Below are 56,862 nucleotides of genomic sequence, written 5' to 3'. Positions count from 1 at the left end.
TGTAGAAGCCCAGCTGGGTGTTCGATCCGCGAACCGTTCCGTTGCCCAGCCCGAGACGCGCCTCGGCGGGGAAGGTGAAGTTGGTGTCGTTCGCGAGATTCGTGTTCGGATTCTCGACCGTATCGATCCGGAAGGTGTAGCCCGGCTGCAGGAAGGCGAGGTTCGAGAATTCGATGTCGGTTACCTCGACCCGCGCGCCGACCTTGATCGCATGATTGTCGAAACCGGTATAGGTGAAGTCGTCGCGCAGCGTGTAGCCCTGCTGGATTTCCCGACGCGATGCCTCGCGGCCACCGAATTGAATGACGGTATCGTAGTTGAAGCTGGACTGTCCGGGGTTGAGCGACGTCGGGCTGAAATTATAGTTGAGATAGTTCAGGTTGACTTCGTTGATGAAGTTGTCGCCTCGATATGTCCATTTCAGGAGGTACGTCTCGACGGTGTTCCGCTTGTTCTCGGCGAACTCATACGCGACGTTGCCGCCAAACCCCTGGATGTCGGTTTCTTCCCGGCGGCTGTACGACAGGTCGAACGTCTGGGCATCGTCGGGGGTGAAGGTCAGCTTGCCGAAATAGAAATCGGCCCGGAACGGGCTGACGAAGTTGCCTTCGAACTCGCTGATCCGGCGACCCGACGCCGCCTCGAACGCCCGGACGTTTTCGGCGGTACCGGTCGAATCGACGATGAACGCACGATCCTGATCGTTGCCTTCATAGGTGCCGAAGAAGAACAGCTTGTCCTTGATGATCGGACCACCCAGCGAAACGCCGTACTGCTTGCGTTCGAACGCAGGCTTGTCGCGACCGTTGCGGCGGTCGAGGAAGCTGCGTTCGGTCAGGCCACGGTCCGTGTACTGGCCAAAGGCTTCGCCATGGAATTCGTTGGTACCCGACTTGGTAACGGCGGTGATGATCGCCGAACCGGCCTGTTCGTATTCGGCCTTGTAGTTCTGGGTCAGGACGCGGAATTCCTGCACCGCCAACTGGCCGAACGGGTTGCCGCGGCTGTTCTGTTGGCCGGCGACGCCGCCCTCGCGCAGCTTGTTCTTCAGCGAAACGCCATCGATGAACACATTGACCTGCGCCGCGGTCGACGCACCGGCCTGGAACCCCTTGTCGGTTTCGCTGTCGTTGTAGCGGACGCCGGGGGCGAGGGCGGCGAACGACAGGAAGTTCCGGTCGGTCTGCGGCAACGTGCGAAGCTGCTCCTGCGACACGTTGGTCGCGATTTCGCTGGTGCGGCTTTCGATCAGCCGGCGGCCGGTGACGACGATGGTTTGTTCGTCACCCGTTGCAGGCGCTTCGGCGGTAGCCGTCGCATCCGGTGCAGCGGCAGCGCCCAGCGTCACATCGAGGCTCGCCGACTGCGCGATGCCGACCGTTACCGTGCTGGTCGAGGTTTCGCCGTTCGGACCGGTGACCGTGATCGAATAACCGCCCGCACGGATACCGTTCAGCGTGTAGCGGCCGGCGGTGTCGGTCGTCGCGCGATAGGACTGGTTGGTGCCGGTCGACGTTGCGACGACGGTCGCGCCGGCGACGGCGGTACCCGCCGCGTCGCGCACCGTGCCCCGCACCGAGGCGGTGGTGGTCTGCGCCGATACCGGAGCGATGGCGATCGCGCCCGTCGCCAGCGTCGTCGCGGCGGCGAACGCCGCGCGGATCATGCTATTCCTCATGCGTTGTTTCCCCTTATGCCCCGGTTTTCCGGGTCTTCCCGTGGTGAAGTGGTGTCGCGCACGACCAGGGTCGGTGCGCGCAGTTCGATGCCGTGGTCGTCGGCGCCGTCGATCTGGTCGATCAGGCGGGCGACCGCGCGTTCGCCCAGCTGCGCGATGTTGATGCGCAGCGTGGTGAGGGCAGGCGAGATGAGGCGGGCGAGCGGGATGTCGTCGAACCCGGCGACGGCGATCCGGTCGGGCACGGCGATGCCGGCACGACGCAGCGCCGTCAGGACGCCGATCGCCATCATGTCGTTGGCGGCGAACACCGCGTCGACGTCGACGCCGCGCCCGATCAGCCGTTGGGCGATGGCCACGCCCGAATCCTCGAGGAAAGTGCCGCGTTCGACCATCGCGTCCAGCCGGGCATCGGCCATCGCCGCGCGGTATCCGGCGATGCGTTCCTCGGCATCGACATTGCCCTCAGGCCCGGCGACGTGGACGATCCGGCGGCGTCCGGTGGCGACCAGATGGTCGACCATCATCCGCGCCCCGGTGGCGTTGTCGATGCGCAGTTCGGGCCGGGGCTGATGATGCGGCGCGCAGTTGACCATGACCGCGGGCACCCCGACCGGCAGATGGCCGAGCAGCTGGTCCGGATCGATATGCGGCGCCATCACCACCAGCCCGTCGACCCGGCCGCGCATGGTGTGCAGCGCCTCCACGGCGCGCGCCGGATCGGCGTGCATGTTCGACAGCAGCAGTTGCAGCCCGCGCTCCGACGCCTCGCGGTCCATACCGCGCAGCAGCTCCGAAAAGAACTCGCCATGCAGTTCGGGCAGGACGACGCCGATCGCGTTCGACCGCGCGAGGCTGAGCGAGCGCGCACCGGCATGGGGGACGTAGCCGAGGCTGGCGGCGGCGGCCTGCACCTTCTCGCGGAGCGCCGGGCGGACGTTTTCGTGGCGATTGAGCACGCGCGAGACCGAGGCGACCGATACGTCGGCCGCGCGAGCCACGTCGCGGATGGTGGCGTTCGCCATGCTCTCGTCATCCACTCCCTGTTTCGTCCGCGCCCATCGCGGCGAATCCGCCGGCTGCCATGCCGATCGCTCTTGATGTAACCGGTTACAAGAATCTACAACGCGCTTCAACCAAAGATTCGAAACACATGTGCAGCTCGATCGTTGCGCAACCGACACAGAGGGGATCGCATGGAAGACAGTCGCATTTCGCGCCGGGCGCTGATGATGGGCGCCGGGGCCATCGTCGCATGGAACGCGTCGCCGGCGCGCGCGCTGCTGGCGCAGGCGGGCACGGCGCTGCCCGCGGCGGCAGAGGCGCTGCTGGCGCAGATGACGGTCGAGGAAAAGGCGGGGCAGCTGACGCTGATGGCCGCGGCGTGGGCGGGGGGTGCCGCCAACGCGCTCAATCCGATCGGCGCGACCGCGACCTTCGACGAACAGCTGGCGCAGGTGCGTGCCGGCCAGCTGACCGGCGTGTTCAACGGCAATGGCGCCGAAATGGCGCGGCGGATGCAGCTGGTCGCGATGCGCGAGCAGCGGTTGAAGATCCCCCTCCTGTTCGCCGCCGACATCATCCACGGCTTCCGTACCGTGTTCCCGATGCCGCTGGCGGAGGCGGGCAGCTTCGACGCCGACCTTGCCGAGCGCACTGCGCGGGCGGCCGCGGTCGAGGCATCGGCAGCCGGGATCGACTGGACCTTCGCGCCGATGGTCGACATCGCCCGCGACCAGCGCTGGGGCCGCGGGATCGAGGGGGCGGGCGAGGACCTGCTGCTCGGCAAGGTCATGGCCGATGCCCGCGTCCGCGGGTTCCAGGGACGTCGCGGCCTGACCGCCGACGATGCCGTCGCCGCCTGTGCCAAGCATTTCGCGGCGTACGGCGCGGCCGAGGCCGGGCTCGACTACAATACGGTCGACATTTCCGAACGCACCTTGCGCGAAACCTATTTCCCGCCGTTCCAGACCGCGTTCGCCGCCGGTGCGCCGACGACGATGGCGTCGTTCAACGAACTGTCGGGCGTGCCGGCCACCGCCAATCCGTGGTTGCTGGACACCATCCTGCGCAAGGAATGGGGCTTCGGCGGGCTGGTGGTGTCCGACTATACCGGCGACGAGGAACTGATCGCGCACGGCTTTGCCATGGACGCGCGCGAAGCGACGAAGCTCGCCTTCCTCGCCGGGGTCGACATGTCGATGCAGTCGGGCTTCTACCTGAAGCACCTGCCCGATCTGGTCGCGAAAGGCGAGGTGCCGATGGCGCGGCTCGACCAGGCGGTGCGCCGCGTGCTGGCGCTCAAGGCGCAGCTAGGCCTGTTCGACGATCCGTTCCGCCGCATCGATCCGCGCCGCGAAAAGGCGCGGGTGCGCACCGCCGCCCATCTGAAGCTGTCGCGCGAGGCGGGCGCACGCTCGATTGTGATGCTCAAGAACGATGGCGACCTGCTGCCGCTGCCCAAATCGGGCAAGAAGATCGCGCTGATCGGTCCTTTCGTGCAGGGGCAGCGCGAACTGATCGGCACATGGAACGTCTATGGTTCGGATGCCGAAGCGGTCGACCTGCTGACTGGCGTCCGCGCCGCGGTCACCGATCCCGCGCTGGTCACCGCGGTCGACGGATCGGGCATCACCGACGCGATTCCCGGTGGGATCGAGGCGGCGGTGATTGCCGCGTCGCAGGCCGACATCGTGCTGCTGGCGATCGGGGAGTCGCAGAAGATGTCGGGCGAGGCGCAGTCGCGCGTCGATATCGGCATTCCGCAGGCGCAGCTCGATCTGGCGCAGGCGGTCCTCGCCACCGGCAAGCCGACGGTCATCCTGCTGCGCAACGGCCGGGCGATGGTGCTCGACAAGCCGGTGCTCGACGCGCGCGCGATCCTCGTCACCTGGTTCCTCGGATCGCAGAGCGGACCGGCGACCGCCGACATCCTGTTCGGCAACGTGTCGCCCTCGGCGCGTCTCCCGGTCAGCTTTCCCTACGCGACCGGGCAGCAGCCCTATTATTATGCGCACAAGACCACCGGTCGCCCCAATCCGCCGGGGCCGCCGATCGACTACAAGGCGCGCTATCGCGAGGGGCCGAACGCGGCGCGCTTCGCGTTCGGGCACGGGCTGACCTATGGTCGCATCGCCTATAGCGATCTAGATCTCGGCGGCGGGCGGCTGAACAGCGACGGCGCGCTGAAGGTCCGCGCGCGCATCACCAACAGCGGCACGCGCGCCGCGACCGAGGTGGTGCAGCTCTACACCCACGACGTCACCGCCAGCATCACCCGCCCGGTACGCGAGATGAAGGCGTTCCAGCGCGTGACGCTGGCGCCCGGCGAATCGAAGACGGTCGAATTCACGCTGCGCGCCGACGACCTGCGCTTCATCGGCATTCAGAACCGCCCGGTGGTGGAGCCCGGCAGCTTCCGCATCTGGGTGGCACCGTCGGCCGAGGCGGAAGGGGTGAACGGCAGCTTCGTGCTGGCGTAATGATGACGAACTCCCTCTCCCTCCCCGGGGAGAGGGTCAGCGCCTGACGCACCCGGCACCGGTCGTCGCGCGTTAACTCCTTTACGACGAAGGAGAAGATGCGATGACTGATGACGGAAAGCAGCCGAACCAGGCGATGGGCGGCACATCCGACGCCGCCAGGCCCGATGGCGTCAGCAATGTCGACGGCGGCGGGGAATCAGGCGGCGGGGCCTACCCCAATCCGCACGACGACAGCCATGCCGGTCGTTTTCAGGGCGGGCAGAGCGAACGGGACTATCATGGCGGCCCCGGCGGCCCGGACAGTCAGGCGGCCGGTACGGACGGGTCCGACTCCGAATAACCAAGGTCGCGGCTGATCGCCTGCGCGGTCGCCGCGACCCGCGGGCCGATCGCGTCGACGGTGTCGTCGGTCAGATATTGCGCGGCGGTGGCGATGCCGACCGCCGCGACGATCCCGCGCGACACGTCGCGAATCGGTGCCGCGATCGATCGGATGCCGTCATGGCCGACACTGTCGTGGATGACATGCCCGCGCGCGATATTGACGCGCATCGCCGCAACCCATGGCGCCGGATCGCTGCCGCCGGTCGCGCGGTGCAGGCGGGCCAGCCCGCTATCGTCCTCGTCGAACAGCAATGCCTTGCCAAGGCCGGTCTGCGCCACCGGACGCCGGTCGCCGGGGCGGGTCGACACCTCCAGCCGCCGCCGCCCCGCCGCGCGGTCGAGGTGCAGCGAATGGTCGCCGTCGCGCCGGCCGAGGAACACGCACAGTCCGGTGTCGGCGGACAGCGCCTCCATCCGCGCCCGGGCGGTGCGGACCAGATCGATCCGGCGATGCGCGGTGAACCCCAGCTGCAACAACATCGGGCCCAGCGTCAGCAGCCCGCGCTCCGCCGGTGCCACATAGCCGCGTTCGACCAGCGCCGCCGCCAGCCGGTGCGTGGTGGTGCGTGCCAGCCCCAGCCGCCGCGCCAGCTCGGCGACGCGCAGCGGCTCGTCGCGCAGCGCCTCGACCAGGTCGAGCCCGCGCATCAGGGTCTGTGTGCCGCGGGCGGCGCCGCCTGCGTCTGCGATCGGTTCGGTCATCGCGACATAGTATCAGCGGCGTGCCTCCGCGCTAGCCCGCGTCACGCGGCGTCCAGCAACGCCTGCGCCATCACCATCGTGCCGAGCGGCCCCGCTTCGTCGCCCAGCCCGGCCGGCACGATCCGCTCGTCGATCGACTGCGCATCGACGAACCCCAGATAGCCGCCGAGCGCCGCGACCACCCGTTCGCGCACCATCGGCAACAGCTGCGGCTGGCCCAACCCGACTCCGCCGCCGACGATGATCCGGGCGGGCGAGAGGGTGAGGAACAGCGTCGCGAACGCCTCGCCCAGCGCATCGGCGACATCGCGCCATGCCGGATCGTCGGCGGTGAGCAGGTGCGCCGGCTTGCCCGTCCGCGCGGCGATCGCCGGCCCGCTGACCAGCCCTTCGAGGCAATCGCCATGGAACGGACAGGCGCCGGCGAAATCGTCTCCCGTGCGGCGGCGAACGCGGATATGCCCCGCCTCCGGATGCATCATGCCCGTCACCGGCTGCCCGCCGACGATGATTCCCATGCCGACGCCGGTCCCGACCGTGACGTAGAGATAATCGGACAGCCCTGCCGCCGCCCCGTAGCGACCTTCGCCCAGCGCCGCGCCGGTCACGTCGGTATGGAACGCCACCCGGTCGAACCCGTCGCCCAGCGGGCCGACGATATCCGCGCCTGCCCAGTGCGGCTTCGGCGTCGGCAGCATGCGGCCTTCCGAGACCGAAATCGGCCCGAAGCTGGCGATCCCGATCGCTTCCGGACGATAGGCGTCGCGCCATGCGGCGAGCTTCGCCGACAGCGCGCCCAGCGTCTCCTCCGGGGTCGTGGTCGGCACCCGGAACCGGTCGATGATCTCGTGCCCGCGCCCGACGACCGCGATCGACTTGGTTCCGCCCAGCTCGACGCCGGCCACCATCGCTTCCGAACCCATCGCCCATCCTCTCGCCATTACCGGCCTGCTCATGGCGCAGCGTACCGCCGCACGGCAAGGCCGGCCTTTGCGCGGCAGAGGTACTTGCATCGGCAATCGATTGCAACGAATCGTTACGGCGGTATCTTTCCGCTGGCAGAACGAAGGAATATGTTCGTACAAGCAACGGCATGGAAGAACCGGCCAATTCATCGCCGCGGGTGCGGACGATAGCAGATCTCGCGCGGTTGGCGGGCGTGTCGCCGGGGACGGTGTCGCGGGCACTGGCGGGCAAGTCGCTGGTCAATGCCGAAACCCGCGACCGGATCCAGGCGCTGGCCAGCGAACACAGCTTTCGCCCCAATCAGATGGCCAGCCGGCTGCGGACCCAGCGCACCGGAGTGATCGGGGTCGTCGTGCCGCTGGGTCACGAACGGCGCCAGCATCTGTCCGATCCGTTCTTCATGACCATGCTCGGCTTCCTCGCCGATCGCCTGACCGAGGACGGCTACGACCTGATGTTGTCGCGCGTCATTCCCGACGCGACCGACTGGCTGGAGCGGATCGTCGATTCGGGGATGATGGACGGCGTGCTGCTGATCGGTCAGTCCGACCAGTTTCATACCATCGAACGCGTCGCGCGGCGCTATCGGCCGCTGGTGGCATGGGGCAGCAGCAACCTGCCGGGGCAGGTACATTGCGCGATCGGCACCGACAACATCGCCGGCGGGCGGCTGGCGGGCGAACGGCTGGTCGCCCGCGGTGCGCGGCGCATCGCGTTCCTCGGCGAACTGCGCGCCCCCGAGATCCGCCAGCGCTGCGAAGGCGTGGCGCAGGCGCTGGCGACCGCCAGCATCGCCCGGCCGCCGCTCCAGCTCGACACGCACCTTGCGTCGGACGTGATGGAGCAGGAGATCGCGGCGCATCTGGCGCGCGTCGGTCACGAGATCGATGGCATCGCCGCCGCATCCGACGTGATCGCGGTGACCACGCTGCGCGTCCTTGCCGACCGTGGCATCCGTGTGCCGCACGATATGCCGGTCGTCGGCTATGACGACCTGCCGCTCGCGGTCAGCGCGGTGCCGCGCATCACCACCGTGCGCCAGGATATCGCGCGCGGCGCCAACGAGATGGTCTCCGCGCTGTTCCGTCGCATCGCCGGCGAGGACGCGCCATCGGTGGTGATGCCGCCGGTGCTGATCGAACGCGATTCCGCCTGACGGACGGGGCAGGGGAGCGATCAACCCACTTGCGTCCCGGTGGCGCCCGACGCTATCGCTCGGCCACGGCGCGTGGGGCCTGTAGCTCAATGGTTAGAGCTGGCCGCTCATAACGGCTAGGTTGCGGGTTCGAGTCCTGCCGGGCCCACGCGCGCTGCATCCGTGGCGACGACCCGAAAGGCTGATGGACGCGATGTCCGCCCGACGGCCGGTCACGCAGCAGCGGGATCAACAGGGCGGCAACTGCCCGTCCCCGCACATCGCGATCGGACTGGAGTAGGACATAGGGGCCATGGCGCGCTCCGGCCCGGCCGCCGCCGACACCGTAGCGTGTGCGGGCGTCGCGTTCGTAGCCGACCTGCACCGATATTCCGGGATCATCATGGTAATAGCGTTCGTACAGGATGTCGCCGCCTTCCTGCGCCACGACCGGTACGGCGGGCGCGACCGCGGAGGCCAATACGAGGGTAAGGCATCTGCCAACCGTCGTCCGTTTCCTCGTGGTTCCTCGCCGGAAAAGGTTGCGGGACCGGTGACTCGCCCGTTGGCGATCGACAGCGCGCGCGCGACCGGCGTGGCAGCGGGAGGAAAAGTCTGTGCCAGAACGACGTTGCATCCATGGGTTTGCCTGGGCGCGCCGACGCGCCGTGCAGCATGACGGGTGAAGCGCGGCATTGCCGCCGACGCACGATCGCGTCCGTCCTGCGGGGGGCGCTTGTGCCGTGCCACGAATGCGACTAGGGCCGCTGCTCGCGTCGGGGAGTGGCGCAGTCTGGTAGCGCGCCTGCTTTGGGAGCAGGATGTCGCAGGTTCGAATCCTGTCTCCCCGACCACAAGATTAATCACTTGGCGGACGCCCGGTAGAGCCAGTTTACAGGTGGTTTACACCGCGGCCGGTTTAAGAGCGTCGTGACGCCCCTTACGCCACCCCGATGGCCATGCTCGCCGCAGCGGCTATTGCTGCGCGCGTTCCAGAAATGTCGACAGGCGATCGTCGTCGCTCATCGCGACGTTGAACCGCATATGGTCGCGCCACCCGCCGCTGGTGCTGAACACCGGGCCGGGCGCCAGCACGATGCCGTCGGCGATGGCGCGGCGGGCGAGGTCGACGGCATCGAGGCCGTCCGGCAGCCGTGCCCAGAGGAATATCCCCGCCGCCGGCTCGTTCCACGACTCGATGCCGACCGCGCGCAGCCGCTTGCTCACCCGCGCCGTGGCACGCGCGAGCCGGGTGCGGACGCCCTCGACATGGCGGCGATAGCTGCCGTCGGTCAGCACCGCGTGAAGCAGGTTGGCCGCCAGCGGGCTGCCCGCCATCGAGGTGGCGATGCGCAGATCGGCGAGCGCCTCGATCCAGTCGGGTCGGGCGGCGATGTGCCCGCATCGCACCGCCGCCGACAGCGATTTCGAGAAGCTGCCGATCCGGATCGTCCGGTCGAGGCCGTCGAACGCCGCCAGACGTGGCGACGCCGCATGCTCGAAATCCGCGAAGATGTCGTCCTCGACGACGGCCATGTCGTGCGCCTCGGCGATCTTGAGCAGGCGGTGCGCGGTCGGTGCGCCGAGCGAGGTGCCGGTCGGGTTGTGGATGCCGGAGTTGGTCAGATAGAAACGCGGGCGATGCACCGCGGCTGCTTTGGCGAAGGCGGCGACATCGGGCCCCGTCGGCGTCATCGCCACGCCGATAACCTTGGCCCGGTGAGCCCGCAGCAGCGCCAGAAAGTTGAAGTAGCAGGGATCGTCGACCAGCACGGCGTCGCCCGGCTGCAGCAGGAACCGGCAGACCAGGTCGAGCGCATGGGTGCCGCTGTCGGTCAGCAGGATCTGGTCGGGACCGGCATCGATCCCCTGATCCGCCATCCGCCGCGCCAGCAGCACGCGGAGCGGCAGCGAGCCGCGTGGCGAGGCATAGCCCGCCAGCGCACCGTCACCGCTCGCACGTGCGGCGGCGCGCAGCGCCTTGCGGAGCGCGTCCCCCGCCAGCCACTCGTCGGGCAACCAGCCGCATCCCGGCATCAGGTCATGGCGTTGCTCGCCCAGCGACTGTCGCAGCATCCACAACGGATCGACCTCGCGCTCCTCAGTGGTGCCGAGCCGGTCCAGCGCCAGCGGCGCGAGCGGCGCGGCGACATAGAAGCCCGACCCGGGGCGTGACCGGATCACCCCTTCGGCGGCGAGCCGGTCATAAGCGTCGACCACCGTCGAGCGCGCGACATTGCTCGTTTCCGCCATCGCGCGGATCGACGGCAGCCGCGCGCCCGGCGTCAACGCGCGCGCATCGATGCGGTCGCGGATCGCGCGCGCGACCATGGCGGTGCGGGTCTCGTCGGATCGGATGCGCATCGTGCTGCTGCTTTCACCAATACAGTTCGACAGGATTGTATCGGTCCGTGCCTGTTCGCACCAGCCGCCGCGGGGTAGCACGCGTCACCACCCGCAGGAGAATCGAGACCGTGACCCGTCCCTTCCGCCTCGTCGACGTGTTCGGCACCGATCCGCTGACCGGCAATCCGCTCGCGGTCATCGCCGACGCCGGGGGCCTGTCGGCGCAGGAGATGCAGGCGATCGCCGGCTGGCTGAACTTTTCGGAGACGACGTTCCTGTTGCCGCCGACCGACCCGGCGGCGGACTATCGGGTCCGGATCTTCGCCATGGCCCATGAACTGCCCTTCGCAGGCCACCCGACGCTGGGCAGCGCACATGCGTGGCTGGAAGCGGGCGGGCAGCCGAAGCAGGATGGCGTAATCGTGCAGGAATGCGGCGTCGGGCTGGTGGATATCCGGCGCGACGACGATCGGCTCGCCTTCGCCGCGCCGCCGTTGCTCCGCGGCGGTGCGCCGACCGAGGCGGAAATCGCGCAGGTCGCGACGTTGCTGCGCATCGACCGGACGGCGATCGTCGACGCAGCCTGGGCCGACAACGGTCCGGGCTGGATCGCGGTCCTGCTGGAGTCGGCAGAGGCGGTGCTGGCGGTCGATCCGGCGCGGCATCATCACGAACACATCGACATCGGCATCGTCGGCCCGCACGCTCCCGGCGGCGCGGTCGCATTCGAGCTGCGCGCGATCTTCAGCGACGCGCATGGCGGACTGATCGAGGATCCGGTCACCGGCAGCCTCAACGCCTCGGTCGGGCAGTGGCTGTTCGCCAGCGGCCGGGCGAGGGGCAGCTACGTCGCCGCGCAAGGCACCCGGCTGGGCCGCACCGGGCGCATCCACGTCTCGCAGGACGACACCGGACAGGTCTGGATCGCCGGCGCGACGCGGACCTTGTTCAGTGGTTCGGTGCACGGCTGATGCAGGTCGCGATCCTCACCTTCGACGGCTTCAACGAACTCGATTCGTTCGTCGCCGGCGCGATCCTCAACCGGCTGCGCCCGCACGGCTGGGCTGCGCATATCACCGCGCCGACCGGGACGGTGACGTCGATGAACGGCGTCGTCGTCCAGCGTCAGCGGCCGCTGGCGTTCGTCGAGGAGGCGGACGCGGTCCTGATCGGCAGCGGCCTCCGTACGCGCGAGATCGCTGCGGATTCCACGATGCTCGGGCAATTGCGCCTCGACCCGGTGCGACAGCTGATCGCGGCGCAATGTTCGGGGACGCTGCTGCTGGCGAAGCTCGGGCTGATCGGCGACCTGCCGGCCTGCACCGACCTCACGACCAAGCCATGGGTCGTGGAAGCAGGTGTCGATGTCATCGACGCACCATTCGCCGCGCACGGCAACGTCGCCACCGCCGGCGGCTGCCTCGCGGCCCCATATCTCGCCGCGTGGATGATCGCGCGCGGCGGCTCGATCGCCCTGGCCCGGGAGGCGCTGCACTATGTCGCGCCGGTCGGCGAGAAGGAGCGGTTCGTCGACCATGCCCTTTCGATCGTCGCAGGCGAGATGGTCGATGCCTGACGCGCGGATCAAGCGGACCCGACGACCTCGCCGACACGGACGTCCGACAGGTCCAGCCATGCCGCCATCCGCGCCAGCTCGGCGTGCAGGCGAGCAAGCGTGTCGTCGGGCGCACCCGGTTCGAGCGTGATGCGATGCGCCAGCAGCACGCCTGCTTGCCGATCGGCCTTGAGGTCGACCCGCGCGACCAGCGCCTCGTCCATCAGGAAGGGCAACACGTAATAGCCGTGGGTGCGCCGGTCCTGCGGCACGTAGATCTCGATCCGGTAGCGGAAACCGAACAGCCGTTCGGTGCGGCCGCGTTCCCAGATCAGCGGATCGAACGGCGCCAGCAAGGCCGCCGCGCGCACCCGCCGCGGCGGCGAGGCATCGCGATGCCGCCACGCCTTCTGGCTCCAGCCCTCGACACGGACGGGGACCAGCACACCGTCCTCCGCCAGATCGGCGATGGCGTGATCCGCCTCGTCGGGCTTCAGCCGATAGTAATCGCGCAGGTCGGCTGCGGTCCCGATACCCAGCGCCCGCGCGCTGCGCTCGACCAGCGCGCGCTGCGCCTTGGCGGCGGAGGGCGTCGGCATGGCGAGAACCGCGGGCGGCAGGACGCGCTCGGGCAGGTCGTACACCCGCGCGAAGCTGCCCCGCCGTGTCGCCGTCGTGATCCTGCCCGACCAGAACAGCCATTCCAGCGCGTGCTTGACGTCGCTCCATTCCCACCAGCCGCTGCGGCTGACGCCGTTCTCGAAATCGGCGGCGGTCAGCGGTCCCTCGGCGGCGATGCGGGCCAGCACGGTGCCGGCCTCGTCGCGGCGCTCGGTCGCGAAGCGGCGGAGGGCGCGATAGCCGATCTCGCCCCGCTCGGCGCGCGCCATCCGCCACCGCAGCAGCGGATGAAGGTCGAGCGGCAACAACGACGCCTCGTGGCCCAATATTCGAAGAATCGGCGCTGCCGCTTCGAACCCCAGGCGGCCCGTTCGAGCAGCGAGCGATCATAGCCGCCCAGCCGGGAGAACACCGGTAAGTAGTGGGCGCGGGCGAGGACGTTGACGCTGTCGATCTGGAGCAAGCCGGTGCGATCGACAGCCTTGCGGAGATGCGCCGCCATGGGCCGCACAGGCGGCGACTGTCCGAAGCCCTGGGCCTTGAGGGCGATGCGTCGCGCATCGGCCAGCGAAATGGTCATGCCGTGATGATGGTGGTGGTCGGGCGTCACCGTCAATCCCGGTGGCAGCGTCAACCCGTCACGTCTTCGCCCGCAAGGTGAAGCGGGTCATCTCCGACGGCACGCCGAGGCGAAGTGCGAAGCCCGGCCACAGCCCCGTGCCGTTGCTGACGTACAGGGTCATGTCGCCGACCCGATAGCGGCCCGCGACGAAACCGGCGTTCGCGCGGGCGACGATCCGATCCAGGCCCCGGATCATACCGCCATGGGTATGGCCGGACAGTTGCAGCGCCACGCCCCGCGCGGCGGCGTCCCGCGCCCGCTGCGGCTGATGATCGAGAAGAACGATCGGTGCATCGCCCGGCGCGCCGCGCAGCGCCAGTCCTACGTCCGGCCCTGCCTCGCCGACGCTCGGGGCGGAGAGATCGGTCACGCCGGCGACGACAATTTCCGCGCCGCCGCGCCGGATGACGGTATGGGCATTCGGCAGCATCCGGAAACCAAGCGCGGTCAGGTGCCGCATCCATGCGCGATAGTCGAAGAAATACTCGTGGTTGCCCGGGATCGCCCAGACGCCATCAGGAGCCTTGAGCGCGCGAAGCGGCTCTACATCCTTGCGCCGCATGTCGACCGAGCCATCGATGAAATCGCCCGTCACGACGATCACGTCGCTGCCCGCGGCGTTGGCGCGTGCCACGACGGCTTTTGCCCAAGCGGCGGGGAACAGTTTGCTGATGTGAAGATCGGTCAGTTGAAGGATGCGATACCCGTCGAACTGCGGCGGCAGACCTGCGATCTCGACCTCGACATCCTTGACCGGCGGGACCCGCACGGCGTTGGCGACCCCGATCACGCTGGCGATCATCGCCACGCCGATCGCGCCATATCGCACTGCATCCGGCAGCCCCGTGCGCTGCCACCGAAGGACTGCCGTCGTCAGCAGGCCGAGATCGAGCACGATCTGAACGAGCATGAGCAGCACCAGCGCCCCGAATGACCAGTTGAAGAGGATCACGACCAGGCGCGGAAATTCGGGTGCGAAGACCGAACCCGAGGATAGTCTGCTCCAGAGGTGATATTGCGAGACGATCAGCAGGAGTACGGCGATGACGACCTTGCTCCAGAGCGGCAGCGCCAGCGGCCAGAGGGTGCGGGACGCGACATAGATCGCGGGGATCAGGAATATGAGGAAGATGATCGGCATCCTTCAGGGAGCATCGGCGAGCAGGCGACGAGGGGTTGTCCCGCTTTAGCGCCGCCTGTCGCTCCACGCGACCGGCGATCGCGAACGCCGGCATCGGCGCATTCCTGTTCGCCGGTTCGCGGGCGGAAATGGCGTGTCCCCGGAACTTTCGTCGTGCACATGCGCGACGATGTGCCAGCAATGCGCGACAGGCACGGCGACGGGCGCGAGGGAGCGTCGGCTCAGTCGTCGCTTGGCCGGCCGATCCTGTATAGTCCCGATCGCGCCGGCAACGGTTTCCCCTTTCAGCTCAGCCGCACCGATCCGTCGCGGACTAGCCCGTCGATCGCAATGTGGACGGCGGGCATCGCACTGCGCCAGCCCGCCGGTGACAGCGCGCGCGCCACCTCGCTCGGGCAGATCGTCGCGCCCGCCGCGCGGCGCCCCAGAAGGTCCAGTGTCGCGGTGCGTGGATCGATCATCCGGTTCACTCCGGTCCCGCGCCCCCTCCGGTCGAACCGACGGGGGCCGTCTGCGTCAGGCGAACGCCCGTAAGCGCCGCCAGCCGCGCCAGCAGCGCATCCTGGAACCGGACGTCGGTCGCCTCTGCCGCCGGCTCCTGACGCCGCTGGTGATGCCAGTAACCGCCGCTGGTCAACGCGGCCGGATCGTCGCTGCCCGCCAGCCAGCTCTGCGTCCGCGCGCCCGTGTCGAGGTCGACCGGCGCGCTCGCGCCACCCATACGTGTCTGCACCCACCCCGGATCGACGGCGTTGCTCCGCACGTCGGGCCAGTCCTGGGCGATCGCGAGCGCCAGCGCGAGCAGATGCAGCTTGCTCTCGGCATAGGCGCGGGCCGTATCCCATGGCCGCGTCGTCCAGTCGAGGTCGTCGAGCGATCCCTCGCCGCCACGGTGCAGCCCGCTGCTAAGATAGACTAACCGATCGGGTCGCTCGATCAGCGCGGTCAGTATATAGGGCGCGAGCGTATTGACCGCGAGCAGCGTTGCGTGCCCCTCCGGTGTCGAGCCGCGCTCGGGCACCGAATAGAGACCGGCGTTGTGGATCACCGCGTCCATGCGACCGATCGCGTTCACCTGATCCGCGATCCGGCGGACGTCGTGTGCGCTGGCAAGGTCGCCGATCACGACGCCGCTCGCCCGCTCGCGGATCGCGCCCAGTTCGCCAGCGCGCTGTCCGGATCGAGCGTGCAGGACGACATCGTGCCCGTCGGCCAGCAACGATCGCGCCGCCGCTAGGCTGAGGCCATCGGTGCTGCCGGTAATGAAGACCCGTGCCATGTCCGTTCTTCCGCTACAGCGACCAGCCGCCGGTGTCGACGATCACCCCGCCATCCTGCCGGGCCGTGCCTTCGCCGCTCCGGTCAACAACGCGCCGGTCAGGAAGCCGTTGCCGTGCGGGCTGTAGGCTACCCGGATCACCTCGAAGGCGGGCGGCTGGTCCGCGTGCTGGCGAATCGGTGTCCGCCTCTTACGGGCTATCACCTCGATTATCCCGGTCCGGGCCAGCTCTCGCCCGCGATGCGGCGGCTGGTCGACGCGTTGCGGTTCCATGCGTGCGGCGCGACCGGTTCTGGCGTTCATTCCGGCTCCCGCTCAGTACGGATCGCATTCGGGGCCGAGGGACAGGCCGGCGGCGATGCCGATCGCAGGCGGGCCTCTTCCTTCTGCCGCTTCCACTCCGCCGTCCGCAGCAAGACATACTCCCGAAGGAGTTGCACCCGGCGGGGACGGAAACTGCGTCCGCCGCGTTCCAGCGCTTCGATCCGGGGCACTTCGAACGTCCGATGGGCCTCGCGCAGCAGGCACCAGCCGACCAGCATCAAGGTCCGTGGGCTATAGGACATGCCGAGCGGCAGGATCTCGCGCTCGGTCCGCCGCCCGCTGGCATCCCGATAGGCGATGCGGACGCTGCACTCGTCCCAACAGGCTTCGCGCAGGAGGTCGAGGTCGACCGCGATGGCGGCGCGCGGCTCGGGCGGGCGCCACGATCGCATGGTGGCATGCGCCGCCTGGCGTGCCTGCCGGTCGGGCAGGGTAGCGACGATCCGCGCGAGCGCGGTGCGCCCCGCCGTCGCCAGCGCGTCGTCGCCGAAGTCGCCGAGGCTCGCGACCCCGAGCATCAGCGCCTCGATCTCGAGGCGCGAGAAGCTCTGCGGCGGCAGCGTCGGATCTTCGGTCAACGTGTAGCCATAGCCCGCCGCCCCGTCGATCAGCACGCCGCCCGCGCGCAGCGTCGCGATGTCGCGATAGAGCTGCCGCGTCGAGACCTCCGTCTCCGTGGCGAGGCGGGTCGCGGTGACGGGTTTGGGAAGCCGCCGCAATGCGTCGAGCAACCGCATCAGGCGATCCGATCGTGCCATCCCTGCTGCCCGAAATTGTCAGGAGCCTGCTGGTAGACGGACAAGGTCATCCAACGCAAGGAGCAACCCGATGCGCACCCTCTATTACTCGCCCAACTCCCGGTCCGACACGGTCGTCGCGCTCGTTCGCATGCTGTCCGCCGACATCGCGATGCGCGAGGTGACCATCGCGCGACAGGACGGATCGGGCAGCCGCGATCCGGCCAACCCGCATCTGGAAGGCAAGGTGCCCTATCTGACCGACGGCGCGGACGCGGTGCGCGAGCGCGGCGCGATCATGCTCTATCTTACCGATGCCTATCCCGACGCCGGTCTGGGGCCGCTGCCGGGCGAGGCGGATCGCGGTGCCTATCTGTCATGGCTGTTCTACTATCAGGGCGTCATCGAACCGCTGCTGATCCTGAAGTGGGCGGACGTGGGCCATCCCGCGATCACCGCAGGCCTGCGCGACTTTGATACGATGATCGAGCGGCTGGCCGAGCCGCTGCGTCGCGGGCCGTGGCTGCTCGGCCAGCGCTTTTCCGCCGCCGACATGCTGTGCAGTTCGCCGTTCTTCTGGTTCGCCGACATGATGCCCGCGGACCCGGCGATCCGCGACTGGGTGGCGCGGTGCAGCGAACGGATGGGTGGCGACGGGAAGTAGCGGCCCTGCGGCGCCGACGCGCGATACCGGTATCCGCGTCGGGGCTTCGGTAGGGCGGCCACCGAAGGTCGGCGAATCGCCCTCAATCCTTCGGGACAGGCCCATGCTGTCCGTGACCGATCCGCCAGGGTCGCACCGCCCGCACGGGAGGCGGTGAAAGATACTGCACCGCAACAGGCAACCCCGGCTTACCGGCTTGTCCCAATCATGCCCCAATCGCGCCATCGTGGCGTCGGCCGCGTAACGATCGGAGCAGGGGGAGGATCGACGCGAAAAAGGGCGCCACCGTTGCCGGGGCGCCCTTTCCTGTATTCCATGGCTCCATGCTGCCGTGGCAGCACGGATAAGGAATTACATGCCGTTCAGTTCGCCGGCGTTCTCGATCGCGTCCGACGCGTCTTCGGCGTTCTCCGAAGCGTTCATCAGGTCGGCGGCAACTGCCTCGTTCGAGGTGTTCTCAGCCTGCGCTTCGAGATTGTCGGCGATCATTTCCAGGTTGTCCGACGCGGCATCGGCAGCGTTGTCGGCCGGGGTGTTCTTGCAGGCGGCGACCGAGAGGAGGCCGGCAGCGGCGGCGACGAGCATGATCTTCTTCATTCGGGTTACTCCCAGAAAATTCCATTTCGCGAATATCCCGGCGTCACCGCCGTCGCGAGATAGCCGCAATAACGCCTTGCGCAGCGCCGTCAATCGCGAATTGTGGCAGGAATGCGGCTTTGCGACCAATGGTGGACCGTGGCAGGGCCGCGATGAAGCGTTCGAATGCCCCGTTTCATGACCGAAATCCCACCGTAACGCTACGTTTTGTTGCATATGCGAAGCGGCGTTCGGTGATCGTGAGGATTTGCGCGGTCGCTGTCGATTTCCGTCGGGGATCGCTCCCGACGATGTCGATCGACCCCGCGAATCGCATGTCGCAGCGCCGGCCCGGTCACGGACGGACCGCGCGTTGCCAATCCGCCGGCCCATCGCTACATCGCGGCAGAACCATTTCACCCCCGATATTCGAACGGAGCCTTCGGCAATGGCCGTGCAGTACAGCTATGTGATGAAGGGTCTGACCAAGACCTTCCCCGGCGCGAACAAGCCGGTGCTCAACAACATCCACCTCCAGTTCCTGCCCGACGCCAAGATCGCGATCATCGGTCCGAACGGCGCGGGCAAGTCCACGCTGATGAAGGTCATGGCGGGGATGGACACCGAATTCAGCGGCGAGGCGTGGGCCGCGGACGGGGTGAAGGTCGGCTATCTGGCGCAGGAGCCGAAGCTCGACAACAGCAAGACGGTGATGGAAAACGTCAAGGACGGCGTCCGTCCGGTCGCCGACCTCGTCGATCGCTTCAACGCCATCTCGGCCGAAATGGGCGATCCGCAGGACGATACCGACTTCGACAAGCTGCTGGAGGAAATGGGCGAGCTGCAGGCGAAGATCGATGCGGTCGACGGCTGGAGCCTCGACAACCAGCTCGAAATCGCGATGGAGGCGCTGCGCTGCCCGCCGGGCGACGCCTCCGTCGAAAATCTTTCGGGCGGGGAGAAGCGCCGTGTCGCGCTGTGCAAGCTGCTGCTCGAAAAGCCGCAGATCCTGCTGCTCGACGAACCGACCAACCACCTCGACGCCGAAAGCGTCGGCTGGCTGGAAAACTACCTCAAGGAATATACCGGGAACGTCATCCTCGTGACCCACGACCGGTACTTCCTCGATAACGTCGTCAACTGGGTGCTCGAGCTCGATCGCGGGCGCTACTACACCTACGAAGCCAATTATTCGGGCTATCTCGAAAAGAAGGCCAAGCGCCTCGAACAGGAAGAGCGCGAGGAAGCCGGCAAGGCCAAGGCGATCCAGGACGAGCTGGCATGGATGCGCCAGACGCCCAAGGCGCGCCAGACCAAGTCCAAGGCCCGCATCCGCGCGTTCGACGAACTGGTCAAGAACCAGGAGAATCGCGCCGTCGGCAAGGCGCAGATCCTGATCCAGATCCCCGAACGCCTCGGCGGCAAGGTGATCGAGGCGCAGGGCCTGACGAAAGCGTATGGCGACAAGCTGCTGTTCGAGAATCTCGACTTCAACCTGCCGCCCGGCGGCATCGTCGGCGTGATCGGTCCCAACGGTGCGGGCAAGTCGACGCTGTTCAAGCTCATCACCGGACAGGAACAGCCCGATGGCGGCTCGATCGAGGTCGGGCAGACGGTGAAGCTCGGCTATGTCGACCAGTCGCGCGACGACCTCGACCCCAACAAGAACGTCTGGGAAGAGGTGTCGGACGGCCTCGACATCTTCCGCTTCGGCAAGCAGGAACTGGGCACGCGCGCCTATGTCGGCGCGTTCAACTTCAAGGGGCAGGACCAGCAGAAGAAGGTCGGCCAGCTGTCGGGCGGTGAGCGCAACCGCGTCCACATCGCCAAGATGCTGAAGGAGGGCGGCAACGTCCTGCTGCTCGACGAACCGACCAACGACCTCGACGTCGAAACGCTGCGTGCGCTGGAAGAAGCGCTGGAGTCGTTCGCGGGCTGCGCGGTGGTCATCAGCCACGACCGCTTCTTCCTCGATCGGCTGTGCACCCATATCCTCGCGTTCGAGGGCGACAGCCACGTCGAATGGTTCGAGGGCAATTTCGAAGCCTATGAAGAGGACAAGCGCCGCCGCATGGGCGACGCCGCCGATCGTCCGACGCGGCTGGCGTACAAGAAGCTGACGCGCTGATCCCGTGGCGGTGGTCGAGGACAATGGCGCGGGGTCGGACGATCCCGCCGATGCGATCCGCTATCGCCTCGACCAGCAGCGCATCTTGGCCGAGTTCGGCGGGATTGCGCTGCGCAGCCGCGACATCGACGAGATCGTCCGGGCCGCGGTCGAACTGGCGGCGCGCGGGATGCGCACCCGGCTGGCCAAGTTCCTGCACCGCGACGATCAGGGCGGGGCGCTGATCGTCCGCGCCGGCGTCGGCTGGGACGACGGCGTCGTCGGACAGGCGGAGATGGACAACGACCTGGCATCGCCGGCCGGTTTCGCGTTCAAGACCGGCGAAGCGGTGATCTCTAATCATCTGCGCGACGAAAAACGCTTCACCACGCCTGATTTCATGGCCGACCACGGCGTGAAGCGCGCGATCAACGTGCTGGTAGAGGCGAATGGCAAGCGGTTCGGCGTGCTGGAGGTCGACAGTCGTCAGGACGGGCGGTTCGAGGAAGACGACCTCGCCTTCATGCAGGGGTTCGCCAACCTGATCGGCGTCGCGATCGAGCGGCTGGATGCGGAGGCGGGGCTGCGTGCCGCGATCGAACATCAGGAACTGCTGACGCGCGAGGCGTCGCACCGGGTGAAGAACAGCCTCGCCATGGTGTCGGCGATGTTGAACCTGCAGATGCGCGAGGACGACGACCCGCGCGTGCAGCGGATGCTGGGCGATGCGCAGGCGCGGATCGTGGCGATCGGGCAGGCACACGACCAGCTGTGGCAGGGGGATCAGGTCGGCGTCGTCGCGCTCGACCGGCTGCTGTGCGGCATCGTCGACGGCTTACGCGAGCAGGCGCCCGACCACGCCATCGACTGCGACATCGCGCCGCTGGTGGTGAGCGGCGACACCGCCATACCGCTGGGGCTGTTGCTGACCGAACTGGTCACCAACGCGATCAAATATGCCTATGGCGACGGCGGCGGCCCGGTGTGGATCGAAACGCGCTGCGACGACGGCGCGCTGTCGCTGGTGGTAGCCGATCGGGGCGTCGGCCTGCCGGCGGGGCTCGATCCGAATGTGGTGCGGCCGAGCAGTCTTGGGATGCGGATGGTCAACAGCCTGACGCGGCAGCTGGGGGGTACGCTGGCGTTCGAGAACACGGCGCCGGGGACGCGGGTGGCGTTCGCGATGCCGTTGCCGGCGGCGGTGTAGATCGTTTCCGGCAGGGCCCTCACACCAGCTTCACGAACACCCCGGTATCGCGGCGTTCGACCTCGAACGCCTTCACCTTCTCGATCAGGTCCGACAGCCGCTTGAACCCGTAGTTGCGGGTGTCGAAGCTCGACCGGTTGGCCGCGCGCTGGCCGACTTCGGACAGGCTGGCGAAGCCGCGCTTGTCGACCTTCGACGCGTCATAGGCATCGGACAGCAGCTTCACCAGCGCGGCATCGACCTTCTGGCTCTTGCGCGGCGGGGTGGGATCGGGCCTCGCGGCAGCGGTCGCCGGGGCGGGGACGCCGCCGATAGCGGGGGGCAGCGGCATGTTCGCCACATCCTCGACATCCAGCGACCCGACGTCGATGAAGCGGGTGCAGCTCTCGCGGAACCCCTCGGGCGTGCGGTCGGTGCCGAAGCCGTAGACCGGCACCCCTTCCTGCCGGATGCGCTGCGCCAGCGGCATGAAGTCGCTGTCCGACGACATGATGCCGAAACCCGTGATGCGACCGCGCAGCAGCAGGTCCATCGCGTCGATGGTCATGCGCATGTCGGTCGCGTTCTTGCCCTTGGTGATGTCGAACTGCTGGAACGGTTCGATGCCGTGGCGCATCAACAGCGCCTTCCAGCTCTTCAGGCCCGGCTTCTCCCAGTTGCCATAGGCGCGGCGGACGTTGACCGTGCCGAATTCGGCCAGCACCGTCAGCACGGAATCGAGATAGGCGGCGCCGGCATTGTCGGCATCGATGAGCAACGCGACGTTGCCGGTGGGGGCGGAGTGGGTGACCATGCCCCCGTCTATCGCACTCGCCGCACGGGCGCGACCGAAACCGTCAGCCGCGCTGTCGAACCGCGTCGATGCTCCACGCCCCGCCGCCGGCCGCCGCCATATAGAGGAAAGCGAAGCAGTAGAGCACCGCCGCCTCGCCGCCATTGGCGATCGGGAACGGTCCCTGCGGCGCATGGGCCATGAAATAGGCGACCGCCATCATCCCCGACAGCACGAAGGCCACCGGCCGCACGAACAGCCCGACGATCAGCAACCCGCCGCCGACCAGCTCCAGTATCGCCGCGCCGTAGAGCAGTCCGTTCAGCGGCATCGGAAACGGCGGCAGGCCGAACAGCTTCGATACGCCGTGGCTGAGGAATACGAGGCCGAAGACGATCCGCATCGCGGCGAGCAGGCGGGGGGCGAGGGCGGCGGGCAGGGGCATGGCGGACGTCTCCGGACTGGACTGCACCCGGTGTCGCAGCGATGCGGCCATACCCCAAGCGCAATGATCGAAACGATCCGTTGCCTCATCCGGCGCGGTCGCGTTCCACCTCCGCGCGGCGCAGCATGGCGCGCGCCAGTTCCTGTTCGCCGAGCACCACCTGATCGACGCCGTGCCGTTCCAGATAGCTGACCTCCTCCGCCGAATGGGCACGCGACAGGATGTAGAGGCCGGCGTTCATGCCGCGGGCATGCTGGACGATCGCCCCGGCCTCGAACCCGCCGGGGATGGCGATCAGCAGCTTGGTCGCCTCCGCCACCCCGGCATCGCGCAGGACATTGGGGTCGAGCGCATTGCCCAGCACCACGCTCCAGCCATGCGCCTGCGCCGCGCGCGCGGTATCGGCCTGGTCCTCGATCACGACGAAGGCGCGGCCGGCATCGCGCAGGCCCTCGGCGATCAGTCGCCCGACGCGACCAGCGCCGATCAGCACGACATGGTCCTCGCGGGCTTCCTCGCGCGCAGCCTCGCGCGCCTGTGCCGGGCCGGGATCGTCGCCGCGACCGGCGACCGCCCCGAACAGGAACGGATTGACCATGATCGACAGGATCGCGCCGGCGAGGATCAGGTCGCGCCCCGCATCGGGCAGGACGCCCAGACTGGTGCCCAGCCCGGCGAGGATGAACGAGAATTCGCCGATCTGCGCGAGGCTGGCCGCGATGGTCGCCGCCGTCCGGTTGGGATGGCCGAACAGGCGGACGATGGCGAAGGCGGCGGCCGACTTGCCGATCACGATGATCGCGATCGTCGCCAGCAGCGGGCCGGGCTGCTGCGTCAGCACTTTCGGATCGAACAACATGCCGACCGACACGAAGAACAGGACGGCGAACGCATCGCGAAGCGGCAGCGTCTCCTGCGCCGCGCGCCGGCTGAGCGGCGTTTCGCCCAGGATCATGCCCGCGAAGAACGCACCCAGCGCGAACGACACGTCGAACGCCAGCGCCGCGAAAAACGCGACTCCCAGCGCGATCGCCAGCACGGCGAGGCGGAACAGCTCGCGCGATCCGGTATGCACCACCCAGTGCAGCGCCCACGGGATCACGCGCCGCCCGACGACCAGCATCAGCGTGACGAAGCCGGTGACCTTCAGCAGCGTCATGAGAATCGCGGTCAGGATCGCACCGGGCGCGGCGGCCTTCGCCGGATCGACCGCCGCGGCGATCACCGGCAGCAGGACCAGCGCCAGCACCATCGCCAGATCCTCGACGATCAGCCAGCCGACCGCGATCCGCCCGCGTTCGGTCTGGACCAGCGCGCGTGCCTCCAGCGCGCGCAGCAGCACGACGGTACTGGCGACCGACAGCGCAAGGCCCAGGACGATGCCGGCCATCAGCGACCAGCCGAGGAACTGCGCCAGTCCCCAGCCCATCAGCGTCGCCACCGCGATCTGCACGATCGCGCCGGGCACGGCGATGCGCCACACCGACAACAGGTCTTTAAGCGAAAAATGCAGGCCGACGCCGAACATCAGCAGGATGACGCCGATCTCCGCCAGTTCGGTGGCGATTCCCGAATGGGCGACGAACCCCGGCGTGAACGGTCCGATCAGCACGCCGGCGAGCAGATAGCCCGCGATCGGCGACATGCGCAGCCGGTGCGCCGCCGCGCCGAGCACGAACGCCGCGACCAGCGCGGTGACGATGGTTCCGACCAAAGGGGTGTAATGCGGCATCGGCGCTCCTGTAAGGGGGAAGTTCTCCTGCGCCAACGACCGGACCGGCGCCGAGGTTCGCTTAGAGCGGTTTCCGACCAGGTTGAACCGCCGTCATCGCCCTTCGGGCGCCTGCTGCGCAGCGGGGCGCTTTCCATCCGGGGCGGCGTTGCTCGTCGGTCACGATGCTGCAGCATCGCTCCCTCCTCGCGCCTTGCCCCGAACCGAAATCACCGCCGTGCCGGTGATCCAACCTGATCGGAAACCGCTCTAACCGCCTGAATTGCCAGAAAGCCTTGCCGTACCCTACCGGCCGTTCGCCGACCAGTGCGGTGGATCGGACGCCAGTTTCAGGACACCGAAACTGGCGCCGACCTGGTTCAGCACCGCTGCCGACCTGGGACCGATCGACATTCAGCGAATTGGAGCGCCATCCAGCAGGATCAGGAGCCTTTCTGGTTCACGTACCCCCGCGCAGGCGGGGGTCCAGAGCCACGAATGTCGTCCTGCCGTTACTCTGGACCCCCGCCTGCGCGGGGGTACGGCCTGAAGGTCGATCGGTCCTAGCCGCCGCATCCGTCGCGCGGCTCGCCGCAACGCTTCACGGATAGGTGATCGCCATCACCTCATATTCCTTTGCGCCCGCCGGCAGCGTCACCGTCCGCACGTCGCCCACCGCGCTGCCCCGCAAGGCCCGCGCCATCGGCGAGTTCCAGCCGATCCGCCCCTTGCCCGCATCCGCCTCGTCATCGCCGACCAGTTCGAGCACGCGGTGGTTGTCGTCCTCGTCGGCGATGGTGACGGTCGCGCCGAACCACGCGCGGCCGCGCTCGGTCTGGGTCGCCGGATCAACGACGCGCGCCGCCTTCATCCGTTTGGCGAGGAAGCCCAGCCGCCGGTCGATCTCGCGCAGCCGCTTGCGGCCATAGATATAGTCGCCATTCTCCGACCGGTCGCCATTGCCCGCCGCCCATGCGATGACGTCGAGCAGCTTGGGCCGCTCGTCGCCCAGCAACTGGTCATATTCGGCCTTGAGCACGCCATAGCCCGCCGGCGTGATATAGTTCGGACGCGGCTCGCTCATCCGGGCTGGTTCTTGCGCAGATACCAGCTGAGGTTGTTCGGCCCGCGCGACCGGGCCTTGTCGGCATGGATCAGGTCGTAGACGACCGCGTTCTCCAGCACGCGCTGCACATAGCCGCGCGTCTCGGTGTACGGAATCTTCTCGATCCAGTCGATCACGTCGACGCCGGGCGTGCGCGGATCGCCGTTGGCGCGCAGCCACTTGTTCACGTTGCCGGGGCCGGCATTGTACGCGGCCACCGCCAGCGGATAGCTGCCGCCATAATAGTCGAGCATCCGCTGGATGAAGCTGGACCCCAGCGCCATGTTGTACGCCGGATCGTTCAGCGACGCCGGATTGTACGACAGGCCGAGCTTGCCCGCGGTCTCGCGCGCGGTGCCGGGCATCAGCTGCATCAGCCCGCGCGCGCCGGTACGGCTGACGGCGGTCCGGTCGAACTGGCTTTCCTGCCGCGCGATCGCGTGGATCAGCGTGAACTGGTCGCGCTGCGCCCCGCTGACCGGCACGGACGGGTAACCCGCCAGCGTATAGTCGCTATGCCCGTTCACCAGCGCGCTGCGCCCGACCATCACGCTCAGGTCGGGGCGGTCGATCGCCCGCGCCAGCTCGACCGCCAGCGCATGGTCGGTATCGCTGCGCGCATCCTCGGCGATCTTGCGGATGAAGAGGCCCTGATCGCCATATTGGCCGGTGCGACCCAGGTAGCGCGTCGCCTTGACCACGTCGCTGTTCATGTATGCGGCGCGGACGGCGGCCGGCACCGCCGCCGGATCGGCGGTGTTGCCCGGCGCGCGCAGCGGGCGTCCGATGCGCTCGCTCGCCAGTTGGCCATAGAACAGGTCGCCGAGATCGGCCGCCTGCGCATACCAGCGATCGGCGGTGGCGCGGTCGCCCGCCGCCTCGGCGGCGCGGCCCGCCCAGTAATAGCCCTTGGTCCGCACGGTCGGCGTGCGCGACCCGCTGGCATAGCGCGCGAACATGCCAGCGGCGTCGGCAGGGCGGTTCAGCCGTTGCAGCGCGACCGTGCCTGCCAGCCACGCGAGGCTGGTATAGTCGTCGCGCTCGCCATAGGCGGCATCGGCGATGACCGTGCCGGCGGGAAAGGCGTCGTCGATCTGCGATGCGATGCGATAGGCCAGATCATACTGGCTGTCGGCCTGTGCCGCCTTGGCATTGGTCAGCAGGACCTCCAGCCATTCCTCGACATCGCCCGGCGTCCGCGACAGCCGGCGCGGCTGCGCCAGGAACGATCGCGCCGTCCCCGACTGTCCGGTCGCGCGCAGCCATGTCGCGCGATCGGCGACATAGCCCGGATCGTTGCGGTCGACGCCCGGCTGCTCGCCCCGCACGCTGGCATCCGCCGCGCTGGTACGGAACGCGATCCGCGCGTCATAGGTGGGGCGCATCGCTGCCGACGCATAGCCGATCTGCCGCCCGGCGGCGCTGGTCGCGCCCTGCCACAGCAACCGGTCCATCCGCGCGTCGTGATCCTCGGGGCGCAGCGCCGATGCGAACTGCCCCAGCAGCTTCGTCTCGTCGGCGGTGCGCAGCGCGCCGCGCCGCCATGCCGCGCGGGCCGCTTCCTGCGCCTCCGCCGTGCGCCCGCTCGCCGCCAGCGCCTCGGCATGGCGCAGACGCCCGGCGGCGGTCATCGGCGGGAAGCGGGCAAAGAAGCGCAGCACCGTCGCCGCATCCTGCCCGCCATCGGCCAGCACGGTTTCGGCGGCGGCGCGGCGGCTGGTCTCACCCGGAAAGCCCGGATGCGCCAGCAGGAAGCGGGCATAGTCGCCGAAGGGATAATTGTCCGACTGCTGCAGCCGTTTCCAGTCGGCCAGCACCGGCTGGATCGGGTCATAGGCCGGGGCCGGCGCGACCTGCTGCACCATCGGGCGGGCAGGGGCGGGCACCGGCTGCACCATCGGCGCTGCGGGCGCCTGGACGGGCATCGGGGCGGTCGGGGTGAACATCCCGGCGGCCATGGCGGCGCTCGCGACGCCGGTGAGCAGGAACGCGCTCTTGAACACGGTGGTCAGCATACTGGACATGATATGGAAGCGCGCCCTATCTGTCGCCACCTTTTCGGCTCGAATCCCTGTCCACGGAGCGCGTTTCCCATGTTTTCCGGATCGATCCCGGCCCTCGTCACGCCCTTTGCCGACGGCTCGTTCGACGAGGCGTCGTTCCGCGCGCTCATCGACTGGCAGATCGAAAGCGGGTCGAGCGCGCTGGTCCCCTGCGGCACGACCGGCGAAGCGGCGACGATGACGATCGAGGAACACGACCATGTCGTGCGCGTCTGCGTGCAGCAGGCGCAGGGCCGGGTGCCGGTGATCGCGGGCTGCGGATCGAACGACACCGCCGTCGCGCTGCACCACATCCACGCCGCAAAGGCCGCGGGCGCCACCGCCGCGCTGCTGGTCCCCCCCTATTACAACCGCCCGAACCAGGAGGGGGTGTTCCGCCATTTCGAAGTGCTGGCGGCGCAGGGCGGCCTGCCGATCGTCCTCTACAACGTGCCGGCGCGCACCGTCACCGACATCGCAGTCGAAACGGTCGAACGCATCGTGAAGGTGTTTCCCGAGGTGGTCGTCGGCATCAAGGACGCGACCGGCCAGATGGCGCGCGTGTCCGAACACCGGCAGCGCTGCGGCGCCGCCTTCGCCCAGTTGTCGGGCAATGACGACATGTCGCTCGCCTTCATGGCGATGGGCGGCATGGGCGCGATCTCGGTCACCGCGAACGTCGCGCCCGCGATGTGCGCCGAGTTCCAGGACGCGTGCGCCGCGGGCGATTACGGCCGCGCGCTGACGCTGCAGGACCGGCTGTATCCGCTCCACGCCGCGCTGTTCACCGACGCATCGCCCGCGCCGGTCAAATATGCGCTGGGTCGCGTCCGCCCGGGCTTCCCGACCGACCTGCGCCTGCCGATGACTCCCGCATCGCCCGCGTCGCGCGCCGCGGTGGACGCCGCGCTGGCCCATGCCGGCCTGGTGGGATGAACCGTTCGGGATGCGGCGCGCGCGGCATTGCCGCGGCGGTGGCATCGCCGTAACACGCTGCCCCTATGCCTAACGGACCCCTTTCGGTGCAGACGCTTACCGGCGCGGAGATCGCCGCGCACGACTGGGCGGCCACGCCGCTCGGCCCGGTCGATCGCTGGCCGGTCGCGCTGCGCTCGCTGCTGGCGATGATGCTGTCGTGCCCGACGCCGATGTTCCTGGCATGGGGGCCGGAGCTGCGCTGCTTCTACAACGACGCCTATCGCCCGCTGCTGGGCGTGCGGCTGGCCGGCTCGCTGGGCGAGCGGTTCGACGTCGTCTGGGCGCATATCTGGGACGAACTGGTGCCGCTGGTCGACAAGACCCTCGCCGGCGGCAACGTCGTCGCGACCGACATGCAGCTCGACCTCGCCCGCACCGGCGAGCCGGAGGAAAGCTGGTGGAGCTTCACCTATTCCCCCGCCTTCGACGATCGCGGGCAGATCGCCGGGCTGCTGTGCGTGACCGGGGAGACGACGGCGCGGGTGCTGGCCGAGCGGGAGCGTGCCGCCGCCGACGAACGTCTGCAACTGGCGCTGTCGGCCGGGCGCAACATCGGCGCGTGGGACTGGGACGTGCCGACCGACATCGTCCGCGCCGATTCGCGCTTCGCGCTGCTCTATGGCGTCGACCCGGCGGTCGCGGAGGCCGGCGCGCCGATCGCGACCTTCTTCGCCCACATCCATCCCGACGACCTGCCCGCGTTGCAGGTCGCGATCGAACGCGCGATGGACCCGGCGGGCAACGGCACGCTGGTCGCCGAATACCGGCTGGTGTCGGACGACGGCAGCAGCCGCTGGGTTTCGGCGCAGGGACGCTGCGCGTTCGACGAGGCAGGCCGCGCGGTGCGCTTTCCCGGCGTCAGCTTCGACATCGACGACCGCAAGCAGGCCGAACTCGCCGCGCTGGCCGCCAAGGCCGAGCGCGAGTTCGTCCTGCAACTGAGCGCGCGGCAGCGTGCGGCGACCGATCCGGAAGCGATCATGCGCTTCACCGCGCGGGCGCTGGGCGACTGGCTGCACGTCCACCGCGTCGGCTTCGCCCGCATCGCCGCCAATCGCGTGCGCTACATGGGCGGATGGAACGACGGCATCCTGCCGCCGCTGATCGGCGACCACAGCCTCGACCGGTTCGGGCAGGACAACAACGCGCTGCTGCGCGCCGGGCGGACGATCGTGTCCGACCGGTTCGACGTCGATGCGACCTTCGAACCCGAACTGGTCGCGACCTATTCGGCGCGGTCGGGCATCTGCGTGCCGCTGCGCCGCGACGGGCGGCTGGAAGGGCTGCTGATCGTCGGCCATGGCGAACCGCGCCGGTGGATGCCGGGCGAGATCGCGCTGGTGCAGGAAGTGGCGGAGATCAGCTGGGTCACCGTCCAGCGCGCCGACGCACTGCTGCGGCTGGAGGCGAAGGTCGGGCGGCAGGACGCGCAGCTCGAACGCGTCGCCACCGAACTGCACAACACCGCCAGCGCCCGCGCCGCCGCCGAGACGCAGGTGCGCCAGTTGCAGAAGATGGAGGCGGTCGGCCAGCTCACCGGCGGCATCGCGCACGATTTCAACAATATGCTGGCGGTGGTGATCGGCGGGCTCGACATGATCGACCGTCGCCTCGCCGCCGGGCGGCACGATGTCGACCGGTATGTCGAGGCCGCGCGCGAGGGCGCCACGCGTGCCGCCGCGCTCACCCAGCGGCTGCTCGCCTTTTCGCGCCAGTCGCCGCTGTCGCCCGAACCGGTCGAGGGCAACCGGCTGGTCACCGACCTGACCGACCTGCTCACCCGCACGCTGGGCGAGCGCATCGCGGTGGAAACGGTGCTGAGCGCCGGGCTGTGGCGCGCGGAGGCGGATCGCGGGCAGCTGGAGAACGCCATCGTCAACCTCGCGGTCAATGCCCGCGACGCGATGGACGGCGGCGGCAAGCTGACGATCGAGACCGCCAACGCCCATGTCGGCGACGATTATGCACGCGAGGCGGACATGGCGGCGGGCCAATATGTCCTGATCGCCGTCACCGACACCGGCACCGGCATGGAGAGCGAGGTGCTGGCCAAGGCGTTCGACCCGTTCTTCACCACCAAGCCGGTCGGGCGCGGCACCGGTTTGGGTCTCAGCCAGGTGTTCGGTTTCGTCCGCCAGTCGCGCGGCCATGTCCGCATCTATTCCGAAGTGGGGGTCGGCACGACCGTCCGTCTCTATCTGCCGCGATTCTATGGCGAGGAGCCGACGCCCACGCCGCGCGCCACGTTGCAGCCGATCCGTCGCGGATCGAGCGACGAAATGGTGCTGGTGGTCGAGGACGAACCGCGCGTCCGCAGCTTCTCGGTCGAGGTGCTGCGCGATCTGGGCTACGGCGTGCTGCACGCGTCGAACGGGCCGGAGGCGCTGGAGCTGCTCGAACAGGGGGTGCGCGTCACGCTGCTGTTCACCGATGTCGTCATGCCCGGCATGACCGGCCGCGAACTGGCCGACCGCGCGCTGCTGCTGCGCCCCGACCTGCGCGTGCTCTATACGACCGGCTATACCCGCAATGCCGTGGTGCATAACGGCGTCCTCGATCCGGGGACGCGGCTGCTGCCCAAGCCGTTCGGGGTCGACGAACTGGCAAGGAAGGTCCGGGAAGCACTAGACGCCTGACTTCCTCCCCGTGCCGGGGAGGATTTGCGCCACCCGCTTCCCTCCACGCCCCCGACACCCTATGTCGCTGCCCATGAGCCGTCCGCGTCCCCAGCTGTTCGACAAGAAGAAGACCGTCGCCGAAAACCGTCGCGCGCGGTTCGATTACGAGATCGACACGGTCTACGAGGCCGGCATCGCGCTGACCGGGACCGAGGTGAAGTCGCTGCGCTTCGGCGAGGGGACGATCGCGGAGAGCTATGCCGATGTCCGCGACGGGCAGGTGTGGCTCATCAATTCGAACATCCCCGAATTCAGCCACGGCAACCGCTTCAATCACGAACCGCGCCGCCCGCGTAAACTGCTGCTTCACGAACGCGAGATAAACAAGATGCACGGCGCGGTGGCGCGCGATGGCATGACGCTGGTCGCGCTGTCGGTCTATTTCAACGGCAAGGGCCGGGCGAAGGTCGAACTGGCGCTGGCCCGCGGTCGCAAGACCCACGACAAGCGCGAGCACATCAAGGAGCGGGACTGGAAGCGTGAACAGGGAAGGTTGCTCCGCGACCGTGGCTGACCGCGACGGCGACGACCGGCAGCTGGGCGCGCGTGCGCTGCGCTGGGTCCGTGCGAACCTGCCGACCCGCGAATCGATGGAGGCCAACCGCTTCCTGCGCCCGGTGGCGCACCGCGTGCTGGCGCCCGAATTGTGGCGTTTCACCCGCCGTTCGGTGCCGCGCGGCGTCGCGCTGGGCATGTTCACCGGCATCCTGATCCCGCTGGGGCAGATTCCGGCGTCCGCCGTCCTTGCGCTCCCCTTGCGCGCCAACGTGCCGGCGGCGGCGCTGACGACGTTCTTCACCAACCCGATCACCACGCCGCTGCTGTTCATCCTGTACTACAAGGTCGGGGCATGGCTGCTCCACCTCGACCGGGTCGTGCCCGGCGACCCGATCGGCAACGCCGTGGCGGCACCGCCCGGCTGGCTCGAATGGCTGGTGGCGGAGGTCGGCCCGGCCACGGCGCTCGGCATGGTGGTGTGCGCGGTGATCGGCGCGGTGCTGGGCTATGCCGTCGCGGCGCTCGGGTGGCGGGCGTGGATCGGCGCGAAGTGGAAACGGCGCGGGCATGGGGCGCGGTCCTGAATCACCCCAACCGTTTGTGCTGAGTAGGGGCTGAGCTTGTCGAAGACCCGTATCGAAGCACTGGTGGCAACGGTCCTTCGATACGCCATTTCGACAAGCTCAATGGCTACTCAGGACGAACGGCTAAAGTTTGATCCACTCATATTGAACCGGGCGTCATCGCGGCGAAGGCTGGGATCTCCCGGTGGTAGCGCGCAGCAGGAGCCGATGGAGACCCCAGCCTTCGCTGTGGTGACGTTTCCATACCGATGGATCAAACTCTAGATATTGACGATCGATAAGCCGGGGTGCAGCATTGCCGTATCACCCGATACGAAGAGGCTTATTCGATGCGGCGTAGTTTCGTCCTCACCACCCTGCTCGCGGCGTCCGCGCTGTCGGCCTGCACGACTACGCCGTCCGGCCCGGTCGAAACCGCCGCCACGACGCCGGCGTCCGCCGCCGAAACGCCGCCCGCCCCGGCAAGGCCCGAGATCGGCAGCTTCGGCTTCGACGCCGCCGGCATGGACCGCGGCGTCAAGCCGGGCGACAATTTCTACAAATACGCCAACGGCAACTGGGAACGCATCACGCCGATCCCCGCCGACAAGTCGAGCTACGGCATGTTCACCGCGCTGGACGACCTGTCGAAGACGCGCACCCGCGAACTGCTGGATGCGGCGAAGGAGGATCCCGATTCGAAGATCGGCGTCGCCTATGCGACCTTCCTCGACCAGGCGGCGATCGAGGGCAAGGGGCTGGCGCCGATCCAGCCCTGGCTGACCGAGATCAAGGGCCTGTCGTCGAAGGCCGGCTATGCCGCGCTGGCGGCGAAGGCCGCGCAGTCGGGCGTGGGCGGGCCGTTCGGCGCCTATGTCAGCCCCGACGACAAGGCACCGACCGTCTATGTGTTGCAGACGTCGCAGGCCGGGCTCGGCATGCCCGACCGCGACTATTATCTGTCGACCGACGCCAAGCTGGTCGAACAGCGCAAGGCCTATCAGGCGCACCTCGCCAAGATGCTGACGCTGGCCGGCGAGCCGAACGCGGCGGCGCGTGCCGCGGCGATCGTCGCGTTCGAGACGCAGATCGCCAGGGCGCACTGGACGCGGATCGAGAGCCGCGACGCGAACAAGACCTATAACAAGATGACCATCGCCGACCTGCGACGGCGCGCGCCCGGTTTCGACTTCGCGACCTATTTCCGCACGCTGGGCGCCAACACCCCCGACGTGATCGTCGCGCAGCCGACCGCGTTCACCGCCATGGCGAAGGTCATCGGCGCGACGCCGATCGGCGTGCTGAAGGACCAGATGCTGGTCCGCTCGCTCGACGGATTCTCCAGCGTGCTGCCGCAGGCGTTCGACCAGGAGAACTTCGCCTTCTACGGCACGATCCTGTCGGGCACCCCGCAGCAGGAGGAACGCTGGAAGCGCGCGGTCGACTTCACGTCGGACGCGGTCGCCGACGATGTCAGCAAGGCCTATGTCGCGAAATACTTCCCGCCCGCGACCAAGGCCGCGGCCGACACGCTGGTCCGCAACGTGACCGAGGCGATGGGCCGCCGGCTCGACGCGCTCGACTGGATGGCGCCCGAGACGAAGGTGAAGGCGCGTGCCAAGCTCGCCGCGTTCACGCCCAAGATCGGCTATCCCGACCAGTGGCGCGACATGAGCGACCTGACGATCACGCCGGGCGACGCGTTCGGCAACATGCTGCGCGCGAACCAGTGGCAGCAGCGCTACAACGTGCAGCATCTGGGCAAGCCGATCCAGAAATGGGAATGGTTCATGACCCCCATGACCGTGAACGCCTATGCGAACCCGGTGATGAACGAGATCGTGTTCCCCGCCGCGATCCTCCAGCCGCCGTTCTTCGACCCCAACGCCGACCCGGCGGTCAATTACGGCGCGATCGGCGCGGTGATCGGGCACGAGATCAGCCACCATTTCGACGATCAGGGCCGCAAGTACGACGTCAACGGCAGCCTGACCGACTGGTGGACGCCCCAGGACGTGAAGCGGTTCGACGAACGCACCGCCGCGCTGGTCAAGCAGTATGACGCCTACGAACCGCTGCCCGGCCTGCATGTGAAGGGCGAACTGACGCTGGGCGAGAACATCGCCGACCTTGCCGGCCTGACGGTCGCATGGGACGCCTACACCCACGCCTATCCGGGCGAGCAGAAGGCGATCGACGGCTTCACGCCCGAACAGCGTTTCTACCTCGGCTGGGCACAGGTCTGGCGGCGCAGCTACCGCGAGGCGAATTTGCGCCAGCGGCTGCTGACCGACCCGCACAGCCCGTCCGAACAGCGCGCCTGGGTCGTGCGCAACCTCGACCCGTGGTATTCGGGCTACAAGCCGGCGGCCGGCGACAAGCTGTTCCTGCCGCCCGAACAGCGCGTCCGCATCTGGTAAGCGGGATAGCGGTCTCCCGCGCGGTGCGTGTGGAGACGGCGCCGCTCGCGGCAATGGGCAATGACGATCCCGGGCAACGGATCGATCCGCGCCGATGCGGCAGGGCGCACGATCGGTGCCGTCCCCTGCGACCAGCCGCCCGAACCGCCGCTTGACGCCGGACCCCGAACCACCCCAACAGCTTGGTCATGCTGCCCAGTTCTTCGTCCGTCCCATCGCCGGTCCTGCCCCTTGCCACCGCCCTGATCGCGGGCGTGGCGGCGGCGGCGATCGTGTTGTGGACGCTGGGCAGCGTGCCGGTGGCGACCGGGTTCGTCGCGGCGGCGCTGGTGCTGGCCGGGGTCGGGTTCGGCGTGACGCGCTGGCGGACGGGCGCGTCGCCGCAGGAACCGGTCGTCGACTGGTCGCTGGCGCAGACGATCGCCGCGGTCTGCCCGCACGCGCTGGCCGTCACCGACCGTGCCGGGCGGCTGGTGTGCGCCAACGACCGCTATGCCGCGCTGTTCGGCGGCTATCCGACGCCGCCGGGCGTGCTGGGCGACGGCGTCGATGCGGGTGCGCTGGCCGGAGCGGCCCGCGCGGCGTGGCGCGACGGCGATGCGAAGGTCACCGTGCGGCAGGGCGACGCGCCGCTGGTCGTCACGCTGGCCCGCGCCAGCGACTCGATGCTGGTCTGGCGTTTCGAGGGCGGACAGGTCGTCGCCGAAGCGGTGACGATGCGCGCGATGATCGCGGGCGACGCGGGCGAGCGGCTGGGCGCGGCGGGCGTGATGATCGCGCTGCTCAGCGCCGATGGCCGCATCCGTGCCGCCAACCGCGTCTTTCGCGCCCGCGCCGTCGGCAACGAGGATGCGGCGATCGAGGGCCGCGACTTCGCCCGCTTCCTCGTCACCGACAATCGTGGCCGCGTCCGTTTCGATCGCGAGGGGCTGGGCGGCGATCCGCTCCGCATCGTGCAGGTGCCGTTCGTCGACGATCCCGCCGGCCCGATGCTGGTGGCGATGCTGGACGAGGAGGAGGCGCCGGTCGGGCTGATGCCGATCGCCGCGCCGGGTTCGGCGGCACAGGTCCGCGCGCTCGTCTCGCTGCTGCCGGTCGGCATGGCGCTGGTCGATCGCGACGGCCGCTTCCTGCACATGAACGACGCCTTCGTCCGCGCGACCGGCGTCAATCCCGTCGCCCCGCCGCTCTATCCGGGCGACCTGGTGGTGCGCGAGGACAAGGCCGCGCTGGCCGATGCCGTCCGCCGCTTCGCCGGCGGGGCGCAGCACAGCGCCGACATGGCCGTCCGGCTGAACGACCGTGCGGAGGAACCCGTCGCGCTGTCGATCGCCGGTGCGCGGGGCCTGGGCGAGGCCGCCGTCGTCCTGTCGCTGCGCGACACCGGCGAGGAGGGCAAGCTCAAGCGGCAGGTGGCACAGGCGACCAAGATGCAGGCGGTCGGCCAGCTCGCCGGCGGCGTCGCGCATGATTTCAACAACATCCTGACCGCGATCATCGGGCATTGCGACCTGATGCTGATGCGCCATTCGCCCGGCGACAGCGATTATGACGACATCCAGCAGATCCGCGCCAATTCTAACCGCGCCGCCAGCCTGACGCGCCAACTGCTCGCCTTTTCGCGCCAGCAGACGCTGCGCCCGCAGGTATTGCAGCTGCCCGACGTCATTTCCGAAGTCTCCAACCTGCTGAAACGCCTGCTGGGCGAGACGGTGCAGCTGGTCGTCAACCATGGCCGCGGGCTGGGGTCGGTCCGCGCCGATCCGGGGCAGCTCGAACAGGTCGTCGTCAACCTCGCGGTCAATGCCCGCGACGCGATGCTGGCGCAGGGCGGGCGGGGCAGCGTGCTGACGATCGAGACGCTGGCGACCAGCGCGCAGGAAGTCCGCGCGATGGACGACGACGTCCTGCCGGTCGGCGACTACGTGACGCTCAAGGTGTCCGACACCGGCACCGGCATTCCCGCCGACGTGCTGCCCAAGATCTTCGAACCGTTCTTCACCACCAAGGAAGTGGGCAAGGGCACCGGTCTGGGCCTGTCGACCGTCTATGGCATCATCAAGCAGTCGGGCGGCTATATCTTCGCCGAATCGCGTGGTGGTCAGGGGTCGACCTTCACAATCCACCTGCCGGTCCACGCCGCCGCCGCCGAACCGCCGCGGCTGGGCACCAACCCCAAACTGCGTGCCGAGCCGGCCGAGCCCGCCTGGGGATCGGGCACGATCCTGCTGGTGGAGGACGAGGACATGGTGCGCGCCATCGCCGAACGCGCGCTGACGCGACAGGGCTACAGCGTGATGACCGCCGAGAATGGCGAGGCGGCGCTCGAACTGCTCGCCGATCGGCCGCATATCGACCTGCTGATCTCCGACGTGGTGATGCCGACGATGGACGGACCGACGATGGTCGGCCATGTCCGCAAGGCATATCCGGCGCTGCCGATCCTGTTCATGTCGGGATATGCCGAGGAACAGTTGCGCCGTTCGATTGATCTGGATCAGGTATCGTTCCTGCCAAAGCCCTTTTCGGTGCAGCAACTGGCCACCGCGGCGCGCGACGCGCTGGCAAAGACCTGAACCGTTTGACGAAATCGGTTGCGGCGTTCCCGCTTTGACCGCTAAGGACCGCGGCGTATGACTTCGCCTTCGCGCATCCTCGTCGTCGAGGACGAACCCCTGATCGCCATGATGCTCGAGGATTTCCTCGACATGCTCGGCCGGACCGTCGCCGGCACCGCCGACAGCGTGGCTGCCGCCGTGGCGGCGATCGAGCGGGGCGGGATCGACGCGGCGATCCTCGACGTCCACCTGCGCGGCGGGGAAAAGAGCTGGCCCGTCGCCGACCGCCTCGCCGCGGCGGGCATCCCGTTCGTGCTGGCCACCGGCGGTTCGGGCGACATGATCGAAGATACGCACCGCGATCGCCCGGTCCTGTCGAAGCCGTTCACGATGGACGCGGTCGAAAAGGCACTGAACGACCTCGGCTGATCGAGGGAACGTTCCCACGCTTGACAGTGAATGAGGGCGTGGCGACGATCCGTATATGATCGTCGCCACGCTGCTCCTGTTCGCCCAGACGGCCGCCGTGCCACCGGCCCAGCCCGACGAGATCATCGTGACCGGCCACCGTGCGGAGGACGCGCTGGTCGCGTGCCTCCAGCGCAGTTGCCCGCCGGCCGAAGAGGTGGAGGCGTCGCTGCAGGCTTCGGTCGAACAGTTCACCGCCGGGCGCTACGACCATGCGCGCCGGACGTTGCAGGCCGCCATTCGCCGCAACCGGCAACATGCGGCGCCGCTGCCCGGTCCGGTGTCCAGCCTGTACGCGACGCTGGCCACCGTCGCGGAGCATGAAGGTGACGCCGAATTGTGGCAGGCATCGTCGCGGAACAATGTCCAGATCCTGCGCCGGGAACTGGGACCGACCGATCCGGCGACGCTGGTCGAGGAACTCGGTTTCGCCGACAATATGGTGGCGACGGGTTCGTTGAACGCCGCGGAAAGCATGTATGCCGGCGTGCGGCGTCATGCGGTGGAGTCGGGGCAGGGCGACCTGGCGGCCGGCGCGGCCTATCGCCAGGCATGGCTGGCGCTGGCGCGGGATCGATATGCAAAGGCGGAGCAGTTCGCGACCGAGGCGGTGGCGCTGGTCGGGACGCAGAAGCCGCTGCTCGAACAGCTGCGCGACATCCTGCGCGCGCGCATCGCCATCCGCAAGGGCGACGCCGGCGCCGTTGACGCGCTCGCCGCGCGGCTGGGACAGTCGGTGAACGACCCCCCGCAACTGCTGTTCTCGCGCCCGGTCGAGGATATCCAGGGTGGTCGCGCGGCGCGCGGCGGCGTCGATACCGATCCATGGCACGATTCGTCCATCCGCTTCGCCGATGTCGGCTACTGGATCCGCCCCGACGGCCGCACCGCCGATGTCGAGGTGCTGCGCGATGCCGGTCTGGGCCAGTGGCGCAGCGGTATCCTGAAACAGGTATCCGATCGACGCTACGTTCCGCTTCGCACCGAACCCGGCAACCCGGGCATGTACCGCATCGATCGCTTCACGGTGCGCGCGACGAAGGGCGTTCCCACCGGCACCCGGATCGCGCGCCGCATGGGGGCGCTCACCGTCCACGTCATCGACCTGACCGAAACCGAAGCGATGAGCGCCGCCGCGCGTGAACGGACCCGGATGGCGAAGCAGGGGAGTTGACGGTTGGCGACGTGGGCTTCTTCAATGCGGGACGAACGGTCCGGCCGGAATGACCGTGCGCGAACGCGACGATATCGGCATGTCGTTCTCGCAGATGCGCGACGACAGCCGTTTGTCGCCGTGGCGGACGATCAGGCCGGTTTCCGATTTCGGATCGTTGCGCCCGTCCGCGCCGAAGGCGGTACGCGTCGTCCTGTCGAACATCGTATGGGAATGGCCGTTGCTGGCTGCGGTGATCTGGGTCTCGCCGCCCCCTGAAAGGCTGCGGGTCGCCATCGTCAGCCGTCGCGACGCCAATTCGATCTGCCCCGGCCGTCCGTAGCGATAGGTCGCCTTGCCACCCTTCGCGCAGAGCGAGGCACGGTGCGCGCCCAGCGTGCAGGTGAACAGCGGCGTTTCGGCAGGCGTGCACAGCGCGGCGTCGGGTTCGCGCGCATTCGGGGGCATCGCCGGCGCCGCAGCAGGCGCGGATCCGGTCGCCGCCGTTGCCCATGCGAGGATGACGGCGCCGATGCCAACGGCAACGCCGTCACCGATCGCGAAGATGCTGCCCATCGGTCGTGCTCTCCTGGTCGCTACCATCCATTCTCCACGATATGCCGCTGGATGTGAACCGTCGATATGCGAGCTTGCGCGGCAGGAACAAAACGAATACATGTCGATCCAACAGACGCGTTGAACCCTCGGCGCGGTTGCTTTACGCGAAAGGCTGGACATGGCGGCAAATCTGAAGGCGGTCGATAGCAAGATGGCGGCGGCAAACGACAAGGCGGCGGGCGAACGGCAGAAGGCGCTCGACGCCGCGCTGGCGCAGATCGACCGGGCGTTCGGCAAGGGTTCGGCGATGAAGCTGGGCCAGAAGGAAACGATGCAGGTCGAGGCGATCTCGACCGGATCGCTCGGGCTCGACATCGCGCTCGGCGTCGGCGGCCTGCCGCGCGGTCGCGTGATCGAGGTGTACGGCCCGGAAAGCTCGGGCAAGACCACGCTCGCGCTGCACGTGCTGGCAGAGGCGCAGAAGGGCGGCGGCACCGTCGCCTTCGTCGATGCCGAACACGCACTCGACCCGGTCTATGCGAAGAAGCTGGGCGTCAACATCGACGAACTGATCGTGTCGCAGCCCGATACCGGCGAACAGGCGCTCGAAATCGTCGATACGCTGGTTCGTTCGAACGCGATCGACGTGCTGGTGGTCGACTCCGTCGCCGCCCTCGTGCCGCGCGCGGAAATCGAGGGCGAGATGGGCGACAGTCATGTCGGCCTGCAGGCGCGTCTGATGTCGCAATCGCTGCGCAAGCTGACCGGGTCGATCAGCCGCTCGCGCTGCATGGTGATCTTCATCAACCAGCTGCGCATGAAGATCGGCGTGATGTACGGCAATCCGGAAACCACGACCGGCGGCAACGCGCTGAAATTCTATGCATCGGTCCGCCTCGACATTCGTCGCACCGGACAGATCAAGGATCGCGACGAGATCATCGGCAACACCACCCGCGTAAAGGTGGTGAAGAACAAGGTCGCGCCGCCGTTCAAGCAGGTCGAATTCGACATCATGTATGGGCAGGGCATTTCGAAGATCGGCGAGATCCTCGACCTGGGCGTGAAGGCCGGGCTGGTCGAGAAATCGGGCGCGTGGTTCAGCTATGACAGCGTGCGGATCGGGCAGGGGCGGGAGAACGCCAAGAACTTCCTGACCGAACATCCCGAACTGCGCGACAAGCTCGAGGCCGCGATCCGCCAGCGTACCGAAAAGGTCGCCGAGGAAATGATGGCCGGCCCCGATGCCGAGGATGGCGACGACGACATGTAGGGATCAACATCGGGCGGCCAGGGTGCCGCCCGATCGTTGTTCGACGCCCTGCAATGCACTGTAACAGGATGATTTTCTCGGAAGGTATGGATGGGCGGCCGACTGGACGTCCCGCAACCTTCGCCAACATCCGCGGCACCGGCGGCGCGTTCGGTCGGATGGCGTGCAACCGATCGCGCGCTGTCGCATTGCATCGGGACTGTCGCGCCTTCTGGAGGGAAATCCGCCGATGATCGTCGTCCACCACCTCGAAAACTCGCGGTCGCAGCGCGTGCTCTGGCTGCTTGAGGAACTGGCGCTGCCCTATGCGGTGAAGCGCTACGAACGGAACAAGGCGACGATGTTGGCGCCCCCCGAACTCCGCCGCATCCATCCGCTGGGCAAGTCGCCGGTGATCGAGGACGATGCCGCGGGCAGCAGCAGCGGGCCGCTGGTCGTCGCCGAAACCGGGGCGATCGTCGAATATCTGGTCGAGAAGGCCGACGGTCGGCTGGGCATGCCGGCGCACCGTCGCAACGCGCTGCACTATCGCCATTTCCTGCATTATGCCGAAGGCTCGCTGATGCCGCCGCTGCTGGTCAAGCTGGTGCTCGGCCGCGTACCGCTGCTGGGCAAGGCGGCGCAAAAGAAGATCCAGCCGATGATCGACGTCCATCTCGACTATGTCGAGGGCCATCTGGCATCGCATGACTGGTTCGCCGGCGACGCGATCACCGCCGCCGACGTCATGATGAGCTTCCCGCTGGAAGCGGCGCGCAGTCGCGCCGGGCTTGACGGTTCGCGTCCGCATACGATCGCGTGGCTCGACCGCATCCATGCCCGCCCGGCCTATGGCGCCGCGCTGGCGGCGGGGGGGAGCTACGCCTATGCCTGATCCGCGACGAACGCGCGGATCAGCGTCGCCAGCCGCCCGGGCTGTTCCAGCGGGATGAGATGGGCGGCATCGGCGATCACCCGGACCTGCGCGTCGGGGTAATGCGGCAGGTTCAGCTTGCGCTGCGCCGCCTCGCCGAGATCGCCATCCTCGCGTCCCGCGACGATCAGCGCCGGCAACTGCACCACGCCCACCGCCTCGCGCCAGTCCTCGCGACTGCCCGCCTCCAGCCAGCCGCGCCACGCCGCCGGGTTCGACCGCCGCACATCGGCCATGGCCGCGTGGCGCAGCGGGGCGGGCAACGGCCTGGCGCAATTGCCATCGACGAACGCCGCCGCCGCCCCTGTACCGATCGGTCCCGGCGTCGCCCAGCCGAGCATCTCGCGCCGCCGCATGTCCTCGATCGGCTCGGGCGACGGCGGTGACGCCGCCACCAGCACGACTCCCGCGATCCCCGACATCCCACCGCCACGCGCCGCCAGTACCGAGGCGACCTTGCCGCCCATGCTCTGCCCGACCAGCACGCAGCGCCCGGCCCCGCGCACGACGCCCTCCACAGCATCCGCCATTGCCGCGACGTCGCGATACCCGGCATCCGCCGCGGCCCCGAATCCCGGCAGGTCGGGGGCTATCGACGCAAACCCGTCCAGCGATTCGCGGACCAGCCGCCATTCCGCCCCGCTCATCCCGAGTGCGTGGAGAAAGATCAGCGTGGGATGGGACATGATGGCTCGCCGGCAGAAGGGTCCCGTCTGAAACACCGGCCACCGACGAGGTTCCCGAACGCGCATCGCGCGTCGGAAACTGGCGCACCCGGAGGGATTCGAACCCCCGACCAAGGAGGTAGAAGCTCCTTGCTCTATCCAGCTGAGCTACGGGTGCCCGCCGCTTCGTTAGCGCGCATTGCGGCAAAGCGGAACCGCTATCATAACGCGGCCATGCCCTCGCCGACCGATCCCGCGCTGCCCCGTATCGACGCCGACACCGTCCCCGCGCGCGGGTTCCGGCACTTCGATCTCGTGATGGCGGCGTTCGTCACCATCCTGTTACTGTCGAACATCATCGGCGCGGGCAAGGTCGCGGCGATCGCTGTCGCGGGGACGCCGTTCGTGTTCGGCGCGGGCATCCTGTTCTTCCCGGTATCCTATGTGCTGGGCGATGTGCTGACCGAAGTCTATGGCTATGCGCGCGCCCGGCGGTGCATCTGGGTCGGCTTCGCCGCGCTGCTGTTCATGGCGTTCATGGCATGGGCGGTCGTCGCCATGCCGCCCGCGCCGGCATGGACGGGCCAGGGGGCGTATGAAGCGGTGTTCGGACAGGTGCCGCGCATCGTCTTCGCGTCGATCGCCGCCTTCTGGGCCGGCGAGTTCGTCAACGCCTATGTCCTCGCCCGGATGAAGCTGTGGACGCAGGGTCGCGCGCTGTGGACGCGGACCATCGGGTCGACCGTGGTGGGACAGGCGGTGGACAGCGCGATCTTCTATCCGCTCGCTTTCCTGTACGTCTGGCCGACGCAGCAGGTGCTGATGGTGATGGTCACCAACTGGGCGATGAAGGTCGCGTGGGAGGTCGTGCTGACCCCGGTCACCTACGCCGTGGTCGGCTGGCTGAAGCGGCGCGAGGGCGTCGACGTGTTCGACACCGCGACCGACTTCTCGCCGTTTTCGAACAAGGGGATGTAAGGGTGTACGACAAGGCCGGATTCAACGACTATTTCGCCAACGTCGTTGGTGCGTCGAAGAACGCCTGCGACACCTATCGTTCGTTTCTGAACAGGATCGATCAGGCGATCGGCGGACTTGACGAGGCGCTTCTGTCGCAGGGGATGGAGGCCGTCGCGCAATGGGCGAGAGATACCGACAAGGAGCCGTTCGCGACCTATCGCTCGCACGCCCGCTCGGTCCTGAAGCGTTATTCGCTGTACCGGCTGGAAAAGGCGTCGGATGGCGTCGACGACGATACCGTCCAGCCGACGGCGGACGTCGTGACCGAACTGGCCGACGCGATCGTCGCCGATGCCAATTTCCTGCGCGAACGCGAGATGCAGACCCAGGTCCGGCAACAGCTGGCCGCACTGGAGGCCGGGTTGGTCGCGATCGACGGCGGCACGGAGGTGAGCGTCGCAACCGGCCGGATCGATATCCTCGCGCGCGACGCACAAGGGCGGACGGTCGTGATCGAATTGAAGGCAGGCAAATGCCCGGCGGGTGCGCTCGAACAGCTACTCGCCTATGCCTATGATATCGAGCAGGAGCACGGCACGCCGGTCCGGGCGATGCTGGTTGCCGGATCGTTCCCCGACCGCATCCGCGCCGCCGCCCGGCGCGCCGGCGACGTCGAACTGCGGACCTATGCCTATTCGCTGCAATTCGCGACGCCGGGGTAGCGTTACGCCCCGACCTTCGCCAGCAGCCCCTCGAACAATGCCCGCCCGTCGCGACCGCCATGGGCGGCTTCGATGCGGCGTTCGGGGTGGGGCATCATGCCCAGCACATTGCCCGCGGCGTTGACCAGCCCGGCGATATCGCGGGCGGAGCCGTTTACCGGTTCGGCGTAGCGGAATGCGACTTGTCCCTGGTCCTCCAAACGGTCGAGAGTCGCGTCGTCGGCGACGTAGTTGCCGTCGTGATGCGCGACCGGAATGCGGATCGTATCGCCCGCGCGGTAGCCGCCGGTGAAGGCCGAGCGGGTGTCGCCGACGGTCAGCGCCACGTCGCGGCAGACGAACGACAGCCCGCGGTTGCGCATCAGTGCCCCTGGCAGCAGCCCCGCCTCGGTCAGGATCTGGAAGCCGTTGCAGATGCCCAGCACCGGCAGGCCCCTGCCCGCCGCGGCGACCACCGCCTGCATCACCGGCGACCGCGCGGCGATCGCCCCGGAACGCAGATAGTCGCCATAGGAAAAGCCGCCGGGAACCGCGACGAGGCCGATATCGTCCGGCAGGTCGCTGTCGCGGTGCCACACCATGGTCGGCGCGGTGCCGGTGACCGATTCCAGCGCCACCGCGATATCGCGGTCGCAGTTCGACCCCGGAAAGACGATGACGGCGGTCTTCATGCGCGTTCGACCCGGTAATTCTCGATGACGGTGTTGGCCAGCAGCTTGCGGCACATCGCGTCGATCGTGTCGTCGTCGGTGCCGTCGGCCACGTCCAGCTCGATCAGCTTGCCGACGCGGGCCTCGCCCACGCCCGCAAAGCCCAGCGAGCCGAGCGCATGTTCGATCGCCTTGCCCTGCGGATCGAGCACGCCGTTCTTGAGCGTTACGACGATGCGGAGTTTCATGGAGGTCGCCTCAAAATCCGTGGGGAGGGTGTCGCGGGCGCTATGGCCCCCCCGGCGTTCGTAGACAAGAGGCGGTTTCGCTTGAGATCGGCGTATTGCCTGCCTATCACACCAGCATGGACGATATGCCGCCGCTCGCCCCGCTCGACCCTGGTTTCCTGCGCGTGCTGCGCTGGCGCGGCGCGATCCAGGCGGTCGTGCTGCTCGTCGTCGCCGGTCTGGCGGAAGTGGTGCTGAACCAGCAGGGGTTGCCGAACGGCATCGCGCTGGCCGTGGCGGTCGCGCTGGGGCTGTGGCTGACCATCGTGTCGCCGCCGCGACGCTTCGCGCACTGGGGGTTCGCCTTCGACGGGCGCGAACTGCATGTCGCGCGTGGCTGGCTGACGCGGGTCCATACCATCGTGCCGGTCGGGCGGGTCCAGCATATCGACCTGCGCCAGGCCCCGGTCGAGCGCGGCTGCGGCGTGGCCACGCTGGTGCTGCACACCGCCGGGACCGACAACAGCCGCGTCGCGGTTCCCGGACTGGCCCGCGAACAGGCGGAAGCGGTGCGAGACCGCATCCGCGCCGCGATCGAAACGTCGCCATGGTGAGCGCGCCCGATGCGGCACGGCGGCTGCATCCCGGCACGATCGCGCTGCGGATCATCGTCAAGGCGCCGCAGAACATCGCGGGCATCGTCGCGCTGGCCGCCGCGTCGTCGCGTGGCGGGCTGCTGGTGATGGCGGGGGTCGCCGCGCTGGTGCTGTTCGCGGCGGCGATCTTCACCTGGGTGCGCTGGCGGTCGTTCACCTATCGCCTCGCCGATGGCGAACTGGTCATCGCCGACGGCATCCTCCACCGCAACCGCCGATCGATCCCGTTCGAGCGGATCCAGGACGTGTCGATCGACCAGAAGCTGGTCGCGCGGCTGTTCGGGCTGGCGCGCGTGCGAATCGAGACCGGCGGCGGCGAGGCGGACGAGGCGACGCTCGACAGCGTATCGCTGGCCGAGGCGGGGCGGTTGCGCGCGGTGCTGCGCGGCGGGACGGTCGCGGCGGACGAGGGTGGTACATCCGTCCCGGCACGCGCCACAGTCTTCGCGATGGATGCCCGGCGGGTGCTGGTCATGGGGTTGTTCGGCTTCTCGCTGGTCTGGGTCGGGGTGTTGTTCGCCGCGATCAACCAGCTGGGCGACCTGATCGGGCTCGACTGGGACGGGTGGCGCGACTGGGCCGGCGTCGCGCGGCAGGAGGCGATCGCGCTGGCCACGCCGCTGTTCGCCGCGCTGGCGGCGATCGTCGCGCTGGTGCTGGGTGCGATCAGCGGGGTCGCGCGCACCTTCTTCGTCGAACACGGATTTCGGCTGGAGCAGGAAGGCGACCGGTTGCGCCGCATGCGCGGGCTCACCACCCGGACCGAGGTGGTCGTCGGCCTGCGCCGTATCCAGCTGGCGCTGATCGAGCGCGGCATGGTCAGCGGGCGGCTGGGATGGTCGGGGCTGCGCTTCCAGACGCTGGGCGGCAGCGACGATGTCGGCGGACGCCAGCATGTCGCGCCCTTCGCCCGCGACGACGAGGTGACGCGCGTGCTGGCGGCGGCCGGCTATCCGGCGTTCGATCCGTTGCCGCTGCGCCCCGTCGCGTTCGGCCATGTCGTGCGCGCGATGCTGCTGCGCGGGGTCCCGCCGCTGATCGTGATCGGGATCGTCAGCCTGTTCGTGCCGCTGGCCGGCTTTGCGCTGTTGCTGGTGCCGATCCCGGTCGCCGCGGCGCTGCTGGCGCGCCGCCGGCATCGCTATGCGATCCTTGGGGATCATCTGCACGTCATGCGCGGCGTGCTGGCGAAACGGGCGTGGATCGTGCCGCTCGGCCGTATCCAGAGCGTGTCGGTCACCCGTTCGCCGCTCCAGCGGTTGCTCGGCATCGCCACGGTCCGCGTCGACACGGCAGGGGCCAAGGGGATCGGCCGTCCCGACATCGCCGATCTGGCGGTCGAGGATGCCGATCCGCTGGCGCGCGCGCTATTGCGGGAGCGGTGAGGGCACCGGCGTCGGATCGCCGCGCCGCCGGACCCCGGCCAGCGGCGCCGCCGCAGCGGGCTCGACGGCGGGCGGGGGCGGGGGCGCGACGACGCGCCGCATGCAGTCGACCGCGGGGCGCGGCACCTGCTGGCAATTCCACAGCAACCGCTCGATCGGCTGCGTCCGGTCGCGCAGATAGCTGAAGGACATCGTCGCGAGCGCTGCGGGTTCCGATGCGGCAGCGGCGCGGGCCGGCACCGCCGCCCCGTCGCGCCAGCCCATGAACTTGCACCGCACCCGGTCGCCGCAGGTCGCAGCGGCCAGCGCCGGCCAGCTGTCGGGCGATACCGCGCTGTCGAGCGCCACGAGGAAGGTATCGGGATCGTCGCTGCTGGCGCGGGGCAGCGATGCCGGCGCGAACTGTCCGGTCAACATGCCGGCCTCCTGTTCGACCGCCAGCACTTCGGGTAGCTTGTGCGCGGAGGAATAGGGCGTGAGCTGGACGACGCGCGGTTCCTCGCCCCGGACCGCTTGCCGGAACGCGCCGGGCGTGCCCCACCATCCGGACCAGCGGAAGAACAGGTGCGTGTCGACCGCCGCGATCTTGGCGAGGCTCGACTGCCAATAGGGTACGACCCAGTCGGTATGGTAATGGGTAGCATAGCCGACCGGCGCATAGACGCTGCCCGACAGCGCCGCCGCCGCGATCGCGCGCGCGCGTTCCCAGAAGGGTTCGGGGTAGGCGCGGACCAGCGCCCCGTCGCAGGTGAAGGTGAACTGGCAGCCGGTGCGCCGTTCGGACCCCTGGAAGACGACGCCGCACACCGTGTTGGGAAAGGCCGGGTGGCGCGCCCGGTTCAGCACCACCTGAGCGACCGCGCGCTGCCCCCGGGCATCGTCGCCCGCCTCGTACAGCACCGCCGCCGCGAGGCAATCGGTCGCGCGCGCCAGATTGTCGGCGTCATCGGGAAAGCGGAACGGCCGCGCCGCCGGGTTCGGGCCGGGCACGAACGGGACGGTCGCGTTGAACGCACGCGCTTCGTCGGGCGGCAGGTTGCGGAACTCCGCCGGCTCGACCGGGGGCGGGGGGATGGCCGGGACGGCCGCATCGCCGCCCATGTGCGGCCCGGCGACGTCGCGGCGGACGTCCACCCGGACCGGCGGCACGCGCTGCACGATCACCGCCGGCACGATGGCGGCGGCGATCGACAGCCCGATCAGCACGCCGTCGACCACCGCCGATCCGGTGCGGATGCCGTGCCGGGCGGGGGCTGCGTCGGGAGATTGATTCACCAGTATCTGATCCAATAGAACAAGGACGTCGCCCCAGCGAAGGCTGGGGTCTCAAGCGGCTCTTGTACCGCGCTATCACCGAAAGATCCCAGCCTTCGCCGGGATGACGTCCGGTTCAAGCGGGTGAGTCGTACCGTCGCCCTGTCTCCGTTTGGTTCGAGCAGCTTCGAGCCTGTCGAGAAGCGCCCGTCGAGAACGCCTTTTCAACTGTGGGCCTCGACAAACCCGCCCCTCCGTTCGAAGCGAACGGAGGGTCGGGAAGCTCACTGTTCGGGCAGGAAGTCGGGCACCGACAGGTATCGTTCGCCGGTGTCGTAGTTGAACCCCAGCACCCGGACGCCATCGGGCAGGTCGGGCAGCTTCTGCAGGATCGCCGCCAGCGTTGCGCCCGACGAGATGCCGACCAGCATCCCCTCTTCACGCGCCGAACGCCGCGCCATGTCCTTCGCCACCGCCGCGTCGACCTTGATGACGCCGTCGATCGCGCGGGTGTGCAGGTTGGCGGGGACGAAGCCCGCGCCGATCCCCTGGATCGGGTGCGGCCCCGGCTGTCCGCCCGAGATGACCGGCGACAATTCGGGCTCGACCGCGAAGACCTTCAGGTTCGGCCATTTTTCCTTGAGTGCCTCGGCGACGCCGGTGATGTGGCCGCCGGTGCCGACGCCGGTGATGATGACGTCGATCGGGGTGTCGGCGAAATCGCGCAGGATTTCCTGTGCGGTCGTGCGGACATGGACGTCGATGTTCGCCGGATTCTCGAACTGCTGCGGAATCCACGCATCGGGCGTTTCGGCGGCCAGTTCGTGCGCGCGCTCGATCGCGCCCTTCATGCCCTTTTCACGCGGGGTCAGGTCGAAGGTCGCGCCATAGGCCAGCATCAGCCGGCGGCGCTCGATGCTCATGCTTTCGGGCATGACGAGGACCAGCCGGTAGCCCTTGACCGCCGCGACCATCGCGAGGCCGACGCCGGTGTTGCCGCTGGTCGGTTCGATGATCGTCCCGCCGGGCTTGAGGTCGCCCGAGCGTTCCGCCGCCTCGATCATGGCCAGCGCGATGCGGTCCTTGATCGACCCGCCGGGGTTGGATCGTTCGGACTTGATCCACACCTCGGCATCGCCGAACAGCCGGCGGACGCGGACGTGCGGCGTATTCCCGATCGTTTGCAGGATGGTATCGGCCTTCATGGCTGTGTCTCCTTGGGGATGACTTCCAAATCTCTGGGCGGCGTAAAGCTCCGCGCGGCGCGCAATTCGGGGAACAGGCGCGACCACAGCATGGTAACGCCGATCGCGAGGATGCCGCCGCCCGCCACCGCGACGACCGGGCCGACCAGTGCCGCGAGGAAGCCGGAGCGTGCCTCGCCCAGCTCGTTCGATCCCGACACGAACAGCGTCGACACCGCGCCCACCCGCCCGCGCATCGCATCGGGCGTGTGCAGCTGGATCAGCGACTGGCGGACATAGACCGACACCATGTCGGTCGCGCCGACGACGAACAGCGACGCTAGCGCGAGGATCGCGGCGGGGGCGAAGTCGGCGCCGACCGCCGCCGGTCCGAAGATGGGGATCAGCAGCGGCGCGGACAGGCCGAACAGCGCGGTCGCCGCCCCAAAGCCCATGACCGACAGCAGCATCTTGGCACCGACATCCTTCGACAGCGGCTTGATCGCGAAGACGGCGGCGACGACGACCGCGCCCAGCGCGGGCGCGGCGCGCAGATGGCCGAGGCCGTCGGCCCCGATCTGCAGGATGTCGCGGGCATAGATCGGCAGCATCGCCGTCGCCCCGCCCAGCAGCACCGCGAACAGGTCGAGCGAGATCGCGCCGAATACCAGCCGGTTGCGGCGGACATAGGACAGGCCGTCGAGCATCTGTCGCCACGGATTGGTGCCGCCGGTGATCGCCGCGCGCGGGATCGGCGGGATGCGGAACAGCATGACGAAGCCGAACAGGAACAGCCCGGCCGACACCGCATAGGGCCAGAAATGACCGAAGGCGTAGAGATAGCCGCCCATCGCCGGCCCGATCACCGACCCGCCCTGCCACGCGATCGAACTCATCGCGATCGCGGTCGGCAGTACGGCGGCGGGGACGAGGTTGGGGGCCAGCGCCTGCAACGCCGGCCCGGCAAAGGCGCGCGCGACGCCCAGCAGCGCCGCGACGAAGAACAGCCACGGCAGGGTGATCGCGCCGCTATAGGTCAGCCACGCCAGCAGCAGCGCGCAGCCGCCCTCCAGCGCGACCGAACCGCGCGCGATCCAGCGCCGGTCGACCCGGTCGGCGACCCAGCCGGCGACCAGCGAGAGGAACAGCAGCGGCAGGAACTGCGCGACGCCGATCAGCCCCAGCTGGAACGCCGACTGCTTGATCGTCATCGTCTCGCGCGCGATGTCGTACACCTGCCACCCGATGACCACGACCATCGCGATCTGCGCCAGCGTGTTGGACAGGCGGGCAAGGAAATAGGCACGAAACGCAGGGATCGACAGCGGATGCGGGTTGGCGGACATGGGCTGGCTTTAGGTCCGCTGGCTGGCCGGGGCAATGCAGATCGGCTTGGGGGGAATATGCGTCATGCTTCCCCTGCCCGTCACCCCCGCACGGGCGGGGGTGACGATGGGCGCGAGGGGCTTACCGCGTGCCGAGGAACGACAGCAGATCGTCGGTCAACCGGTCGCTCTCCGTCGCGAACAGCCCGTGCGGCGCGCCGTCATATTCGATGAACGTCGCGTTCGGCAGCGCGCTGGCCAGCGCACGCCCGGTCGCGTCGATCGGCACCGTCTGGTCCGACGTGCCGTGGATGATGAGCGTCGGCACGGTGATCGAGGGCAGGTCGGGGCGGAAATCGGTCGTCCCGAACGATTCCGCGCAGGCGAGCGTTGGCTTCAGCCCCGCCAGCATCGCCGTGTTCCACGACACGTCCAGCACCTCCTCGCTCACCGGGCTGGTGATGAAGCCGACGCCGTAGAACTGGTCGAAGAAGGTGCGGAAGAATTTCGGGCGATCCGCCTTGATGTTGTCGGCGATCTCCTGAAGCTGGTCCTGCGGCACGCCGTCGGGATTGTCGTCGGTCTGCAGCATGTACGGCACGACCGACCCGATGAAGCCCGCGCGGGTCACGCCCTTGCCGTGATGGCGCGACATGTAGCGCGCGACCTCGCCGCCACCCATCGAAAACCCGATGATCGCCGCATCGTCGGTGACGCCGGTTTCCTTCATCACGTCGGCCAGATCGTCCGACAGCGTGTCATAGTCATATCCCGACCACGGCTGGTCCGACCGGCCGAAGCCGCGCCGGTCATAGGCGATCACGCGATATCCGGCATCGGCCAGCGCCATTGCCTGCGGGTCCCAGCTGTCGGCCGACAGCGGCCAGCCATGGATCAGCACCACCGGGCGGCCCTGTCCCCAATCCTTTACGAACAGGCTGGTGCCGTCACGGGTCTTTACATAGGGCATCGCGGGATCCTCGTCTGGAAAAGCTGGTTCCCAAACGAGCGGGGCGCGGTGCGGTTGCCTGTCGCAAACCGTACCGTCAGTCGCGCGACACGATCCCCAGCACCGGACGGCCCGCCCCGCGTTCCGCGTCGCGCAGGATCGCGGTATAGCGGTCCGCCATCTCGCGGTGCACGCGGCGCACCTCCGGCAGTTCGGCCCGGCTCGCCCGGGCCTCCGCTTCGTTCAGGCGGCGGCGATAATATTCGATATTGTCGTTCATCGACATCCTCGGCCTCCTTGCAGCTGTGGACTCGAGAGCGCGAAGAATATCGTACGAAAGTATCGTCGTCGCTGATCCAGATCAATGCAGGTTCAGGTGCGATCCATCGGTCAGCCCAGGGTCACGAAACTGTCGAGCACACGTTTCTGGCCGGCGGTTTCGAACGATACTTCCAGCTTGTTGCCCTCGATCGTCTCGATCGTGCCGTAACCGAATTTCTGGTGGAACACGCGCTGCCCTTTGGACAGGTCGCTGCGCCCCTTGTTGCCCAGGCTGATCGCGCTGGTCCGCGCCTCGACCACGCGGGAAGGAGCGGGGGTGAAGCCCGACCCCTGCGCCGCCGCGCGCTGCCACCCCGGACCCCGTCCGGTGCCGCGCGCGACGTCGGCGAACGGGTCGGCCCGCTCGCTCCAGTTCGCGCGCCACAGGCTCTCGCCGCCCGACATGGTCGTCTCGGTTTCGATATGCTCAGGGGGCAGTTCGCCGACGAAGCGCGACGGCAGCGACGAATTCCACTGGCCGTAGATGCGGCGGTTCGCGGCGTGGAACACCACCGCCAGCCGCCGCGCGCGGGTGATCGCGACATAGGCGAGGCGGCGCTCCTCCTCGAGGCTGGCGGTGCCGCCCTCGTCGAGCGAACGCTGCGACGGGAACAGCCCTTCTTCCCATCCGACGCAGAACACCGTGTCGAATTCCAGCCCCTTTGCGGCGTGGATCGTCATGATCGTGACCTTCGGCTCCTCGGCCGACGCCTCGTTGTCCATCACCAGCGATACGTGTTCGAGGAACGCGCCGAGCGAGTCATACTCCTCCATCGCCCGGACCAGTTCGGTCAGGTTCTCCAGCCGCCCGGCGGCCTCGGCGGTCTTTTCCGCCTGATACATCGCGGTATAGCCGCTCTCGTCCAGCAGCTGCCGCGCCAGTTCGGCGTGCGGCAGGCTCTGCGCCATGTCGCGCCACCGCGCGAAGTCGCCGACCAGCCGCCCCAGCGACTTGCGCGCCGCACCGGTCAGTTCGTCGGTGTCGAGGATGCGTGCCGCGGCGGTCATCAGCGAGCTTCCCGTCGCGCGGGCGAACCGGTGAATGGTCTGCACCGCCTTGTCGCCCAGGCCCCGCTTGGGCACGTTGACGATCCGCTCGAACGCCAGATCGTCGGCCGGCTGGTTGACGACGCGCAGATAGGCCAGCGCATCGCGGATCTCGGCCCGTTCGTAGAAGCGGAAGCCGCCGACGATCCGGTACGGAATGCCGATGCCGATGAAGCGTTCCTCGAACTCGCGCGTCTGGTGCTGCGCCCGCACGAGGATGGCACAGTCGTCGAGGCTCTTGCCCTCGCGTCGCACCTGTTCGATCGTGTCGCCGACCCGGCGCGCTTCCTCCGGCCCGTCCCACACGCCGATGACGCGCACCTTCTCGCCGACATCGGTCTCGGTCCACAGCGTCTTGCCCAGCCGCCCGCCATTATGCGCGATCACGCCGCTGGCCGCGCCGAGGATGTGCGGCGTCGAGCGGTAATTCTGTTCGAGCTTGACGATCTTCGCGCCCGGAAAGTCGCGTTCGAAGCGCAGGATATTCTCCACCTGCGCGCCGCGCCACGAATAGATCGACTGGTCGTCGTCGCCGACGCAGCACAGGTTGCGCCGCTCCTGCGCCAGCAGCCGCAGCCACAGATACTGGACGCTGTTGGTGTCCTGATATTCGTCGACCATGATGTAGCGGAAGCGCTGCTGATACTGCGCCAGCACGTCGCGGTCGGTGCGCAGGATCGTCAGCACGTGCAGCAGCAGGTCGCCGAAGTCGCAGGCGTTCACCGCCTTCAACCGATCCTGATATTGCTGGTACAACTCGCCGCCACGGCCATTGGCGAAGCGCTCGCTCTCGCCCGCATCGACATCGGCCGGAACCATGCCCTTGTTCTTCCACCCGTCGATCAGCCCCGCCAGACTGCGCGCCGGCCAGCGCTTTTCATCGAGGTCGGCGGCGACGATCAGCTGTTTCAGCAGCCGCAGCTGATCGTCGGTGTCGAGGATGGTGAAGTTCGATTGCAGCCCGACCAGTTCGGCATGTCGCCGCAGCATCTTGGCACCGATCGCGTGGAAGGTGCCGAGCCATGGCATCCCTTCGACCAGATCGCCGACCAGCCGCCCGACGCGCTCGCGCATCTCGCGCGCCGCCTTGTTGGTGAAGGTCACCGACAGGATTTCCGACGGGTAAGCGCGGCGCGTGTAGAGGAGGTGCGCCAGCCGCGCGGTCAGCGCCGCGGTCTTGCCGGTACCCGCGCCCGCCAGCACCAGCACCGGCCCGTCGGTGGTCAGCACCGCATCGCGCTGCGGGTCGTTCAGCCCGCGCAGATAGGGGGGATCGGCAGGGGTCGGCGCGGGCGGCGTAAATACGGACATCGTCGAACAGGTAGGGAACGAACCGTAAAGCGACAAGCGAGGATTTCGTTACCCAACCGTCATCAATCTGCCACCGTTGCTTCGTTGCACCGCAACAAACGGACGGTATCGCGCAGGCGCCGGCGGACGGCGGCGTCAGGCCTGACGACCGCTGCCGCGACGGGCACCCTATCCGCAGGAGCTACCATGACCATCCGTCTCATCGCCCTCGCGGCGACCGTCGCCGCTTGCCTGTCGCCCGTCGCCCATGCCGAGGAGCGCGAGCCCGTGACCGTGCGCGTGTCCTATGCCGGGCTGGACCTCGCCACCGTCGAGGGCCGCCGCACCCTCGATTCGCGCATCGACCGCGCCGCCCGCGGCGCCTGCCGCTCGCGCGTCCCCGGCTTCCGCGGCCAGAGCGACGAACGCCGCTGCCGCACTGAAATGGCCAGCGACGCGCAGGTTCGCGTCGCGCAGCTGAAGCCGGTGGCGGTCGCCAGCGCGCGGTGATCCCGAGCCGCGCCTTGCCGGCCGCGACCTTTCGTCGTCATTCCCGCCTGCGCGGGAGTGACGACGAAGGCGATCGGCCGAGCAGGCGCGCAGCGATAGTTGCGCCACGCCGGCCCAAGGCGAAAGCTTCTTGCCCCCCGCGGTCACCTCGCTAGGCGGGGCACCATGTCCGCCCCCCATCCCATGCGCGCCCATCGCCGCATCCTGATCGCCAGCCTGATCGGCACCTCGGTCGAATTCTACGACTTCTATATCTACGCCACCGCCGCGACCCTGGTGTTCGGGCCGCTGTTCTTTCCCTCGGGCAGCGCATCGGCGCAACTGATGGCGAGCTATCTGTCGATCGGCCTTGCCTTCGTCGCCCGCCCGCTCGGTGCGGCGGTGTTCGGGCATTTCGGCGACCGGCTGGGGCGCAAGTCGACGCTGGTCGCCTCGCTGATGCTGATGGGCGGGTCGACGCTGCTGATCGCATTCCTGCCAACCTATGCGCAGATCGGCTGGGTCGCGCCGCTGCTGCTGTGCGTGCTGCGGTTCGCGCAGGGGCTGGGGCTGGGCGGCGAATGGGGCGGGGCGGCGCTGCTCGCGGTGGAGAATGCCCCGCCGGGCTGGCGGGGCCGGTTCGGCATGGTGCCGCAGTTCGGCGCCCCGGTCGGCTTCATCGCCGCCAACGGGCTGTTCCTGCTGCTGGGGCTGACACTGTCGGAGGCGGATTTCGTCCGCTGGGGCTGGCGCCTGCCGTTCCTGTTCAGCGTGGTGCTGGTCGGGCTGGGCCTGTGGGTGCGGGTCAAGCTGCACGAGACGCCGGCCTTCGCACAGGCGCTGGAGCGTGAAGCGCCGGCAGCGGTGCCGCTCGCCGAACTGGCCGGCGGGCACCTGCGTGCGACGCTGGCGGGGACGTTCGGCGTCGTCGCCTGCTTCGCGCTCTACTACATCGCGACGACCTTCGTGCTCGGCTACGGCACCACGACCCTTGGCTATGGCCGCAGCGCGTTCCTCCAGACGCAGCTGGTGGCGATCCTCTTCATGGCCGCCGGCATCGCGCTCGCCGGCTGGCTGTCCGACCGCGCGACCCCCGCGCGGGTGCTGGCCGGCGGGTGCGTCGGCGTGGTGATCGCGGGCGCGCTGCTCGGGCCGATGGTCGGCGCGGGCAGCCTGTTCGTGATCGGCGCATGGCTGTCGTTCGCGCTGCTGATGATGGGGTTTGTCTATGGACCGCTCGGCGCGTGGCTGCCCACGCTGTTCCCGGCAAGGGTGCGCTATACCGGCGCGTCGATGGGGTTCAACATCGGCGGGGTGATCGGCGGCGGGCTGACCCCCAGCATCGCGCAGGCGCTGTCGGTGTCGCACGGGCTGGGCGCGGTCGGCGGCGTGCTGGGCGCGGCGGGTGTCGCCAGCATCCTCGGCCTGCTGCTGGTGCCGCGCCGGGCGTGACCGCCCGCGCGCGTCACGCCAGCCGCAGCAGCGTCACCCGCGCCTTGCCATAGACCCGCTCGGCATCGAGCGTGAACTGCGGAAGGTCGATCGTTTCGGCCTTCGCCGTCTCGACGCTGACCCACGTCGCCGGGCCGATCCAGCCCAGCCGCGCCAGCTTGTCCGCCGCCACCGCACCCGCACCGCTGCCATAGGGCGGGTCCATCATCACCAGGTCGAGCGGCCGGGGCGCCGGGCCCAGCGCCAGCACCGACGTCGCGCGCACGTCGCCGCCGGTCGCTTCCAGCTTCGTCAGGTTCGCGCGCAGCGCATCCAGCGCGGCGCGATCCTGTTCGACGAACAGGCACGTCGCGGCGCCGCGCGACAGCGCCTCGATCCCCAGCGCGCCCGACCCGGCGAACAGGTCGGCGACCGCCAGTCCGTCGAAGCTGCCGACCCGGCTGGCCAGCATCGAGAACAGCGCCTCGCGCGTGCGGTCGGCGGTGGGGCGAGTCGCATCCCCCCTGGGCGCGACGATCGGCCGTCCGCGCCAATGGCCCGAGATGACGCGCATCAGCGCTTGCCCCCGCCGGGGCGACCGCCCTTGGGCTTGCCCCTGGTCGGGCGGGGGGAGGGGGCGGCC

51 protein-coding genes, 3 tRNA genes and 1 pseudogene (1 of these 55 only partly in view) are annotated in these 56,862 nt (G+C 68.7%); 26 read left to right on the top strand and 29 right to left on the bottom strand.

The window, feature by feature from the left end:
- Together QLH51_RS02785 and QLH51_RS02780 are read right to left on the bottom strand one after the other, a co-directional pair.
- Positions 1-1,678: the 5' portion of a TonB-dependent receptor gene (locus QLH51_RS02785; RefSeq protein WP_125654581.1), read on the bottom strand. 1,304 nt of this gene lie to the left of the window's left edge; 1,678 of the gene's 2,982 nt are visible here — the first part of the coding sequence; the start codon lies at positions 1,676-1,678; the stop codon falls past the left edge of the window.
- Entirely contained in the window at positions 1,675-2,703 is a 1,029-nt protein-coding gene (locus tag QLH51_RS02780; protein WP_125654583.1) for a LacI family DNA-binding transcriptional regulator, read from the bottom strand. Before QLH51_RS02780 ends, QLH51_RS02785 begins: the two co-directional genes overlap by 4 nt.
- A gap of 171 nt (positions 2,704-2,874) precedes the next feature.
- Here QLH51_RS02780 and QLH51_RS02775 point away from each other — a divergent pair, with 171 nt between their 5' ends.
- On the top strand, positions 2,875-5,160 hold the full coding sequence (locus tag QLH51_RS02775; RefSeq protein WP_125654585.1) for a glycoside hydrolase family 3 N-terminal domain-containing protein: 2,286 nt from the start codon (positions 2,875-2,877) through the stop codon (positions 5,158-5,160).
- Positions 5,161-5,263: 103 nt separating this feature from the next.
- Positions 5,264-5,503 (top strand): hypothetical protein, encoded by a 240-nt coding sequence (locus QLH51_RS02770; RefSeq protein ID WP_125654587.1) that lies wholly within the window; start codon positions 5,264-5,266, stop codon positions 5,501-5,503.
- Here the strand turns inward: QLH51_RS02770 and QLH51_RS02765 are convergent.
- Positions 5,467-6,249, bottom strand: a complete 783-nt coding sequence (locus QLH51_RS02765) for an IclR family transcriptional regulator (protein WP_206428792.1) — start codon at positions 6,247-6,249, stop codon at positions 5,467-5,469. The two genes, QLH51_RS02770 and QLH51_RS02765, sit on opposite strands and share 37 nt — an antisense overlap.
- A 41-nt stretch (positions 6,250-6,290) precedes the next feature.
- Entirely contained in the window at positions 6,291-7,205 is a 915-nt protein-coding gene (locus QLH51_RS02760) for an ROK family protein (RefSeq protein ID WP_206428793.1), read from the bottom strand.
- Between the two features lie 137 nt (positions 7,206-7,342).
- Here QLH51_RS02760 and QLH51_RS02755 point away from each other — a divergent pair, with 137 nt between their 5' ends.
- The 3 genes from QLH51_RS02755 (at position 7,343) to QLH51_RS02745 (ending at position 9,204) form a co-directional block, all read left to right on the top strand.
- Entirely contained in the window at positions 7,343-8,371 is a 1,029-nt protein-coding gene (locus QLH51_RS02755) for a LacI family DNA-binding transcriptional regulator (protein ID WP_125654589.1), read from the top strand.
- 75 nt (positions 8,372-8,446) lie between these two features.
- A tRNA-Ile gene (locus QLH51_RS02750) sits at positions 8,447-8,519 on the top strand.
- Positions 8,520-9,127: 608 nt separating this feature from the next.
- Positions 9,128-9,204, top strand: a tRNA-Pro gene (locus QLH51_RS02745).
- Between the two features lie 121 nt (positions 9,205-9,325).
- On the opposite strand, the gene QLH51_RS02740 is transcribed toward QLH51_RS02745, so the two are convergent.
- Positions 9,326-10,714, bottom strand: coding sequence for an aminotransferase-like domain-containing protein (locus QLH51_RS02740; RefSeq protein ID WP_125654591.1), 1,389 nt, complete (start codon positions 10,712-10,714; stop codon positions 9,326-9,328).
- Between the two features lie 110 nt (positions 10,715-10,824).
- Here QLH51_RS02740 and QLH51_RS02735 point away from each other — a divergent pair, with 110 nt between their 5' ends.
- Both QLH51_RS02735 and QLH51_RS02730 read left to right on the top strand, forming a co-directional pair.
- Complete coding sequence (locus QLH51_RS02735; RefSeq protein WP_125654593.1) at positions 10,825-11,667, top strand: PhzF family phenazine biosynthesis protein; 843 nt, start codon at positions 10,825-10,827, stop codon at positions 11,665-11,667.
- Positions 11,667-12,272: a DJ-1/PfpI family protein gene (locus QLH51_RS02730; RefSeq protein ID WP_125654595.1), complete on the top strand. Its 606-nt coding sequence runs from the start codon at positions 11,667-11,669 to the stop codon at positions 12,270-12,272. The genes QLH51_RS02735 and QLH51_RS02730 overlap by 1 nt, the downstream gene beginning before the upstream one ends.
- A gap of 8 nt (positions 12,273-12,280) precedes the next feature.
- Here QLH51_RS02730 and QLH51_RS02725 read toward each other — a convergent pair.
- The 6 genes and pseudogenes from QLH51_RS02725 to QLH51_RS02700 all read right to left on the bottom strand — a co-directional run bounded on the left by QLH51_RS02725 (position 12,281) and on the right by QLH51_RS02700 (position 16,975).
- Positions 12,281-13,374 (bottom strand): annotated as a pseudogene (locus QLH51_RS02725) (winged helix-turn-helix domain-containing protein).
- Between the two features lie 136 nt (positions 13,375-13,510).
- The gene (locus QLH51_RS02720) at positions 13,511-14,635 is read right to left on the bottom strand and encodes a metallophosphoesterase (RefSeq protein ID WP_125654597.1); all 1,125 of its coding nucleotides are present in this window, start codon (positions 14,633-14,635) and stop codon (positions 13,511-13,513) included.
- Positions 14,636-14,919: 284 nt separating this feature from the next.
- Positions 14,920-15,096 carry a DUF3253 domain-containing protein gene (locus QLH51_RS02715; protein WP_125654599.1) on the bottom strand — a complete coding sequence of 59 codons (177 nt, stop codon included), beginning with the start codon at positions 15,094-15,096 and terminating at the stop codon, positions 14,920-14,922.
- A gap of 5 nt (positions 15,097-15,101) precedes the next feature.
- Positions 15,102-15,914: an SDR family NAD(P)-dependent oxidoreductase gene (locus QLH51_RS02710; RefSeq protein ID WP_125654601.1), complete on the bottom strand. Its 813-nt coding sequence runs from the start codon at positions 15,912-15,914 to the stop codon at positions 15,102-15,104.
- 42 nt (positions 15,915-15,956) lie between these two features.
- Entirely contained in the window at positions 15,957-16,217 is a 261-nt protein-coding gene (locus QLH51_RS02705) for a hypothetical protein (protein ID WP_125654603.1), read from the bottom strand.
- Entirely contained in the window at positions 16,214-16,975 is a 762-nt protein-coding gene (locus QLH51_RS02700; protein ID WP_206428796.1) for a helix-turn-helix transcriptional regulator, read from the bottom strand. The genes QLH51_RS02705 and QLH51_RS02700 overlap by 4 nt, the downstream gene beginning before the upstream one ends.
- 91 nt (positions 16,976-17,066) lie before the next feature.
- On the opposite strand from QLH51_RS02700, the gene QLH51_RS02695 reads away from it, so the two are divergent.
- Positions 17,067-17,639 (top strand): glutathione S-transferase family protein, encoded by a 573-nt coding sequence (locus QLH51_RS02695; protein WP_125654607.1) that lies wholly within the window; start codon positions 17,067-17,069, stop codon positions 17,637-17,639.
- Positions 17,640-17,990: 351 nt separating this feature from the next.
- Here the strand turns inward: QLH51_RS02695 and QLH51_RS02690 are convergent, their stop codons facing one another.
- The gene (locus tag QLH51_RS02690; protein WP_206428797.1) at positions 17,991-18,329 is read right to left on the bottom strand and encodes a hypothetical protein; all 339 of its coding nucleotides are present in this window, start codon (positions 18,327-18,329) and stop codon (positions 17,991-17,993) included.
- A gap of 334 nt (positions 18,330-18,663) precedes the next feature.
- Between QLH51_RS02690 and ettA the strand changes: the two genes are divergently transcribed.
- Positions 18,664-20,343 (top strand): energy-dependent translational throttle protein EttA, encoded by a 1,680-nt coding sequence (gene ettA / locus QLH51_RS02685; RefSeq protein ID WP_125654609.1) that lies wholly within the window; start codon positions 18,664-18,666, stop codon positions 20,341-20,343.
- Positions 20,344-20,353: 10 nt separating this feature from the next.
- Complete coding sequence (locus tag QLH51_RS02680) at positions 20,354-21,529, top strand: sensor histidine kinase (RefSeq protein ID WP_125654705.1); 1,176 nt, start codon at positions 20,354-20,356, stop codon at positions 21,527-21,529.
- A gap of 19 nt (positions 21,530-21,548) precedes the next feature.
- Here the strand turns inward: QLH51_RS02680 and QLH51_RS02675 are convergent, their stop codons facing one another.
- From QLH51_RS02675 to QLH51_RS02655, 5 genes are all read right to left on the bottom strand, one after another.
- Positions 21,549-22,322 carry an NYN domain-containing protein gene (locus tag QLH51_RS02675; RefSeq protein ID WP_125654611.1) on the bottom strand — a complete coding sequence of 258 codons (774 nt, stop codon included), beginning with the start codon at positions 22,320-22,322 and terminating at the stop codon, positions 21,549-21,551.
- A gap of 43 nt (positions 22,323-22,365) precedes the next feature.
- Complete coding sequence (locus QLH51_RS02670; protein WP_125654613.1) at positions 22,366-22,746, bottom strand: DoxX family protein; 381 nt, start codon at positions 22,744-22,746, stop codon at positions 22,366-22,368.
- An 85-nt stretch (positions 22,747-22,831) separates the two neighbouring features.
- Complete coding sequence (gene ybaL / locus QLH51_RS02665) at positions 22,832-24,478, bottom strand: YbaL family putative K(+) efflux transporter (RefSeq protein WP_125654615.1); 1,647 nt, start codon at positions 24,476-24,478, stop codon at positions 22,832-22,834.
- Between the two features lie 580 nt (positions 24,479-25,058).
- Positions 25,059-25,541, bottom strand: a complete 483-nt coding sequence (gene greB / locus QLH51_RS02660) for a transcription elongation factor GreB (protein WP_125654618.1) — start codon at positions 25,539-25,541, stop codon at positions 25,059-25,061.
- Complete coding sequence (locus QLH51_RS02655; RefSeq protein ID WP_125654707.1) at positions 25,538-27,577, bottom strand: lytic transglycosylase domain-containing protein; 2,040 nt, start codon at positions 27,575-27,577, stop codon at positions 25,538-25,540. Before QLH51_RS02655 ends, greB begins: the two co-directional genes overlap by 4 nt.
- A 78-nt stretch (positions 27,578-27,655) precedes the next feature.
- Between QLH51_RS02655 and dapA the strand changes: the two genes are divergently transcribed.
- From dapA to QLH51_RS02615, 8 genes are all read left to right on the top strand, one after another.
- Positions 27,656-28,540: a 4-hydroxy-tetrahydrodipicolinate synthase gene (gene dapA / locus QLH51_RS02650; protein ID WP_125654620.1), complete on the top strand. Its 885-nt coding sequence runs from the start codon at positions 27,656-27,658 to the stop codon at positions 28,538-28,540.
- A gap of 86 nt (positions 28,541-28,626) precedes the next feature.
- The gene (locus QLH51_RS02645; RefSeq protein WP_164516055.1) at positions 28,627-31,218 is read left to right on the top strand and encodes an ATP-binding protein; all 2,592 of its coding nucleotides are present in this window, start codon (positions 28,627-28,629) and stop codon (positions 31,216-31,218) included.
- A gap of 73 nt (positions 31,219-31,291) precedes the next feature.
- Positions 31,292-31,774 (top strand): SsrA-binding protein SmpB, encoded by a 483-nt coding sequence (gene smpB / locus QLH51_RS02640; protein WP_125654624.1) that lies wholly within the window; start codon positions 31,292-31,294, stop codon positions 31,772-31,774.
- A 76-nt stretch (positions 31,775-31,850) separates the two neighbouring features.
- A complete protein-coding gene (locus QLH51_RS02635) occupies positions 31,851-32,342 on the top strand; it encodes a DUF2062 domain-containing protein (protein ID WP_125654709.1) in 492 nt (163 codons plus the stop codon).
- Positions 32,343-32,671: 329 nt separating this feature from the next.
- Entirely contained in the window at positions 32,672-34,741 is a 2,070-nt protein-coding gene (locus QLH51_RS02630; protein ID WP_125654626.1) for a M13 family metallopeptidase, read from the top strand.
- A 188-nt stretch (positions 34,742-34,929) separates the two neighbouring features.
- Positions 34,930-37,317: a hybrid sensor histidine kinase/response regulator gene (locus QLH51_RS02625; RefSeq protein ID WP_125654628.1), complete on the top strand. Its 2,388-nt coding sequence runs from the start codon at positions 34,930-34,932 to the stop codon at positions 37,315-37,317.
- A gap of 57 nt (positions 37,318-37,374) precedes the next feature.
- Positions 37,375-37,728 (top strand): response regulator, encoded by a 354-nt coding sequence (locus QLH51_RS02620; protein WP_125654630.1) that lies wholly within the window; start codon positions 37,375-37,377, stop codon positions 37,726-37,728.
- Positions 37,729-37,783: 55 nt separating this feature from the next.
- The gene (locus QLH51_RS02615) at positions 37,784-38,941 is read left to right on the top strand and encodes a hypothetical protein (protein ID WP_125654631.1); all 1,158 of its coding nucleotides are present in this window, start codon (positions 37,784-37,786) and stop codon (positions 38,939-38,941) included.
- 21 nt (positions 38,942-38,962) lie between these two features.
- Here the strand turns inward: QLH51_RS02615 and QLH51_RS02610 are convergent, their stop codons facing one another.
- Positions 38,963-39,496 carry a hypothetical protein gene (locus tag QLH51_RS02610; RefSeq protein ID WP_125654633.1) on the bottom strand — a complete coding sequence of 178 codons (534 nt, stop codon included), beginning with the start codon at positions 39,494-39,496 and terminating at the stop codon, positions 38,963-38,965.
- Between the two features lie 160 nt (positions 39,497-39,656).
- Between QLH51_RS02610 and recA the strand changes: the two genes are divergently transcribed.
- On the top strand, positions 39,657-40,751 hold the full coding sequence (recA, locus tag QLH51_RS02605; protein ID WP_283514210.1) for a recombinase RecA: 1,095 nt from the start codon (positions 39,657-39,659) through the stop codon (positions 40,749-40,751).
- A 229-nt stretch (positions 40,752-40,980) separates the two neighbouring features.
- Positions 40,981-41,625, top strand: coding sequence for a glutathione S-transferase family protein (locus tag QLH51_RS02600; RefSeq protein ID WP_125654635.1), 645 nt, complete (start codon positions 40,981-40,983; stop codon positions 41,623-41,625).
- Here QLH51_RS02600 and QLH51_RS02595 read toward each other — a convergent pair.
- Together QLH51_RS02595 and QLH51_RS02590 are read right to left on the bottom strand one after the other, a co-directional pair.
- Complete coding sequence (locus QLH51_RS02595) at positions 41,616-42,350, bottom strand: alpha/beta fold hydrolase (RefSeq protein ID WP_125654637.1); 735 nt, start codon at positions 42,348-42,350, stop codon at positions 41,616-41,618. The genes QLH51_RS02600 and QLH51_RS02595 overlap by 10 nt on opposite strands.
- 80 nt (positions 42,351-42,430) lie before the next feature.
- A tRNA-Arg gene (locus QLH51_RS02590) sits at positions 42,431-42,507 on the bottom strand.
- A 56-nt stretch (positions 42,508-42,563) separates the two neighbouring features.
- Between QLH51_RS02590 and QLH51_RS02585 the strand changes: the two genes are divergently transcribed.
- Positions 42,564-43,307 carry a queuosine precursor transporter gene (locus QLH51_RS02585; protein WP_125654639.1) on the top strand — a complete coding sequence of 248 codons (744 nt, stop codon included), beginning with the start codon at positions 42,564-42,566 and terminating at the stop codon, positions 43,305-43,307.
- A 2-nt stretch (positions 43,308-43,309) separates the two neighbouring features.
- Positions 43,310-44,011, top strand: coding sequence for an endonuclease NucS domain-containing protein (locus tag QLH51_RS02580; RefSeq protein WP_125654641.1), 702 nt, complete (start codon positions 43,310-43,312; stop codon positions 44,009-44,011).
- Positions 44,012-44,013: 2 nt separating this feature from the next.
- Here QLH51_RS02580 and purQ read toward each other — a convergent pair whose 3' ends face one another.
- Complete coding sequence (gene purQ, locus QLH51_RS02575) at positions 44,014-44,682, bottom strand: phosphoribosylformylglycinamidine synthase subunit PurQ (RefSeq protein WP_125654643.1); 669 nt, start codon at positions 44,680-44,682, stop codon at positions 44,014-44,016.
- The gene (gene purS / locus QLH51_RS02570) at positions 44,679-44,909 is read right to left on the bottom strand and encodes a phosphoribosylformylglycinamidine synthase subunit PurS (RefSeq protein WP_125654645.1); all 231 of its coding nucleotides are present in this window, start codon (positions 44,907-44,909) and stop codon (positions 44,679-44,681) included. The genes purQ and purS overlap by 4 nt, the downstream gene beginning before the upstream one ends.
- 116 nt (positions 44,910-45,025) lie before the next feature.
- Here purS and QLH51_RS02565 point away from each other — a divergent pair, with 116 nt between their 5' ends.
- Positions 45,026-45,502 (top strand): PH domain-containing protein, encoded by a 477-nt coding sequence (locus tag QLH51_RS02565; protein ID WP_164516056.1) that lies wholly within the window; start codon positions 45,026-45,028, stop codon positions 45,500-45,502.
- A complete protein-coding gene (locus tag QLH51_RS02560; RefSeq protein WP_125654649.1) occupies positions 45,496-46,929 on the top strand; it encodes a PH domain-containing protein in 1,434 nt (477 codons plus the stop codon). The genes QLH51_RS02565 and QLH51_RS02560 overlap by 7 nt, the downstream gene beginning before the upstream one ends.
- Here QLH51_RS02560 and QLH51_RS02555 read toward each other — a convergent pair.
- The 6 genes from QLH51_RS02555 to QLH51_RS02530 form a co-directional block, all read right to left on the bottom strand.
- On the bottom strand, positions 46,912-48,204 hold the full coding sequence (locus tag QLH51_RS02555; protein ID WP_206428800.1) for a cell wall hydrolase: 1,293 nt from the start codon (positions 48,202-48,204) through the stop codon (positions 46,912-46,914). The genes QLH51_RS02560 and QLH51_RS02555 overlap by 18 nt on opposite strands.
- A gap of 263 nt (positions 48,205-48,467) precedes the next feature.
- A complete protein-coding gene (gene cysK, locus QLH51_RS02550) occupies positions 48,468-49,388 on the bottom strand; it encodes a cysteine synthase A (protein WP_125654651.1) in 921 nt (306 codons plus the stop codon).
- The gene (locus QLH51_RS02545; protein WP_125654653.1) at positions 49,385-50,713 is read right to left on the bottom strand and encodes an MFS transporter; all 1,329 of its coding nucleotides are present in this window, start codon (positions 50,711-50,713) and stop codon (positions 49,385-49,387) included. The genes cysK and QLH51_RS02545 overlap by 4 nt, the downstream gene beginning before the upstream one ends.
- Before the next feature lie 121 nt (positions 50,714-50,834).
- Positions 50,835-51,662 (bottom strand): alpha/beta fold hydrolase, encoded by an 828-nt coding sequence (locus tag QLH51_RS02540; protein WP_125654655.1) that lies wholly within the window; start codon positions 51,660-51,662, stop codon positions 50,835-50,837.
- A gap of 76 nt (positions 51,663-51,738) precedes the next feature.
- Positions 51,739-51,927 carry a hypothetical protein gene (locus QLH51_RS02535; protein WP_125654657.1) on the bottom strand — a complete coding sequence of 63 codons (189 nt, stop codon included), beginning with the start codon at positions 51,925-51,927 and terminating at the stop codon, positions 51,739-51,741.
- A gap of 104 nt (positions 51,928-52,031) precedes the next feature.
- Complete coding sequence (locus QLH51_RS02530) at positions 52,032-54,320, bottom strand: ATP-dependent helicase (RefSeq protein WP_125654659.1); 2,289 nt, start codon at positions 54,318-54,320, stop codon at positions 52,032-52,034.
- 186 nt (positions 54,321-54,506) lie between these two features.
- On the opposite strand from QLH51_RS02530, the gene QLH51_RS02525 reads away from it, so the two are divergent.
- Together QLH51_RS02525 and QLH51_RS02520 are read left to right on the top strand one after the other, a co-directional pair.
- Positions 54,507-54,809, top strand: a complete 303-nt coding sequence (locus QLH51_RS02525; protein WP_125654661.1) for a UrcA family protein — start codon at positions 54,507-54,509, stop codon at positions 54,807-54,809.
- Positions 54,810-54,992: 183 nt separating this feature from the next.
- Positions 54,993-56,240 (top strand): MFS transporter, encoded by a 1,248-nt coding sequence (locus tag QLH51_RS02520; RefSeq protein WP_125654714.1) that lies wholly within the window; start codon positions 54,993-54,995, stop codon positions 56,238-56,240.
- Between the two features lie 13 nt (positions 56,241-56,253).
- Here QLH51_RS02520 and rsmD read toward each other — a convergent pair whose 3' ends face one another.
- Positions 56,254-56,793 (bottom strand): 16S rRNA (guanine(966)-N(2))-methyltransferase RsmD, encoded by a 540-nt coding sequence (rsmD, locus tag QLH51_RS02515; protein ID WP_125654663.1) that lies wholly within the window; start codon positions 56,791-56,793, stop codon positions 56,254-56,256.
- Between the last annotated feature and the right edge of the window lie 69 nt (positions 56,794-56,862).

Source organism: Sphingomonas sp. 2R-10, assembly GCF_030062225.1.
Lineage (GTDB): Bacteria > Pseudomonadota > Alphaproteobacteria > Sphingomonadales > Sphingomonadaceae > Sphingomonas.
This window is presented reverse-complemented; position numbering and strand designations above follow the sequence as displayed.

Coding starts and splice junctions, on each gene's coding strand:
- purS (WP_125654645.1), bottom strand. CDS start 44,909: ATGAAACTCCGCATCGTCGTAACGCTCAAGAACGGCGTGCTCGATCCG.
- dapA (WP_125654620.1), top strand. CDS start 27,656: ATGTTTTCCGGATCGATCCCGGCCCTCGTCACGCCCTTTGCCGACGGC.
- QLH51_RS02715 (WP_125654599.1), bottom strand. CDS start 15,096: ATGATCGATCCACGCACCGCGACACTGGACCTTCTGGGGCGCCGCGCG.
- QLH51_RS02740 (WP_125654591.1), bottom strand. CDS start 10,714: ATGCGCATCCGATCCGACGAGACCCGCACCGCCATGGTCGCGCGCGCG.
- QLH51_RS02730 (WP_125654595.1), top strand. CDS start 11,667: ATGCAGGTCGCGATCCTCACCTTCGACGGCTTCAACGAACTCGATTCG.
- QLH51_RS02765 (WP_206428792.1), bottom strand. CDS start 6,249: ATGACCGAACCGATCGCAGACGCAGGCGGCGCCGCCCGCGGCACACAG.
- smpB (WP_125654624.1), top strand. CDS start 31,292: ATGAGCCGTCCGCGTCCCCAGCTGTTCGACAAGAAGAAGACCGTCGCC.
- recA (WP_283514210.1), top strand. CDS start 39,657: ATGGCGGCAAATCTGAAGGCGGTCGATAGCAAGATGGCGGCGGCAAAC.
- QLH51_RS02670 (WP_125654613.1), bottom strand. CDS start 22,746: ATGCCCCTGCCCGCCGCCCTCGCCCCCCGCCTGCTCGCCGCGATGCGG.
- QLH51_RS02780 (WP_125654583.1), bottom strand. CDS start 2,703: ATGGCGAACGCCACCATCCGCGACGTGGCTCGCGCGGCCGACGTATCG.
- QLH51_RS02755 (WP_125654589.1), top strand. CDS start 7,343: ATGGAAGAACCGGCCAATTCATCGCCGCGGGTGCGGACGATAGCAGAT.
- QLH51_RS02625 (WP_125654628.1), top strand. CDS start 34,930: ATGCTGCCCAGTTCTTCGTCCGTCCCATCGCCGGTCCTGCCCCTTGCC.
- QLH51_RS02720 (WP_125654597.1), bottom strand. CDS start 14,635: ATGCCGATCATCTTCCTCATATTCCTGATCCCCGCGATCTATGTCGCG.
- QLH51_RS02540 (WP_125654655.1), bottom strand. CDS start 51,662: ATGCCCTATGTAAAGACCCGTGACGGCACCAGCCTGTTCGTAAAGGAT.
- ettA (WP_125654609.1), top strand. CDS start 18,664: ATGGCCGTGCAGTACAGCTATGTGATGAAGGGTCTGACCAAGACCTTC.
- QLH51_RS02615 (WP_125654631.1), top strand. CDS start 37,784: ATGATCGTCGCCACGCTGCTCCTGTTCGCCCAGACGGCCGCCGTGCCA.
- QLH51_RS02775 (WP_125654585.1), top strand. CDS start 2,875: ATGGAAGACAGTCGCATTTCGCGCCGGGCGCTGATGATGGGCGCCGGG.
- QLH51_RS02710 (WP_125654601.1), bottom strand. CDS start 15,914: ATGGCACGGGTCTTCATTACCGGCAGCACCGATGGCCTCAGCCTAGCG.
- QLH51_RS02595 (WP_125654637.1), bottom strand. CDS start 42,350: ATGTCCCATCCCACGCTGATCTTTCTCCACGCACTCGGGATGAGCGGG.
- QLH51_RS02635 (WP_125654709.1), top strand. CDS start 31,851: ATGGAGGCCAACCGCTTCCTGCGCCCGGTGGCGCACCGCGTGCTGGCG.
- purQ (WP_125654643.1), bottom strand. CDS start 44,682: ATGAAGACCGCCGTCATCGTCTTTCCGGGGTCGAACTGCGACCGCGAT.
- QLH51_RS02705 (WP_125654603.1), bottom strand. CDS start 16,217: ATGAACGCCAGAACCGGTCGCGCCGCACGCATGGAACCGCAACGCGTC.
- QLH51_RS02535 (WP_125654657.1), bottom strand. CDS start 51,927: ATGTCGATGAACGACAATATCGAATATTATCGCCGCCGCCTGAACGAA.
- QLH51_RS02655 (WP_125654707.1), bottom strand. CDS start 27,577: ATGCTGACCACCGTGTTCAAGAGCGCGTTCCTGCTCACCGGCGTCGCG.
- QLH51_RS02565 (WP_164516056.1), top strand. CDS start 45,026: ATGGACGATATGCCGCCGCTCGCCCCGCTCGACCCTGGTTTCCTGCGC.
- QLH51_RS02530 (WP_125654659.1), bottom strand. CDS start 54,320: ATGTCCGTATTTACGCCGCCCGCGCCGACCCCTGCCGATCCCCCCTAT.
- QLH51_RS02610 (WP_125654633.1), bottom strand. CDS start 39,496: ATGGGCAGCATCTTCGCGATCGGTGACGGCGTTGCCGTTGGCATCGGC.
- cysK (WP_125654651.1), bottom strand. CDS start 49,388: ATGAAGGCCGATACCATCCTGCAAACGATCGGGAATACGCCGCACGTC.
- QLH51_RS02600 (WP_125654635.1), top strand. CDS start 40,981: ATGATCGTCGTCCACCACCTCGAAAACTCGCGGTCGCAGCGCGTGCTC.
- greB (WP_125654618.1), bottom strand. CDS start 25,541: ATGAGCGAGCCGCGTCCGAACTATATCACGCCGGCGGGCTATGGCGTG.
- QLH51_RS02760 (WP_206428793.1), bottom strand. CDS start 7,205: ATGAGCAGGCCGGTAATGGCGAGAGGATGGGCGATGGGTTCGGAAGCG.
- QLH51_RS02560 (WP_125654649.1), top strand. CDS start 45,496: ATGGTGAGCGCGCCCGATGCGGCACGGCGGCTGCATCCCGGCACGATC.
- ybaL (WP_125654615.1), bottom strand. CDS start 24,478: ATGCCGCATTACACCCCTTTGGTCGGAACCATCGTCACCGCGCTGGTC.
- QLH51_RS02630 (WP_125654626.1), top strand. CDS start 32,672: ATGCGGCGTAGTTTCGTCCTCACCACCCTGCTCGCGGCGTCCGCGCTG.
- QLH51_RS02525 (WP_125654661.1), top strand. CDS start 54,507: ATGACCATCCGTCTCATCGCCCTCGCGGCGACCGTCGCCGCTTGCCTG.
- QLH51_RS02620 (WP_125654630.1), top strand. CDS start 37,375: ATGACTTCGCCTTCGCGCATCCTCGTCGTCGAGGACGAACCCCTGATC.
- QLH51_RS02545 (WP_125654653.1), bottom strand. CDS start 50,713: ATGTCCGCCAACCCGCATCCGCTGTCGATCCCTGCGTTTCGTGCCTAT.
- QLH51_RS02770 (WP_125654587.1), top strand. CDS start 5,264: ATGACTGATGACGGAAAGCAGCCGAACCAGGCGATGGGCGGCACATCC.
- QLH51_RS02585 (WP_125654639.1), top strand. CDS start 42,564: ATGCCCTCGCCGACCGATCCCGCGCTGCCCCGTATCGACGCCGACACC.
- QLH51_RS02675 (WP_125654611.1), bottom strand. CDS start 22,322: ATGGTCACCCACTCCGCCCCCACCGGCAACGTCGCGTTGCTCATCGAT.
- QLH51_RS02520 (WP_125654714.1), top strand. CDS start 54,993: ATGCGCGCCCATCGCCGCATCCTGATCGCCAGCCTGATCGGCACCTCG.
- QLH51_RS02695 (WP_125654607.1), top strand. CDS start 17,067: ATGCGCACCCTCTATTACTCGCCCAACTCCCGGTCCGACACGGTCGTC.
- rsmD (WP_125654663.1), bottom strand. CDS start 56,793: ATGCGCGTCATCTCGGGCCATTGGCGCGGACGGCCGATCGTCGCGCCC.
- QLH51_RS02700 (WP_206428796.1), bottom strand. CDS start 16,975: ATGCGGTTGCTCGACGCATTGCGGCGGCTTCCCAAACCCGTCACCGCG.